At 60.3% G+C, this 55,867-nt stretch carries 51 protein-coding genes and 9 pseudogenes (1 of these 60 cut by a window edge); 33 read left to right on the plus strand and 27 right to left on the minus strand.

Translation table 11 applies throughout. The features are described from left to right. Positions 1-200, plus strand: the 3' portion of a protein-coding gene (locus BHMPCIPO_RS27675) for a MarR family transcriptional regulator (protein ID WP_173519920.1). 169 nt of this gene lie to the left of the window's left edge; the window shows 200 of its 369 coding nt (coding positions 170-369); its start codon lies off the left edge, out of view; the stop codon is at positions 198-200. A 216-nt stretch (positions 201-416) separates the two neighbouring features. Here BHMPCIPO_RS27675 and BHMPCIPO_RS27680 read toward each other — a convergent pair whose 3' ends face one another. The 3 genes from BHMPCIPO_RS27680 to BHMPCIPO_RS27690 all read right to left on the minus strand — a co-directional run bounded on the left by BHMPCIPO_RS27680 (position 417) and on the right by BHMPCIPO_RS27690 (position 3,835). Next, positions 417-1,949 (minus strand): hypothetical protein, encoded by a 1,533-nt coding sequence (locus tag BHMPCIPO_RS27680; protein WP_173519921.1) that lies wholly within the window; start codon positions 1,947-1,949, stop codon positions 417-419. A gap of 52 nt (positions 1,950-2,001) precedes the next feature. After that, complete coding sequence (gene traR / locus BHMPCIPO_RS27685) at positions 2,002-2,706, minus strand: autoinducer-binding transcriptional regulator TraR (RefSeq protein WP_312033068.1); 705 nt, start codon at positions 2,704-2,706, stop codon at positions 2,002-2,004. 169 nt (positions 2,707-2,875) lie between these two features. Next, positions 2,876-3,835: a LysR family transcriptional regulator gene (locus tag BHMPCIPO_RS27690; RefSeq protein WP_173519922.1), complete on the minus strand. Its 960-nt coding sequence runs from the start codon at positions 3,833-3,835 to the stop codon at positions 2,876-2,878. Positions 3,836-3,986: 151 nt separating this feature from the next. On the opposite strand from BHMPCIPO_RS27690, the pseudogene BHMPCIPO_RS27695 reads away from it, so the two are divergent. From BHMPCIPO_RS27695 to BHMPCIPO_RS27705, 3 genes and pseudogenes are all read left to right on the plus strand, one after another. Next, positions 3,987-4,250: pseudogene (locus BHMPCIPO_RS27695) on the plus strand (nucleotidyltransferase domain-containing protein); the annotation flags it as partial. A 78-nt stretch (positions 4,251-4,328) separates the two neighbouring features. Beyond that, positions 4,329-5,381 (plus strand): IS110 family RNA-guided transposase, encoded by a 1,053-nt coding sequence (locus BHMPCIPO_RS27700; protein WP_173516469.1) that lies wholly within the window; start codon positions 4,329-4,331, stop codon positions 5,379-5,381. A 266-nt stretch (positions 5,382-5,647) separates the two neighbouring features. Further along, a complete protein-coding gene (locus tag BHMPCIPO_RS27705; protein WP_246304697.1) occupies positions 5,648-6,307 on the plus strand; it encodes a HEPN domain-containing protein in 660 nt (219 codons plus the stop codon). Positions 6,308-6,513: 206 nt separating this feature from the next. On the opposite strand, the gene BHMPCIPO_RS27710 is transcribed toward BHMPCIPO_RS27705, so the two are convergent. The 4 genes from BHMPCIPO_RS27710 to BHMPCIPO_RS27725 form a co-directional block, all read right to left on the minus strand. Beyond that, positions 6,514-6,810, minus strand: a complete 297-nt coding sequence (locus tag BHMPCIPO_RS27710; protein WP_173518219.1) for a hypothetical protein — start codon at positions 6,808-6,810, stop codon at positions 6,514-6,516. Between the two features lie 101 nt (positions 6,811-6,911). Further along, positions 6,912-8,066: an amidohydrolase gene (locus BHMPCIPO_RS27715; RefSeq protein ID WP_173519923.1), complete on the minus strand. Its 1,155-nt coding sequence runs from the start codon at positions 8,064-8,066 to the stop codon at positions 6,912-6,914. Between the two features lie 379 nt (positions 8,067-8,445). Beyond that, positions 8,446-10,203, minus strand: coding sequence for an adenylate/guanylate cyclase domain-containing protein (locus BHMPCIPO_RS27720; RefSeq protein WP_173520214.1), 1,758 nt, complete (start codon positions 10,201-10,203; stop codon positions 8,446-8,448). 444 nt (positions 10,204-10,647) lie between these two features. Then, positions 10,648-11,493 (minus strand): SHOCT domain-containing protein, encoded by an 846-nt coding sequence (locus BHMPCIPO_RS27725; RefSeq protein WP_173519924.1) that lies wholly within the window; start codon positions 11,491-11,493, stop codon positions 10,648-10,650. 233 nt (positions 11,494-11,726) lie between these two features. Between BHMPCIPO_RS27725 and BHMPCIPO_RS33200 the strand changes: the two are divergent. The 16 genes and pseudogenes from BHMPCIPO_RS33200 to BHMPCIPO_RS33205 all read left to right on the plus strand — a co-directional run. After that, a pseudogene (locus tag BHMPCIPO_RS33200) lies at positions 11,727-12,079 on the plus strand (transposase); the annotation flags it as partial. A 41-nt stretch (positions 12,080-12,120) separates the two neighbouring features. After that, a complete protein-coding gene (locus BHMPCIPO_RS27735) occupies positions 12,121-13,146 on the plus strand; it encodes a BMP family protein (protein ID WP_173519925.1) in 1,026 nt (341 codons plus the stop codon). 128 nt (positions 13,147-13,274) lie between these two features. After that, a complete protein-coding gene (locus BHMPCIPO_RS27740; RefSeq protein WP_173519926.1) occupies positions 13,275-14,804 on the plus strand; it encodes an ABC transporter ATP-binding protein in 1,530 nt (509 codons plus the stop codon). Continuing rightward, entirely contained in the window at positions 14,794-15,843 is a 1,050-nt protein-coding gene (locus BHMPCIPO_RS27745) for an ABC transporter permease (RefSeq protein WP_173519927.1), read from the plus strand. The genes BHMPCIPO_RS27740 and BHMPCIPO_RS27745 overlap by 11 nt, the downstream gene beginning before the upstream one ends. Before the next feature lies 1 nt (position 15,844). Then, on the plus strand, positions 15,845-16,786 hold the full coding sequence (locus tag BHMPCIPO_RS27750) for an ABC transporter permease (protein WP_173519928.1): 942 nt from the start codon (positions 15,845-15,847) through the stop codon (positions 16,784-16,786). Beyond that, on the plus strand, positions 16,783-18,072 hold the full coding sequence (locus BHMPCIPO_RS27755; protein WP_173519929.1) for an amidohydrolase family protein: 1,290 nt from the start codon (positions 16,783-16,785) through the stop codon (positions 18,070-18,072). The genes BHMPCIPO_RS27750 and BHMPCIPO_RS27755 overlap by 4 nt, the downstream gene beginning before the upstream one ends. A gap of 250 nt (positions 18,073-18,322) precedes the next feature. Then, a complete protein-coding gene (locus BHMPCIPO_RS27760; protein ID WP_173519930.1) occupies positions 18,323-18,571 on the plus strand; it encodes a Y4oE-related protein in 249 nt (82 codons plus the stop codon). Between the two features lie 217 nt (positions 18,572-18,788). Next, complete coding sequence (locus BHMPCIPO_RS27765) at positions 18,789-19,829, plus strand: ABC transporter substrate-binding protein (protein WP_173519931.1); 1,041 nt, start codon at positions 18,789-18,791, stop codon at positions 19,827-19,829. Positions 19,830-19,954: 125 nt separating this feature from the next. Then, entirely contained in the window at positions 19,955-20,719 is a 765-nt protein-coding gene (locus BHMPCIPO_RS27770; RefSeq protein WP_246304699.1) for an ABC transporter permease, read from the plus strand. Between the two features lie 15 nt (positions 20,720-20,734). Beyond that, positions 20,735-21,538, plus strand: coding sequence for an ABC transporter permease (locus BHMPCIPO_RS27775; RefSeq protein WP_173519933.1), 804 nt, complete (start codon positions 20,735-20,737; stop codon positions 21,536-21,538). Continuing rightward, positions 21,535-22,623 carry an ABC transporter ATP-binding protein gene (locus tag BHMPCIPO_RS27780; protein WP_173519934.1) on the plus strand — a complete coding sequence of 363 codons (1,089 nt, stop codon included), beginning with the start codon at positions 21,535-21,537 and terminating at the stop codon, positions 22,621-22,623. Before BHMPCIPO_RS27775 ends, BHMPCIPO_RS27780 begins: the two co-directional genes overlap by 4 nt. Before the next feature lie 123 nt (positions 22,624-22,746). Next, positions 22,747-23,607: a TauD/TfdA dioxygenase family protein gene (locus tag BHMPCIPO_RS27785; protein ID WP_210266662.1), complete on the plus strand. Its 861-nt coding sequence runs from the start codon at positions 22,747-22,749 to the stop codon at positions 23,605-23,607. Positions 23,608-23,641: 34 nt separating this feature from the next. After that, positions 23,642-24,289: an RraA family protein gene (locus tag BHMPCIPO_RS27790; RefSeq protein ID WP_173519935.1), complete on the plus strand. Its 648-nt coding sequence runs from the start codon at positions 23,642-23,644 to the stop codon at positions 24,287-24,289. Next, on the plus strand, positions 24,289-25,218 hold the full coding sequence (locus BHMPCIPO_RS27795; protein ID WP_173519936.1) for a carbon-nitrogen hydrolase family protein: 930 nt from the start codon (positions 24,289-24,291) through the stop codon (positions 25,216-25,218). Before BHMPCIPO_RS27790 ends, BHMPCIPO_RS27795 begins: the two co-directional genes overlap by 1 nt. A 59-nt stretch (positions 25,219-25,277) precedes the next feature. Then, entirely contained in the window at positions 25,278-26,675 is a 1,398-nt protein-coding gene (locus BHMPCIPO_RS27800; RefSeq protein WP_173519937.1) for an MmgE/PrpD family protein, read from the plus strand. Between the two features lie 44 nt (positions 26,676-26,719). Further along, a pseudogene (locus BHMPCIPO_RS33205) lies at positions 26,720-26,932 on the plus strand (integrase); the annotation flags it as partial. A gap of 8 nt (positions 26,933-26,940) precedes the next feature. Here the strand turns inward: BHMPCIPO_RS33205 and BHMPCIPO_RS33210 are convergent. Together BHMPCIPO_RS33210 and BHMPCIPO_RS27805 are read right to left on the minus strand one after the other, a co-directional pair. Continuing rightward, positions 26,941-27,290, minus strand: a pseudogene (locus tag BHMPCIPO_RS33210) (type II toxin-antitoxin system RelE/ParE family toxin). After that, on the minus strand, positions 27,271-27,546 hold the full coding sequence (locus BHMPCIPO_RS27805; RefSeq protein ID WP_173519938.1) for a type II toxin-antitoxin system ParD family antitoxin: 276 nt from the start codon (positions 27,544-27,546) through the stop codon (positions 27,271-27,273). Before BHMPCIPO_RS27805 ends, BHMPCIPO_RS33210 begins: the two are co-directional and overlap by 20 nt. 533 nt (positions 27,547-28,079) lie before the next feature. Here BHMPCIPO_RS27805 and BHMPCIPO_RS27810 point away from each other — a divergent pair. Then, positions 28,080-29,156: an ornithine cyclodeaminase gene (locus BHMPCIPO_RS27810; RefSeq protein ID WP_173519939.1), complete on the plus strand. Its 1,077-nt coding sequence runs from the start codon at positions 28,080-28,082 to the stop codon at positions 29,154-29,156. 32 nt (positions 29,157-29,188) lie between these two features. Next, positions 29,189-30,538, plus strand: coding sequence for an MmgE/PrpD family protein (locus BHMPCIPO_RS27815; RefSeq protein ID WP_173519940.1), 1,350 nt, complete (start codon positions 29,189-29,191; stop codon positions 30,536-30,538). Positions 30,539-30,650: 112 nt separating this feature from the next. Here the strand turns inward: BHMPCIPO_RS27815 and BHMPCIPO_RS27820 are convergent, their stop codons facing one another. The 3 genes from BHMPCIPO_RS27820 to traI all read right to left on the minus strand — a co-directional run bounded on the left by BHMPCIPO_RS27820 (position 30,651) and on the right by traI (position 33,556). Next, positions 30,651-32,006, minus strand: a complete 1,356-nt coding sequence (locus tag BHMPCIPO_RS27820; RefSeq protein ID WP_173519941.1) for an amidohydrolase family protein — start codon at positions 32,004-32,006, stop codon at positions 30,651-30,653. A 35-nt stretch (positions 32,007-32,041) separates the two neighbouring features. Beyond that, a complete protein-coding gene (locus BHMPCIPO_RS27825) occupies positions 32,042-32,803 on the minus strand; it encodes a winged helix-turn-helix transcriptional regulator (RefSeq protein WP_173519942.1) in 762 nt (253 codons plus the stop codon). Positions 32,804-32,893: 90 nt separating this feature from the next. Beyond that, the gene (traI, locus tag BHMPCIPO_RS27830; RefSeq protein ID WP_173520216.1) at positions 32,894-33,556 is read right to left on the minus strand and encodes an acyl-homoserine-lactone synthase; all 663 of its coding nucleotides are present in this window, start codon (positions 33,554-33,556) and stop codon (positions 32,894-32,896) included. 243 nt (positions 33,557-33,799) lie between these two features. Between traI and rctB the strand changes: the two genes are divergently transcribed. From rctB to BHMPCIPO_RS27840, 3 genes are all read left to right on the plus strand, one after another. Next, entirely contained in the window at positions 33,800-34,177 is a 378-nt protein-coding gene (rctB, locus tag BHMPCIPO_RS33995) for an SMa0974 family conjugal transfer regulator (protein WP_432704714.1), read from the plus strand. Between the two features lie 179 nt (positions 34,178-34,356). Then, a complete protein-coding gene (locus BHMPCIPO_RS27835) occupies positions 34,357-34,605 on the plus strand; it encodes a type II toxin-antitoxin system Phd/YefM family antitoxin (RefSeq protein ID WP_173519943.1) in 249 nt (82 codons plus the stop codon). Further along, positions 34,595-34,888, plus strand: coding sequence for a type II toxin-antitoxin system RelE family toxin (locus BHMPCIPO_RS27840; RefSeq protein ID WP_173519944.1), 294 nt, complete (start codon positions 34,595-34,597; stop codon positions 34,886-34,888). The genes BHMPCIPO_RS27835 and BHMPCIPO_RS27840 overlap by 11 nt, the downstream gene beginning before the upstream one ends. 271 nt (positions 34,889-35,159) lie before the next feature. On the opposite strand, the gene traA is transcribed toward BHMPCIPO_RS27840, so the two are convergent. Next, positions 35,160-39,779 (minus strand): Ti-type conjugative transfer relaxase TraA, encoded by a 4,620-nt coding sequence (gene traA, locus BHMPCIPO_RS27845; protein ID WP_173519945.1) that lies wholly within the window; start codon positions 39,777-39,779, stop codon positions 35,160-35,162. A gap of 224 nt (positions 39,780-40,003) precedes the next feature. Between traA and BHMPCIPO_RS27850 the strand changes: the two genes are divergently transcribed. Genes BHMPCIPO_RS27850 through traG form a run of 3 tightly spaced genes read left to right on the plus strand, consistent with a single transcriptional unit; the run spans position 40,004 to position 42,430 of the window. Then, complete coding sequence (locus tag BHMPCIPO_RS27850) at positions 40,004-40,291, plus strand: TraC family protein (RefSeq protein ID WP_173519946.1); 288 nt, start codon at positions 40,004-40,006, stop codon at positions 40,289-40,291. Next, positions 40,281-40,520, plus strand: coding sequence for a conjugal transfer protein TraD (locus BHMPCIPO_RS27855; protein WP_173519947.1), 240 nt, complete (start codon positions 40,281-40,283; stop codon positions 40,518-40,520). The genes BHMPCIPO_RS27850 and BHMPCIPO_RS27855 overlap by 11 nt, the downstream gene beginning before the upstream one ends. Beyond that, a complete protein-coding gene (gene traG, locus BHMPCIPO_RS27860; RefSeq protein ID WP_173519948.1) occupies positions 40,511-42,430 on the plus strand; it encodes a Ti-type conjugative transfer system protein TraG in 1,920 nt (639 codons plus the stop codon). The genes BHMPCIPO_RS27855 and traG overlap by 10 nt, the downstream gene beginning before the upstream one ends. A gap of 42 nt (positions 42,431-42,472) precedes the next feature. Here the strand turns inward: traG and BHMPCIPO_RS33720 are convergent. Both BHMPCIPO_RS33720 and BHMPCIPO_RS27865 read right to left on the minus strand, forming a co-directional pair. Beyond that, positions 42,473-42,899: pseudogene (locus BHMPCIPO_RS33720) on the minus strand (hypothetical protein). Continuing rightward, positions 42,896-43,165 carry a type II toxin-antitoxin system prevent-host-death family antitoxin gene (locus BHMPCIPO_RS27865; RefSeq protein WP_173519949.1) on the minus strand — a complete coding sequence of 90 codons (270 nt, stop codon included), beginning with the start codon at positions 43,163-43,165 and terminating at the stop codon, positions 42,896-42,898. Before BHMPCIPO_RS27865 ends, BHMPCIPO_RS33720 begins: the two are co-directional and overlap by 4 nt. A gap of 314 nt (positions 43,166-43,479) precedes the next feature. On the opposite strand from BHMPCIPO_RS27865, the pseudogene BHMPCIPO_RS33215 reads away from it, so the two are divergent. Together BHMPCIPO_RS33215 and BHMPCIPO_RS27870 are read left to right on the plus strand one after the other, a co-directional pair. Continuing rightward, positions 43,480-43,688: pseudogene (locus tag BHMPCIPO_RS33215) on the plus strand (hypothetical protein); the annotation flags it as partial. Positions 43,689-43,926: 238 nt separating this feature from the next. Continuing rightward, positions 43,927-44,228 (plus strand): annotated as a pseudogene (locus BHMPCIPO_RS27870) (WGR domain-containing protein). A 94-nt stretch (positions 44,229-44,322) separates the two neighbouring features. Here BHMPCIPO_RS27870 and BHMPCIPO_RS27875 read toward each other — a convergent pair. From BHMPCIPO_RS27875 to BHMPCIPO_RS27925, 10 genes and pseudogenes are all read right to left on the minus strand, one after another. Next, positions 44,323-44,490 carry a hypothetical protein gene (locus BHMPCIPO_RS27875; protein ID WP_173518220.1) on the minus strand — a complete coding sequence of 56 codons (168 nt, stop codon included), beginning with the start codon at positions 44,488-44,490 and terminating at the stop codon, positions 44,323-44,325. 352 nt (positions 44,491-44,842) lie between these two features. Next, the gene (locus tag BHMPCIPO_RS27880; protein WP_173519950.1) at positions 44,843-45,166 is read right to left on the minus strand and encodes a DUF736 domain-containing protein; all 324 of its coding nucleotides are present in this window, start codon (positions 45,164-45,166) and stop codon (positions 44,843-44,845) included. A gap of 623 nt (positions 45,167-45,789) precedes the next feature. After that, positions 45,790-46,187: pseudogene (locus tag BHMPCIPO_RS27885) on the minus strand (type II toxin-antitoxin system VapC family toxin). After that, positions 46,184-46,450 (minus strand): type II toxin-antitoxin system Phd/YefM family antitoxin, encoded by a 267-nt coding sequence (locus BHMPCIPO_RS27895; protein ID WP_173519953.1) that lies wholly within the window; start codon positions 46,448-46,450, stop codon positions 46,184-46,186. The pseudogene BHMPCIPO_RS27885 and the gene BHMPCIPO_RS27895 overlap by 4 nt, the downstream one beginning before the upstream one ends. Positions 46,451-46,775: 325 nt before the next feature. Continuing rightward, positions 46,776-47,197: pseudogene (locus BHMPCIPO_RS27900) on the minus strand (hypothetical protein). Further along, positions 47,187-47,447: a type II toxin-antitoxin system prevent-host-death family antitoxin gene (locus tag BHMPCIPO_RS27905; RefSeq protein WP_173519954.1), complete on the minus strand. Its 261-nt coding sequence runs from the start codon at positions 47,445-47,447 to the stop codon at positions 47,187-47,189. The pseudogene BHMPCIPO_RS27900 and the gene BHMPCIPO_RS27905 overlap by 11 nt, the downstream one beginning before the upstream one ends. A 520-nt stretch (positions 47,448-47,967) precedes the next feature. Beyond that, a complete protein-coding gene (locus BHMPCIPO_RS27910) occupies positions 47,968-48,477 on the minus strand; it encodes a GNAT family N-acetyltransferase (protein ID WP_173519955.1) in 510 nt (169 codons plus the stop codon). Beyond that, a complete protein-coding gene (locus tag BHMPCIPO_RS27915) occupies positions 48,478-48,762 on the minus strand; it encodes a type II toxin-antitoxin system TacA family antitoxin (protein WP_173519956.1) in 285 nt (94 codons plus the stop codon). A 199-nt stretch (positions 48,763-48,961) separates the two neighbouring features. Continuing rightward, positions 48,962-49,903: a DUF2493 domain-containing protein gene (locus tag BHMPCIPO_RS27920; protein WP_173519957.1), complete on the minus strand. Its 942-nt coding sequence runs from the start codon at positions 49,901-49,903 to the stop codon at positions 48,962-48,964. Positions 49,904-50,237: 334 nt separating this feature from the next. Next, on the minus strand, positions 50,238-51,284 hold the full coding sequence (locus BHMPCIPO_RS27925) for a DUF7146 domain-containing protein (protein WP_173519958.1): 1,047 nt from the start codon (positions 51,282-51,284) through the stop codon (positions 50,238-50,240). A gap of 432 nt (positions 51,285-51,716) precedes the next feature. On the opposite strand from BHMPCIPO_RS27925, the gene BHMPCIPO_RS27930 reads away from it, so the two are divergent. The 3 genes from BHMPCIPO_RS27930 (at position 51,717) to BHMPCIPO_RS27940 (ending at position 54,182) form a co-directional block, all read left to right on the plus strand. After that, positions 51,717-52,397, plus strand: coding sequence for a ZinT family metal-binding protein (locus BHMPCIPO_RS27930; RefSeq protein ID WP_173519959.1), 681 nt, complete (start codon positions 51,717-51,719; stop codon positions 52,395-52,397). Positions 52,398-52,703: 306 nt separating this feature from the next. Then, on the plus strand, positions 52,704-53,894 hold the full coding sequence (locus tag BHMPCIPO_RS27935) for a DUF1173 domain-containing protein (protein ID WP_173519960.1): 1,191 nt from the start codon (positions 52,704-52,706) through the stop codon (positions 53,892-53,894). 87 nt (positions 53,895-53,981) lie between these two features. Then, positions 53,982-54,182 (plus strand): hypothetical protein, encoded by a 201-nt coding sequence (locus tag BHMPCIPO_RS27940; RefSeq protein ID WP_173519961.1) that lies wholly within the window; start codon positions 53,982-53,984, stop codon positions 54,180-54,182. Here BHMPCIPO_RS27940 and BHMPCIPO_RS27945 read toward each other — a convergent pair. Both BHMPCIPO_RS27945 and BHMPCIPO_RS27950 read right to left on the minus strand, forming a co-directional pair. Beyond that, entirely contained in the window at positions 54,172-54,474 is a 303-nt protein-coding gene (locus tag BHMPCIPO_RS27945; protein ID WP_173519962.1) for a hypothetical protein, read from the minus strand. The genes BHMPCIPO_RS27940 and BHMPCIPO_RS27945 overlap by 11 nt on opposite strands. An 88-nt stretch (positions 54,475-54,562) precedes the next feature. Continuing rightward, a complete protein-coding gene (locus BHMPCIPO_RS27950) occupies positions 54,563-55,753 on the minus strand; it encodes a DUF932 domain-containing protein (RefSeq protein WP_173519963.1) in 1,191 nt (396 codons plus the stop codon). Between the last annotated feature and the right edge of the window lie 114 nt (positions 55,754-55,867).

The raw sequence follows: 55,867 nt of genomic DNA on the forward strand, positions 1-55,867 counted from the left end.
TTTCGAATATAACCAAAATTACCGGACTGACCCGCAATGCAGTGGCGGAATCGATCGATCCTCTTATTGAGCGGGGCATATTGACCGAAACGATTGTGAAGAACTCGATGGGACGAGGAACTGCGAGGCAGTTTGAGTTCTGCCCGGACGTTTTCGAGCGCCTAAGGTTAAGCCCTGAGCAGCAAAAACCTGGAACTTAGTGATTTTTTTACGACACTAACGACGGCGGCGTTGAACCAGCCTGCGCGCTGACCATTTGGCGCAGCAACTTCGAGCAGCTTCGTGACCTTCCAAGAGGGCGTTGGTTTGGGGGCCCAAAACTTCAATTCGGCCATCCAGATCTGCTTTTCGACGGCCGTCGGGCGAACGCCGGCATCGCGTTCACTTACAAGGCAGATTCCCAAGAGGTACGCTATTCACTTGGCCGTTCGCCGCAGCCCTTCCAGTAGCGGTCGCAGCTTGTGCTTGCGCCGGTGCTGCTCGATGAGCGCATCGAGGTGCGCAAGCCACTGGCCGGACCGTCCGCAAACCTTATGCGCGCGTGCGGCAATACCGAGCCACAGTGCGGCCGCCTCGTAGCGGTTTGATCTTCCTTCAGACAGAATCGGATCGGCCATGCGGCACGCAAGGACAATCACCCAATCGGGGTGATCCGCCAATGCCCGTTCAGCAAGCCGACCCAGCGTCGGGTCACGCGAACTAAGGAAGCGCGTTTCCTGCAGGTTTATGCAAGCAACGGCGTCGGCGACCAAGTCCTCGTCGAGCAAGATTTCGATCCGCTCATTGGCGTAAGGAGCCGCCATCAGTGCCGCCAGCAGCATCTCCCGCAACTTGGGCCAGTCGGCCGGTCCGGCGAGTTTCTCGGCCACGCGGAAGTCTTCACGAGCAAGGCTTTCTTCGAAGGCTATGTGCGCTGCCCTGAGCATCATGTCCCGATTGCCCGCCTCATGCGCCTTCTCGCGCAGCCAGCGGGCCAGCAATGCCCTGCCCGTCCTGTGACGCCAATTTTCTTCACCTTCGCCGCGCCCGTCTCGCGACAGCCCCCAGGCCGCAAGGTCGATCGCGGTTTCCAGCTGGCCAACTGCAGCGACGGCCTCGGCAAGCCGCAAGACATCACCATGTGTGGTTAGGCGCACATGGGCGAGCGCGACCGCCTCATCGACACGCCCCGTCTGCGCCAGCTTCACAACATGGTCGCAATGAAACCCCGCCGCACGGGAAAGGTTGAGGAAATGCTCACCACGCCCCATGGCTTCGAGCGCGGCAAGTCGGACCCGTGTCAGATCGTCATCGAGCGGATCGCTACTTCCCCCAGGCGGCCAGCTCTGCCCAAGCCCTGCGAGCGTCGCCTGAAGGCCTGGCTCGTCCCAGCCCTGCATGCAAGCTGCAATGGCAGTAGCAAAGGCATCGTCGGCGCCAAATTTTGCGAGTTCGCCCTGCCAGTCGGCCAGCTCGCCGGCGAGGTCATCGCGCGCCTCCTGTGAGACACCATCCATGAGGGCGGCTTGAGCGATCAATTGATCAAGCCGGGGAAAGAACTCGTGCAGCGTTTCATCCCAATCGGCGTTTTCCGGCCAATATGCGGCCAGCCCCGAGGCCACGGGCATCAAGATCGTCAATGCATTGGCGCCGCGTCCTGCGGCAAGAAAGGGTTCAGCCTCGTCAATCAGTTGTTCGATTGCCGCTTGATCGATACCCGCAGCCCGCTCGCCCCAACTGTGCCGATGCCGTCCGGAACCGGTCGAAGAGAAAAGCGCTTCGGCGCGACGACGATACGGCACCGGATCGAGCGGCGTGCTTGCCTCGTCAGCCACCGAAGCCGCAAATCTGGCATCGAGCCAAAGGGCAAAACCCTCGTCTATCTCGGTGCGTTCGAGCACAAGTGCCTCAAGCCGTTCACGCGAGATCGTCCGTAGAAGCTCCGCGCGCTTATTCTCCGCCTGTTTCATCTGTACTCCTCAAAACTTCGACTTCAGATGCTTGGCGGCGAAACGTTTGCCTTCAAATCAGCTTTAGCTTCGTCGCCAAAGCCGTCGCCTGCGGAAGCGAGTAGGCATTAAGCTTCCTGCGCGCATTATTCATGTGAAAGTTGACGTTCCAGTAGCTCATGTTCTCGATGTCGGCGATTTCTCTCATGGATTTGCCCTCGGAGGCCCACTTGAGCATAAGCGCCTGCCTAGCGGTCAAGCCGATGCTCGGTCTTGCTGTAGGTTCAATGTTCGTTTGCTCGATCCGCACATGAAGCTGGGCGACCGCCATGGCGGCCGCTACCGGATCGATATCCCCTTTCAGCGAGAGGGAAGGCTTGTGTGAGGCCATGGTCAGCATTGCTATACGTCTGAACGCAGTCGCGACTGGAATGCTGATCCCCGACCGAATGCCGAAACCGGCGGCGTCCAGATAAAACTGCCGAACGCGCCTCGATCTGACAGTCCTTGAATTTTCGGACGACCAGGTGAACACCTTCATTGTGGCCCTGGCAATCTGGATTACGGGATCGATCTCGTTGAAGCTCTTGGCGAAGTACCAATCCTGCCATTCGGGATGATAATTCGAAACGGCGAATGTTCCGATTGGTTGAAGATTAAGGTAGGCGTAATACTCGAAGCCGAGTTCTTCCGCGAGCTCGGTGAGCGCTTCGTTGAACATCTCCTTGGTACGCGCCACGGTGGAAACATCGGTTAGCTTCTGAAACCAGCTCTTCACCTTCTCCTCCTTTTTTTCCTCTCGTCTTACTGAAACAATGCTCGGCCCGGCAACATTCTGGACCTTTTGGGAAGCAGTCGGCGAGTTGTGCTCCTGTCTCAACTCGCCTTCAGTATGAAGGTCCAACGACCGTCGTTGCCAACCTCTGGCGGCCTACGTTGCCACTTACCTAATCGCCATGTGCCGGCAGAGGGCGCTTGGTGTTGTTTCTTCCGGAATGGTCGCCCACAGCTTTAAGCGATCTTGATGCCGCTGCCAGCGTGCGGGCAATTTCTACGATCTCTTCACGGTTCGCGGTAGGGTCCTCTTTGTTCCAGGCAAGCCCCATGCCGATCGTGAAATCCACCCCCTCCACTTCCCGAAGGCGAAACGACTGGTGGGGCAAATCCCTGGTCCATTCCGGCACGAAACCTACGCCCATCCCGGCCGCGACCAGCGAAACCAAGGAGAGCGTGTCGTCACAACTACAGGCAACCTGATCGAGCAGGCCAAATTTTCTGAACTGCTCGAAGAAGTACTTTTCCGTGTAAGAGAGATTCGAGCGGGAAAAAGAGATGATCCGCTCCTGTTTCAGATCGTTCATTGTGACGGTTTCCGCCGTCTCAAGCCGGCTGCCAAGTGGCACCGCCAGAAGATATCGTTCGTTGGCGATGCTCTGCCAACGGAGCGATCCGATGTTTTCGACCGGCCGGATAAAGCCAAGGTTGATACGGCCCTTCTCCAGGTCGCGGATGATTGCATCCGTGGAACCGCTGCTCACGTGTATCTGAATATCGGGAAATCGCTTGCCGAGCTTGTTCAGAAAAAGCGGCAAGACACCGAAGGTCGCGGGATATATGGTTCCGATGGTGATCCGATCGACATTCTTGCCCGCAACGGCCCGGACGACAGCGGAACTGTTTTCGATCTCCCGCAGAACACTGATGCACCGCTCGTAAAAAACTTCGCCGGCTTTGGTTAGTTGAACACGACGCGTAGAGCGGATGAGAAGCTGCACGCCGAGCTCTTTTTCCAACGTTTGTATCTGCACGCTAAGGGCGGGCTGCGCCATGGAGAGCGTGGCCGCGGCGCGACCGAAATGCAACTCCTCGGCCAGGGTTGCAAAACATCTCATTTGACGGAGTTCCATTCGCCTGTCCTCTGCATCCGCGCAAGCCATTCCACAAGGATACAGATCATCCATTAATCGTCAAATTAGATCAATCTGTTATATTTTAATAATGTGAAACCCATGAATTCCTGCAGTAGACGGCGAATCGTCTTTATCCTATCGGTTGCACATGAAAACGAGCCTCGAACACCTTCCGGAAAAGAAGCAGCGCGAGCTTGCCCGCGTTGTGGAGATCATCCACGAGGAATTTGCCGATGCGCTCGAAGGTGGCTCGGCCGACTTCAAGAAGCGCGGGCGGATCCTGAAGATCATCCTGTTCGGCTCCTACGCCCGCGGCACCTTTGTTGACGAACCGCATACGATGAAGGGCTATCGCTCGGATTACGATATCCTCGTCATCGTCAATTCGAAGAAGCTCGCAGAACCGCAATACTGTTGAAGTGGACGGCTCCCAACGGCATCGAATGTGCCAGAATGAGTTCGTTGAAAGCTCAATCGAGGGAGACCGTCCGTGGAACAGATTACTCGAATTGGTATGGATACGTCAAAGAACGTTTTCCAATTGCATGGTGTGAATGCGAGCGAGCTGCCGGTGCTTCGCAAGAAACTGTCACGCAGGGAAATGGTGAAGTTCTTCGAGAAGATGCCGCCGACCACTGTTGCGCTTGAGGCGTGCGGCGGTTCGCATCACTGGGCGAGGTTGCTAAGCTCGTTCGGGCACGAAGTGAAGCTGATCGCGCCGCAACTGGCAAAACCCTATGTCAAGCGCGGCAAGAACGATGCGTCAGATGCAGAGGCATTGTGTGAGGCGATGAGCCGGCCGACCATGCGCTTCGTGCCGGTGAAGACCGCCGATCAGCAGGCAGCCTTGATGCTGGTCGGAGTGAGGGAAAGATTGATCCGCAATCGCACCCAGCTTGCTAATGCTATCCGCGGCTTTGCGATGGAGTTCGGTGTCATCGCCGCCAAGGGCATCTGCCGGATCGAACCATTGCTGGAGCGGATCGCCACCGATCAGTCTCTACCGGAACTGGCACGCGAGCTATTCGCCATGCAGGGTGAGGAATATCGCGAGCTGCTTGCCGAGATCAAAACCGTCGATGGACAGCTGATGGCCCTGCATCGCGCTGATGAATGCAGCAAACGGCTGGCGGAAATCCCTGGTGTCGGACCGATCGGCGCCTCGCTTCTGATGATGAAAACCCCCGACCCGGCGATGTTTAAATCCGGACGTGATTTTGCCGCCTGGATCGGCCTGACGCCAAGAGATCATTCGACGGCGGGCAAAGTCAGGCTCGGTGTGATCACCCGCGCCGGTGATGAGATGTTACGAAGTGTGCTGGTGGCGGGTGCAACCGCTGTTCTTCAGCCGGTTCGCACTGGTCGGAGTAAGAATGCTTCTCCCTGGCTCCTTGAGCTCCTCCAACGCAAGAAGCCAAAACTCGTTGCGGTGGCGCTGGCCAACAAGATCGCCCGGATCGCCTGGAAGCTGATGGTCAGCGGGGAAGCGTACCGAAGACAACCCCAAGATATCCCGCAGGAGGCCGCAGCGCTGGCGGCATGACAGATCGGCCATCACGATGAGCAGAGAATGACCGCTGCTGTATTGAGTTGATGCGTGAACTTGCAAGAAGGAAGCAGATGGTGTGATCGATCGATCCAAGACGCGTGATGCTCCGTTTGTCCCAATGGCCGTTAAAGGTCGAAATACTGCTTGGAACTCGCGTCGCGGAAACCATCTTGGCCAGTGGTCATGTGCGGCCACACCCAAAGGCCGCACATATGGAAGCAAGCGATCCGATCAAAATTATCTGCAGAAAACACTTGCAAATGGGAGCCGTCCACATATGGGACAAGGCGAGCGACCGTCTAATGTGGGATAAGGGGGTCTCGACGCCGGTTGGGCTGATCGTCCATGGCGCCCGGGAGGTGAACAACTTCCTTGCGGACGGGCAGTATTTCTTCGTCGATATTCTGCGCGAGGGCATCGTGCTTTACGAGCTCGACGACCGGCCATTGGCGGAGCCGAAACGACTCTCGCCTGCCGACGCGCTCAGGGTTGCGAACGAGCATTTTAATAGGCGGTTTCCCGATTCCAAGGACTTCAGGGACATCGCCAAGTTGCTTGTCGAACGCGGAAATGTTCGGTTGGCGGCATTTCAATTGCATCAGTCTATCGAAACAGCGTACGCAACGTTCCTGCTGACCTTTACCAACTACAGCCCACCGTCACACAATATCAAATTTCTCCGTGGCCTCGCTGAGGATCGTGACCATAGGCTCGTCGAAGCCTGGCCGCGTGATCAGCATCGCTTCAGCGCCTGGTACAACATTCTCAACGAGGCCTATGTAAAGGCGCGCTACTCGAAGCACTTCGAAATCACCGAGGAAGCGCTTGCCTGGCTCCTCGAACGAGCAGAGCATCTACTACGCCTTGTCGAGGCGATCTGCCAAGAGCGGTTGACGGAATTGGAACGGGGCTCAGCCTAGCTTCCGCATGCCTACATGTCGGCACAGCATGTAGGCATGCGTTGAAACGAGATCCGGGGGCGATCAACCTCGGGGTCGCCCTTGACCATACCGGAGACGTCGTTGACATCGCCGATGACGTCGGACGCCCCACATTTGTGCAGCGTCCATAGTGCCGCGCCTCAGGACTTCGTCAGCGACGAGGAACTGATAGACGTCAGGATGCATCAATCAGCGATTCGCCTGGTGCAATGGTTCTCTCGCTTGATGCAGGCGATCTCCGCCGTCGAGCATTCGGCAACACCGTTGACGACCGCACAATGCGAGCACTGGTCGGTGAATTCCAGGCAATCCGGATTGGCCTTGATGAAGGCCTGCAAACTGGCGTTCTCGGTCTGCCGCGTTCCGGGAACAGCATCCGCGCCGGGCGCATCCGCCGCGTGAGCGGCGGTCATCCCTGTTATGGCTAGTGCCAGGCAAAGTGCGACGCGAAAAGTGGAATGCCTCATTCCCTGCTCCTTCAACGGCAACTCCGGGAAGGTGTGAAAACCGCTTCCATCCGCAATTGCGGCATTTCGGAAAGTGCCGCCACGACGCCCGCCGTGCAAGCGATCGCCAGCCGCCCTCACCCCAGTTCGTTGCGGATCGCCCGCATGAACACCTTGGCGCCGATGCCGATCAGATCGTCTGGAAAGTCATAGTCCGGATTGTGCAACCGCGCATGGTTTTCGCCGGCGCCGAGGAAGAACATCGCCGCTGGCGCCACGCGGCCGAAAAGCCCGAAATCCTCCGATCCCTTCATCGGCAGCACGCCCTCGCCATGATCGTGGCTAACGCCCTCTTCGTCCATCGCCCGTTCCAGCGCAGTGACGGCCGCTTCCGCATTGCTGCACTGGTGGAACACGTCCTCGTAGCCGATCATCGCCTTCAGCCCGGCAACCTCCGCCTCCCTGGCAACCAGTGCCTCGGCGCGGGCCACGAGATCGGCCATGCGTTCGTCGGTCAGTGTCCGGAGCGTCGCCCAGATCTCGGCATAGCCGGGGCTGATGCCGAAGGCCGCCTCGCCGAGCCGCGCATGCGTCACCGTGACAAGCGTATAGGTCTCGTCGAGCGGCCCGTTGTTGCCGAGCGCCGTCAGCCCGGAAAGCAGCGCGGCCATCGCGAAGGTCGGCGCAATGCCATCCTCCGGCGTCGAGGCATGCGCCGTCTTGCCGGACAGCGAAATCCGCATGCCGCGCGAGGCGCAATTGACCGGCCCCGTGCGAAGGGCCGCATGGCCAAGGCCGATGCCGGGGAAATTGTGCAGCGAGAAGACGAGGTCCGGCTTGATTGCCGAAAACTTCGGATCGGCGAGCACGGCCGCGGCACCCGCGCCGTTTTCCTCCGCCGGCTGGAACATCAGGATCGCGCGGCCTCTCGCCGGGCGCTCGCGTCCAAACCCCTTGGCCAGCGCCATCAGGATCGTCATGTGCCCGTCATGGCCGCAGAGATGCCCCTTGCCCTTGATCTCCGAGCGATGGCCGATCTCCGAGATCTCCTCGATCGGCAGCCCGTCGAGCTCGGCCCGCACCATCACCGTCGGCCCCGGCTCTCTGCCCTCATAGATCGCCGCCACGCCGTGCCCGCCAAGGCCGGTGACAACAGCGTCCGGCTTCGTCTCGTCAAGCGCCACGACGATCGTATCCGCCGTCTCCCGCTCCTCGCCCGACACCTCCGGCCGGCGGTGCAGGTCGCGCCGAAAGGCGGTGAGTGCCTCAAGTTCACGGTCGATCAGAAACATTGATGTCCCTTTATCCGGATAGGAGGTCCAGTTTCCGGCTCCGCAGCTCACGCGTCTGGACAACGCATGATCCTGGACTCCAAAAGTCTCCCAACCACGACCTTGGATTTCATTCGAGGAGCTCCATGATCTGCACAACCTACGGCTACATTTCGAAGTCGGCAATGGGCCCGAAGCGGAAGCCCGTAGTTAGCAACAAGTCATTCCGCCAACGGTTCCATATAGCAGAGTTCCATCCTCGCGACCTGCGAGGAACGTAAAAGGTCAACCCGAAGCGGCCTTTAGCGGATTCGCAGTTAGCTGAAACTGAATAGACTGTCGCTACGGCCAAGTTCTCTCGACGAGAGGGTAACTATTGGTAACAGAGTCTGTAGCCGGGTCACTCCGCCAAGCTTGCTTTTCGCAAGCCAGCGATGAACTTCTCGGCATCCGCGGGGTCCCGGAATGGCAGGCGGCCGATATGCTCTACGGGGGAGTATCTCGGATTGATTCCTTTGAGCTCCCGCCAAACCTCGCGGGCCTCATCCAGTTTGCCCAGATGGCCCAACGCTGAGGCGAGGAATGCGCGCGACAGGTCTGTGGTCGGACTGACGGCGATCCGATCCCTGAACAGGGCTGCCGCTTTTTCGTACTCGCCCATCACGAAATGGGCCGTGCCGAGAAAGTGCACGTACTGGTGCCCGAAGGCCGGATCGAGGCGCATCGCCCGTTCCGTATACGGGATCGCCTTCGCCGGCTCTCCCGTATAGACGTGTACGAGGCCCCGGAGATTGAGCGCTGGCGCGTAATTGGGGTTGAACGACAAGGCCCGATCGGCCTCATGAGCCCATCGCTCGTAATTTTTCTGAAAGCAGGCAACTAAAGCAGCGACGTAGTGGCTGAAAGGATCCTGGTCGTCCCTGGCGATCGCCGCGCTGGCGAAGCGCTCGGCCTGGTCGAGAGACGTCTCGGGCGTGTCGCTCCAGCGGTTTTGAAAATCCAGGACATACGCCATGCTCTGACCCGCATAAGGGGCGGCGTAGTTCGGATCGAGTTCGATCGCCCGGCGGAAGCACGCGGTCGCCTGATCGAACATCTCACGATCTTTTTTGACGCCGCGGATCAGCTCACGCCCTCTCAAGAATAGATCATGGGCATCCATGTCCTTTGTGCCGCTATCAATGTTGCGCGATTTTTCCGCTTCGCTGAGCGTGACCTTCAAAGCAGCCACGATCTGCTCCGTGATATCGTCCTGGACCTCGAAGATATCGGTGAGTTCGCGGTCATAGCGCTCTGCCCAGATGTGGCCGCCGCTCGAACCGTCAATTAGCTGGGCGGTGACCCGAACCCGGTTGCCAGCCTTGCGAATGCTGCCTTCGAGAGCGAACTTGACGCCGAGCTCGCGGCAAACCTGAGGGACGCTGAACGCCCGGTTCTTGTAGACGAATGCCGAATTGCGCGCGATGACGAAGAGACCGGAGACCTTGCTGAGGTCAGTGATGATGTCCTCCGTGATGCCGTCACTGAAATACTCCTGATCGGCGTCGCGGCTCATGTTGTTGAAGGGGAGAACTATGATCGACGGTCTCTCCGGCAATGGCTGCTCCGCCTGAACTGCCTTGGGCGTCGGCGTGATGCCGTCCCGCAGCCAGCGCCAGACGCGCACCGGCCGGTCGATGTTTTTGAGCTGCTGCTTTCCCAGGTCTTCGAAGCGCAACTCGAGTCGATCACGCACTTGGTCATACACCGCCTCCGAAACGTAGACGCCGCCTGCTTCAGCCAGCGCCTCCAGGCGGGCGGCGACATTGACGCCGTCGCCGTAGATGTCCTCGCCATCAATGGCCACATCGCCCAAATTGATACCGACGCGGAATTCGATGCGTTGCTCTTCCGACACGGCGGCGTTGCGCTCAGCCATCGCCTGCTGCATCTCGGCAGCGGCGCGCACCGCCTCCACGACGCTGGCGAATTCGACCAGCAATCCGTCCCCCATGAGCTTGACGACGCGACCATGGTGATCCGCGATCCTCGGACCAATCAGGTCAGTCCGCAGCGCCTTGAGCGCCGCGAGTGTGCCGTCCTCATCAGTCCGGATCAGACGCGAGTAGCCAACTACGTCAGCGGCCATAATGGCGGCGAGGCGGCGTTCCACATCGATTTCCTCCCACCTGAGAGAGTAGTGGATCGCTAGCCGAGAATCCACGAAAGTGTTGGGCCGGAACGTTCCGCAGACCCGAAGCGGCGTTCTCGGCGAAGCGCTGCTGACTGGCCAAGGTGAAGGCCAAAGTTCGAGCCTGTGCAGCCGTCTGATATGCAATGGGGCAAAGACTGCTTCGAGCCCGTCCCTGTCGTTGCGAACCGGCGAGGAAGGTCGGCACTGGGTCGGATAAGGACGCTATGCAGAAGCGTCGAATCCGGATTGTCCCACTCCCCGCTTGTCAGGCGATCGGGAAACGCAGGATGAGATGGGTTTTGATGAGTGAGCGCGAATTCAATCGGATTGTGGTTTTGTCGGAGGTTCATTGACGGTCGCCATTGCCCGGCGCGGCTCGATGGAAAGCCTTCCATTCACCTCCATGTGGCAAGCCCTGTTCATCGGACGCTATAGTCGGCTGAGCAACTCCGACTTCTTGGCCTCGAATTCCTGATCCGTGAGAATGCCTTTCGCATGAAGTCCCGCGAGGCGTTCGATCTTGTCGAAGATGTCCTCATCCGAACGAACCGCCTCCGGCGCTGGATGTGCCGCTTGTTGTGGCTCGGCGGGTTCGGACGCGGTCGATGCGAATATCGACGGCGCAGCCGTGGCGGCGGATGTTCTTGTACCCGGCGTGTCCGCCGGTTCCTTGCCGCCCTGCCGCACCACATCCAGTTCCGAAATTTTCACCAGACCATACTGAGACGTAAAGCTCAGCGACTGGTCACCGCTTTGCTGCTGCGAGAACCCGCCAATGTGATGGTCTTTCGTGTCATAGACCATAACCCGGCCGCCGACATCGATCGCCAGCCGGCGGGTTGTCGGGAAAAAGGCATAGCGTAGGTCATTCTGCACCCCGGTCGAGGCAGGATGTCCGAGCTCCTCGGGCCACCAGTTCCCAGCCGACAGCGCGCCAGGCACAAACAGGCTGACGCCGCCGCCTTGACCTTGATATTGGGACTGGCGCGACGTCTGCGGGCCCAGCAAATCCATGCCGTGCACCAAGGCCGCAAGCTCGGAACAAATTCCTGCCACGTTCGCCTTCAGCGCATTGTTGAACATGTCGCCGACCATGATCATGCCGCCCTGCGACCATTGCCCCATCCCACCCAGATCGGGATGGTTGAACTGGGCCTGTGTCCCCTGTCCGGCGATAATCGCCATCAGAAGGTGCTCTACCGCGCCGAAGCTTACCCCGTACCGCTCTGCAATCCCTCCCAGGGTTCGTCGGCCCGCTTCACTGAGATGCTTCATCGCAATCGCTTCCTTACTCCTCTCCGCAGAGGACGCATGTTTGTCCGTTTCGTCTTTAGATGGAGGCTCCAGCGCCGTGGAGTCCGTCCATCAGTCGATCGAGCAGATTGGGACGCCGATAATACCCGCGCCAGCGGCCAAGCGGTAGCATGCATCGGGCGATATTCGAAATGACCGCTTAGGGTCGAAGGACTAACGAACCTCTCGCCCTGGTGGGCATACGAGCCCTCAATTACTGGCGGTCTACCTTGCCCGCCAACACCTCGCTTGAGCATCTCGTTGCCACGGCAAAACTGCACTGGCGCATCGAGCGCGATTATCAGGAGCTCAAGCAGGAACTCGGCCTCGGCCATTACGAGGGCCGAGGCTGGCGAGGCTTCCATCATCATGCCAGCCTCTGCATCGCCGCCTACGGGTTCCTCATCTCCCAAAGGGAGGCGTTTCCCCCTCAGCGCCGACCGAAACCAAAAACCGCCCGCAACCCGCCGTTCCCGAAGGTTATCGACGCCGAGGCTCCCCCGATCCGAAGGCGTACCACACCCAATTGCTGCAATCTCCAACTTCCCCTACATTGACCAAGTGGTAAAAAAGACGCGCAAAACGCGCAATCAATCAGAGGGGAACTTAATGCATAGCGATTCCTTCAATTTTGCCATTTCCAGAAGAACCCTGATCAAAGCTGTCGGCGCATCCGCCGTGGTGACCGCAGCGGGTCTGCCGAACCGTCTGCTCGCTGCGGACCCGATAAAGGTCGCGGCCATCTACACCGTTCCGGTCGAGCAGCAGTGGGTCAGCCGTATCCACAAGGCGGCGAATGCAGCCAAAGATCGTGGCGACATCGAATATGTCTATTCGGAAAACACCGCGAACAACGATTACGAGCGCGTCATGCGTGAGTATTGCGAGGCGGGTCACAAGTTGATCCTGGGCGAGGTCTTCGGCGTCGAGGATGCTGCCCGCGCGGTTGCCAAAGACTATCCGGATGTCGCCTTCCTGATGGGCTCGAGCTTCAAGCCCGATGCCGCCGTTCCGAACTTCTCGGTTTTCGACAACTATATCCAGGACGCATCCTATCTGTCCGGCCTTGTCGCCGGCGCAATGACGAAGTCCAAGAACATCGGCATGGTGGGAGGTTATCCGATCCCGGAGGTCAACCGGCTGATGAACGCATTCATGGCCGGCGTGAAGGAAGTGGCCCCGGATACCAAATTCCAGGTCGCCTTCATCGGCTCATGGTTCGATCCGCCAAAGGCCAAAGAGACCGCATTCGCCCAGATCGATGGGGGTGCGGACTTGCTCTATGCCGAACGTTTCGGTGTGTCCGACGCCGCCAAGGAGAAGAAGGTCTTGGCCATCGGCAATGTTATCGATACCCAGGCGGACTACCCGGACACCGTTGTCGCCTCCGCACTGTGGCATTTCGAACCGACGCTCGACAAGGCGATCAGCGAAGTGAAGGCAGGCGCGTTCAAGGCTGACGACTACGGAATCTATTCCTTCATGAAGAACGGCGGCTGTTCGCTGGCGCCTCTCGGCACCTTCGACAGCAAGGTTCCGGACGCCATCAAGGCCAAGGTCGCGGAGAAGGAAAAAATGATCAAGGACGGTTCGTTCACGGTCGAGATCAACGACGCCGAGCCGAAGTCGACCTAACCATTTCCTCGCGTTCATCGGAGAGATGGTCGGTAGTGCCGGACGAGGGATAACCCCTCGCCGACAGCGACCATTCTCTCCTTGGACGAGAAAGGAAGCCCCCCACAACTCGTCTTCCGGTCGCCGACGTGTCTAGCAAACCCGCTCTTCGTCTTTCCCGCATCAGCAAGCGTTTCGGCCCGCTCAGGGCCAACGACGCCATTTCCTTCGACCTCGAGCAGAGCGAAGTCATCGCACTTCTCGGGGAGAACGGTGCCGGCAAGACGACTCTGATGAACATTCTCTTCGGCCACTATGTCGCCGACGAGGGAACTGTCGAGGCCTTTGGCAAGCCGCTTCCACCGGGAGATCCGCGTGCAGCCATTGACGCCGGCATTGGCATGGTCCACCAGCACTTCACCCTTGCTGACAACATGACCGTGCTGGAAAACATCGCGCTTGGTACGCAGAGCCTTTGGCGCCCGCGCCTTGACCGGACCGCAGCGCGACGGCGCATCGAGCAATTGTCCGCTGATTTCGGCCTCTCCGTCGATCCCGCGGCTACCATCTCCAGCCTTTCGGTCGGCGAGCGCCAGCGCGTCGAGATCCTAAAAGCCCTTTATCGCGAGGCCCGCATCCTGATCCTGGACGAACCGACGGCCGTTTTAACCCCCGTCGAGACTGAGGCATTGTTCCGGACGCTGAAGCTGCTCGTCGCGAAAGGCCTGTCGATCATCTTTATCTCTCATAAATTACACGAAGTGATGGCTGTTAGCGATCGTGTGCTGGTTCTGCGTTCCGGCCAGCTCGTCGGCGAGCGCGAAACAAGGTCGACCGATCGCAAAGAATTGGCGGCACTCATGGTTGGCCGGGAGGTCAAGCCAACGACGGTCAGCCCGCTGAGACTGGGAGGGCCGCTGCTGGCACTCGAACAGGTCTCCGCAACGCCGTACAACGGGGCGGGCCTCGACGAGGTGTCGCTCACACTCACAGCCGGTGAAATCACCGGCCTTGCCGGCGTTGCCGGCAATGGTCAGACTGTCCTCGCTGCCCTCATCGCCGGCATACTGCGTCCAACCAGCGGCAGCATTTCCATTGCGGGACAGGAAGTCGTCGACTGGTCGCCGCGCGCCGCGCTCGCCCATGGTGTGGCCCGCATTCCGGAAGACCGCCATGCTATCGGCAGCATCGGCGACATGAGCGTGACGGAGAATGTCATCGCCGAACGCTACCGAAGCCCTCGGTTCAGCCGCATGGGCTTCCTGAATTGGAAAGCCGCCGGGCGCTTCGCCGAGAAACTCATTGCCGACTACGACGTCAAATGCCCTTCGCCCGAGGCACGCATACGCCTACTCTCAGGCGGCAACATGCAGAAGCTCATTCTCGGCCGGGCCCTTGATGCCGACCCGGCGGTCATCCTAGCAAGTCAGCCAACACGCGGCCTCGATGTCGGCGCCGTCGCCTATGTTCACCACATGCTGCTCTCAGCGCGAGATCGGGGCGCCGCGATATTGCTCATTTCGGAAGACCTCGAGGAAGTCCTGGCATTGTCCGACCGCATCTTCGTTATGTTCAAGGGGCGCCTTTCCACGCCCTCTGCAAGGGGCGAACGCAGCATTCGGGAACTGGGGGAACTGATGGCAGGCCACAACGGGGAGCGCGACGATCATGCGGCTTGAACCGAAACCCTCACCGTCCTTGGCGATCACCTTACTGTTTCCGCTGGCGGCCATAGGCACCACGCTGGTGCTGACGTCGATACTGGTTCTCGCCGCCGGCGCTTCCCCACTGTCCGTCTTCTATCTTGTGGCGAAGGGGGCGGCCGGCTCACAGTTCGCCTTCCTGGAGACCTTGACCCGGGCGACGCCACTGATCTTCACGGGTTTGGCGATCGCTGTCGCCTTTCGGGCAAAGCTCTGGAACATCGGCGCAGAAGCCCAACTCTACATCGGTGGCGTCGTCACCGTGGCGCTGGGAACCGGCGCACTGCCCCTGCCTTCGGTCGTTCTCGTCCCGGTAATCATGGTCGCCGTTATGGCCGCAGGCGCGTTGCTTTTGCTCGGCCCAGCCATGCTGAAGACACGTTTCGGCGTCGACGAGGTGGTCACCACGTTGCTGCTCAACTTCATCGTCCTGCTGTTCGTATCTATGCTACTCGAAGGTATGCTCAAGGATCCGATGGGGCTCGGCTGGCCGCAATCGCAGAAGGTTATTGCCGAAGCGCAACTGCCGCGCCTCATCCAGGGCAAGCGGCTGCACTATGGCTTCGTCATCGCGCTTGCTTCGGCCGTCCTCATCTGGGTCGTCATGAAAAAGACGGTTCTCGGCTACGAGATGCGCGCCGTCGGCCTCAATCCCGAGGGCGCTCGTTTTGTTGGCATTCTGGTCGACCGCACTCTGATGAAGACGGCGTTGCTTTCGGGGGGATTGGCCGCTCTTGCGGGTTTTTCCGAAGTCTCTGGGCTCAAAGGCAACCTGACGCTCGACCTGTCGCCGGGCTACGGCTACACCGGCATCGTCGTCGCTATGCTGGCCATGCTGAATCCGCTCGGCGTCATCGCCGCTGCCATCTTCGTCGCCGGCATCTTCGTCGGCGCCGATGCCATGAGCCGAGCGGCCAAGGTATCGAGTTACATAGCCGACGTCATGGTCGCCACCTCGCTACTGACGATGGTTGTCGCGATCCTTCTGACGCGATTCCGGATCAGGTGGAGGTGACATGGACGCGCTCGAAATCCTCTTCACCGCCTCTTTCTGGGTTGCCGTAATCCGCATAGCATCCCCGCTGATCTTCGCGACCATGGGCGAGTTGATCTGCGAGCGCGCGGGCGTTCTTAACCTCGGCATCGAGGGGATCATGACGGCAGGCGCTTTCGCCGGCTGGTTTACCGTATATTCTGGCGGCGATCTTTGGGCCGGCTTGCTGGTCGCTGCCCTTTTCGGCGCCATGTTCGGCCTGCTGCATGCTACGCTCACGGTACCACTTGGCCTGTCGCAACACGTCGTCGGCATCGGTGTTACGCTGCTTGCCACGAGTCTTACCTATTTCGTCTATCGCCTTGCGCTGCCCGAGGTGACGTCGCCGCCCAAAATCGAGCCGTTCCAGCCCTTGCCGGTCCCGGGCCTGTCCAGCATCCCGGTCGTTGGCGAGGCGCTGTTTACCCAGACGCCACTGACCTATCTCGCATTCATCTCGGTTGCAGCGGTTGCCTGGATCCTCTATCGCACGCCCATCGGTCTAGCCGTTCGTGCTGCCGGCGAAAATCCGTCAGCGGTCGAAGCGCAGGGCATTTCGGTCACTGGCATCCGCATGGGCGCCGTTGTCGTCGGTAGCGCGTTGATGGCGCTCGGCGGCGCCTTTCTCACCACCTCGGCTTTCAACTCGTTCTTCTTCCAGATGATCAATGGACGCGGCTGGATTTGCATCGCACTGGTCGTCTTTGGCTCGTGGCGGCCAGGAAAGGCGCTGATCGGCGCCGTCCTCTTCGCCGCCTTCGATGCCTATCAGGTTCGCCTGCAGCAGATATCGGGTGGCATCGTGCCCTATCAGGTTTTCCTGATGATGCCCTATGCGCTGTCGATCCTGGCGCTGATCCTGGTCGCACGTCGTGCCGCATATCCCAAAGCTTTGATGATCCCGTACCAGAAAGGCGAAAGATGAGTTTTGACCTGATCGTAAAAGGTGGCACGCTGCCCGATGGAAACGTCGCCGACATCGGCATCAAGGGCGATAGGATCGCCGCGATCGAGCCACGCATCGATGCCGAGGCTGGTCGTGTCGTCGATGCCTCGGGCGACCTCGTCAGTCAGCCCTTTGTCGATCCGCATTTCCATATGGATGCAACGTTGTCCTACGGCCTGCCACGTATCAATGCCTCAGGTACGCTGCTCGAAGGCATCGCGCTGTGGGGCGAACTCAAGCCGCTCCTGACCCACGAGGCCGTCAAGCAGCGGGCGCTAGCTTATTGCGACTGGGCGGTATCGATGGGCCTCCTCGCCATCCGCACCCATGTCGATACATGCGACGACCGCCTTCTTGCGGTGGAAGCGCTGCTAGAGGTCAAGAAGGAGATCGCGCCCTATATCGACCTCCAGCTTGTCGCCTTCCCGCAGGACGGGTTCTATCGCTCGCCGAATGCGCGCGAGAACACCATCCGCGCCCTCGACATGGGCGTCGACATCGTTGGTGGTATTCCGCATTTCGAGCGGACCATGTCCGACGGCACGCGTTCCGTTACCGAACTATGCGAGATCGCGGTCAAGCGCGGCCTGATGGTCGACCTGCATTGTGACGAGACGGACGACCCGTTGTCGCGCCATATCGAGCAGCTTGCCTATGAGACCCAGAGGCTCGGCCTGCAAGGCCGGGTGGCCGCTTCGCACCTTACCTCGATGCATTCGATGGACAACTATTACGTCTCGAAGCTGCTGCCGCTGATTGCGGAAGCCGATATCTCAGTGATCCCCAATCCACTCATAAACATCATGCTTCAGGGGCGCCACGACACCTACCCTAAGCGCCGTGGCCTGACGCGAGTGCCCGAGATGCTGAAGGCCGGCATCCGCACCGGCTGGGGTCAGGATTGCGTGCTCGATCCCTGGTATTCCCTCGGTACAGCCGATATGCTCGACGTCGCCTTCATGGGATTGCACGTCGCCCAGATGTCCTCGCCCACAGACATGCGCACCTGCTTCGACATGGTCACCAAGATCAATGCCGAGATCATGGGCCTCGATCATCTCGGTCTAGCCGTGGGCAAATCCGCAAGCCTCGTCGTACTTGATGCAGGCAACCCCATCGAGGCGGTGCGCCTGCGCGCCGAGCGGATTTGTGTCGTCGCGAAGGGCAAGGTCGTGGCCGAACGCGAAAAGCGCGATACGGCCCTGTCCATCAAGGGCCGCCCCGCGACCATCAACCGCCGCCACATCCTGCCACGGCAATCGTGAGTTACGAATAAAATTCGTCAGGCGAGCAGCCAAAGTAGCTACGCCAGGATCTCTTCCGGATTGGCCCAAAGGCCTCCAAGGGATCGATCAACGATGTCGGCGGAGAATTTTGACTTCTCCCAGAGCGGGAAATAAGCTAAGATTCAACCTGCTCGATATGAGTGGCACCGTGTGTTTCCGGACGACGCGATCTTCGCTGTGAGACCGTCCGGCCACATTTCCCCCGCCGGACTCTCAAAGGAGAGTCGCCATGTCGAAGCCATTGAAGAATGTACTGGAACCGTCAAACGAGGCGGATGCACAACATGACGTCGCGGTGGCGGCGGCTGTGGAACTTGCAATGGAGTTTTACGGCTGCGACGCGGTGACCGCCGCGGCCAAGCGCGCGTTCGAGGCCAGGGACCTCAATCGCGAAAGCCATTACCGGTTCTGGCTTCATATTTTCAAATCCCTGAAATCCAATCCAAACCTGATCAACGAAATCTGCCAGCCGGGGTGACGGAGCGGCTGCCTGTGGCAGCGCGCATAAACCCAACGCTCGGATTCATAGAGCTTGAGGCACTCAAGACCGAATCCGATGCAAGCCGTCCGCCAGCTCAGCGAATGCAACACGATTGATATGATTTCCGTATCAATACCGGGAAATCAATATTGGAGATCGCAAGACTGGCGGGCGCAATGTCACCGAACCGACAACACCAACAAAGGGGATCGTCATGAGGTACACTGCGCTGTGCGCGCCCGCGATCGTATCAATGGTTTTGGCTGCGAACGGCCACGCCGAAACTCTCATCGTCAACAGCTATGGCGGGCCGTACGAAACCATCATTCGGGAGCGGATCATTGAGCCTTTCGAGGCCAGGTTCGGGATCAAGGTAATCTACGACGCCGTCGGTTCGGCCTCCCAGGATTACGCCAAGATCAAGGCCACCAACGGCCGCCCTGGCTTCGATGTCGTCGTAATGACCGCTTCTCAATCGCTCGAAGGGTGCAAGGAGGGCCTGCTTGAGGAATTCTCACCAGAGGAGGTCCCCAATCTTGAGCATCTGTCATCGGTGATTGCCGGCGTTGCTGGTCCCTGCGGCGCGGTTCACGAAGTGCAGTATCTCTCGCTTCTTTACCGGACGGACAAGCTGGCAGAGCGTCCAAATTCCTGGAACGCGCTTTTGGATGATGGCCTCAAGGGCAAGATCATCCTGCCGACATTCCAAAACGTGATGGCCGCCTACCTGATGGAGATCTTCTCGGTCGCCCATGGTGGAGATCTGCTCGAGAACATCGATCCCGGCTTTGCCGCCATGGCCAAGCTCGCCGGGCAGTCGATCGGCTTTGAGCAATCATCCTCGGTCATGGAAACGTACCTCAAAGGGGGCGACGTCTGGGCGATGCCTTTCTGGAACGGACGCGCGCAGCTGCTCGTCGATAGCGGTTTGCCGGTCGACTATGTTCTGCCGAAGGAAGGCTCGATCCCCTTGGTCGCAACCCTGAACGTGCCGAAGCACGCGGCGAACCGAGACGCCGCTCTCAAGTTCGTCAACTTCTTTCTCGAGAAATCCAGCCAGGAGGCATGGGTCACCGGCTACAAGGTCGGCAGCGGTAGGATCGACATCGAGGTGCCCGCCGATATCCGTGCCAAGCAGATCACCACCGAGGCGGATCTGAAGGCCCTTCTATTGCCCGATCTCGCTGCGGTCGCGACACGGCTCTCCGCCTGGGGCGAACGATGGGAACGTGATGTCGTCGCGGCGGCCAAGTGAGGTAGATCATGGCCGTCATAATTTGCTCCACTCCGACAAAGCCGCTGCGCGCTGTGGTCCCTGTCAAGGGACTTCTGCCGCTCATAGCCCCATCGCTCGTCCTGGTGCTCTTCTTCGCGATACCGATGGGCATGATGATCGGGATCAGCTTTCAAAGTCAGACGGAGGGCAGCCCGACACTTGCGAGCTATAGCCGCTTCTTCAGCAACGACCTGGTCCTTGCTGGCCTGGCCCGCACCGTCGTGATGTCCGGCCTCGTTGCGCTCTGCGTGACCGTCCTAGCCTATCCCCTCGCCTACTATCTGGCACGCGCCACGTCGCGCTGGCGAACGGTCATCTTCGCGCTTGCCATTGCGCCGGAATTGGCGGGGGTCGTGCTTCGCACCTATGGCTGGCTCATCATTCTCGAAGATCGCGGCTTCATCAATTCCGCGCTGATATGGACCGGATTGATCACGGAACCCTTGCCCTTGTCGAAGAACCTTTTCGGCGTCGTGGTTGGGCTTACTCACGTCATCCTGCCGTTTGGCGTGCTGTCGCTTCTGACGAGCCTCCAGGGTATCAACCCCAATCTGGAAAAATCTGCGCAAATTCTTGGCGCGTCACGTCTTGCTGTTATCCGGCACATCATCCTGCCGCTCTCCGTGCCGGGGATCGTAAGCTCTTTCTTGATTGGCTTCACCATGGCCGCAAGCGCATATGCGACCCCGGCCCTCCTTGGCGGCGCCGGCTTCAAAGTCATGGCCACAATGGTCTACGAGCAGGTGCTGTTCTATCTCGACTGGCCCTTCGCGGCGGTGATGGCGAACGTTCTGCTCATCCTGATGCTGGCCGCCGGCTTCATCGGATCCAGGCTGGAGTCGCGCCTCCACCAAAAACTTCACCTTTAATGTCGGGAGGCTCCAATGAACCGACTGCTCACATATCTGTTCAGGACGGCGCTTGCCGCCATTCTTGCCTTCATCACCCTTCCGCTGGTGGTCGTCGTCGCGGCCTCGTTCAGTCCAACTTCGGCCGTGACGTTCCTGCCAAGCGAATGGACCTTGCAATGGTACGCGGCGCTCTGGGACAGCCGTTGGCTCGATCCGTTTCTACTCAGCGTCGAACTTGCCGTCATCGTGTCGCTCGCAAGCGGACTGCTCGGCGTCCTTGGGGCCTACAGCGTCGCCTACGCAAAATGTCCGGGGCACACCGCCATCATGGCGCTCCTCTTGTCACCCATGTCGGTCCCGCAAATCGTCAAGGGCGTGGCAGTCGTCCTGTTTCTGTCCTCGATTGGACTTTACGATCTGCTCGGAACGCCCGGCCTTGTCATGGCTCACATCATCCTGACGTTGCCCTACGTCGTGCGCATGGCGGCCACCGCGATGTTCGGTTTCGACAAGCGACTTGACCGCGCGGCACGCATACTGGGCGCCAGTGTCACGCAGAGGATCCGATATGTGCTGTTGCCGCTGATTCGCTCCGGCCTCTTCTCGGGGATGACTTTCGCCTTCATCATTTCCTTCAACAACATCCCGCTGTCCGTCTTCCTGGTCAGACCCGGCCAGACGACACTTCCGATTACCGTCATTAACCATCTCGAATACAGCCTGGATCCGGTGCTTGCAGCAGTGAACGTCGCGTCACTCCTCTTCATCCTTGGCGCAATCATCCTTTTCGAAAAGATCGGCGGCTTCTCCGCCCAATTCCACGGGGGTAGCAAATGACCACCATCGATATTGAACTCCTTTCCGTCAGCAAGCAGTTTGGTGCAAACCGCATCGTCGACGATATCAGCCTTGCCATCCCCAAGGGAAAATTCGTCAGCATTCTTGGCCCGTCCGGATGTGGCAAGACAACGACCCTGAACATGATCGCCGGATTTGAAGCGCCCTCGAGCGGACAAATCCGAATTCGCGGTCGCGATCAGGAAGGCGTCCCGCCGGAAGCCCGGAAAATCGGGCTGGTCTTCCAGAACTACGCACTCTTCCCGCATATGACGGTCGCCCAGAATGTCGGCTTTGGCCTAAAGATGCAGGGCCGTCCCCGCGAGGAAATCGCCGACGGTGTCTCACGAGCCTTGAAAAGTGTCCATCTCGAGGGCTTTGAGGATCGGTATCCGAAGGAACTTTCGGGGGGCCAACAGCAACGGGTCGCGGTCGCTCGGGCGATTGCGCCCTCGCCGTCGGTGCTGCTTCTCGATGAGCCGCTCTCTAACCTTGACCTCAAGCTCCGGGAAGCGATGCGCGTCGAGCTGAAAGAGATCCAGGAAGATCTCGGCATGACCTTCATCTATGTCACACATGACCAGGAAGAGGCGATGGCCATGTCCGACCGGATCATCGTCATGCAGGGCGGAGTGGTCGCGCAGGAAGGAGCACCCGCGGACATCTACGGCAGCCCTAGGACCTCCTTCGTGGCGGATTTCATCGGCAAGTCCAATATCCTCCCGGCATCCGCAGAGCCCGGGGCCGATCGGAACCTGAAGGTATCCCTCGGCGCGGGAAAGGCGGTGCTCACAGCCGCGCGGGGAGACGACGTCGCTCCTGACAATGTGCGCTTCTGCTGCATCAGACCGGAGGCCGTCAGGCTCGCAGAGGCGGCAGGGGCTCTCGACGAGCCGGCAAACCGCCTGACAGGTACCGTCCAGAAGGTCGTCAATCTGGGCGCCTATATCGAGGCCTGGATGCTCGTCGATGGCGGGATCACCTTGAAGTCCATGATCCGCTCGACCCGCCTCGAGAAGCTCTCGGCCGGCTGCCGCGTAGACCTCGCCATCGCCCATTCCGCTGTCCAACTGCTGGAGCAATAGTGATATTTATTATCATCCATTATCAATGCGAAAGAATTGATATTGGAATGTCGATTTATCACTCCGCTAAGCTCGATGTGATCCCGAACCCGGGATCTTCCCACACGGAGGCGAAAGATACACATGAAAACAAGAGTTTCGGCAATCCAGAATGACAGCAACGTCTGCGCAGACATCGTCGGGTTCGATTTCTCCGGCTACGACGACGCGGACATTGCGGCGGTTCGATCCTACTGGCTGCAATATGGCGTCATCCGCTTTCGGGCGACCGATATCACAGACCAGCAGCAGGTCGACTTCTCCCGCCACTTCGGTGATTTCGTCATCCATCCCAAGCAATTGCAGGAAGGCGGACACCCGATCCATCGCGAAATCCTGGTGATCAGCAATGTGATGAAGGACGGCAAGCCGAGTGGCGCGCTCGGCAACAGCGAAGCGACGTGGCACACCGACACATGGTTCTACGAGCGCCCACCTGCCGGCGCCATCCTCAGGGCGATCGAAGTTCCCCCTTCCGGCGGCGACACGTATTTTCTGTCGACCTACCAGGCTTTCGAGACGCTCCCCGAGGAGCTGCGCAGGGCTATTGAGGGGCGGCAGATCTTCTTCCAGAGCGTCTACGACAAGACGGGCAAGTTGCGCCTCGGGAAAGGCGAACCGACGAGCGCGGATTTTCGCGAGTGGAGCGGCGTCGTTCATCCGCTGGTCAGAACTCATAGCGAGACGGGCCGCAAAGCGCTTTATCTTGGTGGGACGTCGGAAGGGGCGTGGATCGTCGGCATGCCGCTCGATGAAAGCAACGACCTGATCTCAAGGCTTTGGGAGCACACCACCAACACACCTGAAGTCTTCGTCCAGAAATGGAGCGTGGGCGACATCGTGATGTGGGACAACCGTTGCACGATGCACCGGCGCGATTCATTCGACCCGAATACCATCCGGATTATGCATCGGACGACGACATCCGGCGAGCGCCCGGTCTGATTTGTGAACCATAGGGCAGATCGGAGTCTCGTCGATGACCCAGCCATACAAGATTAAGAAACAACCTGAAGCGATACCAGACACACTGCGAACTCTGCTGGAGGGGGTCGAAACCGCAACCATCGGCCACTTCGAATATCTTGGATTTGTTGGGGCAGGAATTGCGCCGGTCTTTCCGGCCAAGGCCATTGGAACGGCAGTCACGGTCGCCGCGCCCGGCCGCGATGGAGCCGTCATCTACACGGCAATCGATCTGCTCCGCCCGGGAGATGTTCTCGTCATCTCCCGGGTCGACCGGGACGACGTTGCCTGCGTCGGCGGCGGTGTCGTTGCTGCTGCCCGAGCGCGTGGCGCCGTCGCCATTATCGTCGATGGTCCTTGCACCGACATCGAGGAGATCCGCACCAGCCGCTTCCCGATCTGGTGTCGCGGAGTCTCGTCCAAGACGACCAGCCGCCGGCACCAGATCGGTGGCGCGATCAATGTCCCGATCGCCTGCGGAGGGGCGGCCGTGCTGCCCGGGCATGCGGTCCTGGCAGATACGGAGGGTGTCTTCGTTGCCGATCCCTCCGATATGCGCCGCATCGCCGACGTCGCCCTCGAGCGCCAACAGCGTTCCCTCAAGCTCCGGCCCTACCTTGAGGCCGGCCATTCCATCTTCGAATTGGATCGGATCGTATAATGAAGATTTCCCTCGTCCAGATGAACTCCCAGCCCGACCGCGACAGCAATTTGCGCGCGGCCGAGAGCCTGATGCTGCAGGCAATCGCACGCGATACACCCGATCTCATCGTTCTTCCGGAACATTTCGACTGGTCCGGCGGGGCGGCGGCGGAGAAACTGGCGGCGGCCGATCATATGCCGGGCGGCGACGCCTATCGCATGTTGCAGGCGGTCGCCGCCCGGCAAAAGGTCTGGATCCACGGCGGTAGCTTGCTCGAAAGGGTCGATGGAAGTTCGAAGATCTATAACACAACGATCGTCTTCGACCCAGGGGGTAACGAGGTCGGCCGCTACCGCAAAGTTCACCTGTTCGACATCGAGGCGCCAGATGGCAAGATCTATCGAGAATCCGCCACCGTTGCGCCTGGAGAGAGCCTGTTCGTCTATGAAGCTGGCGGTTTCAGGATCGGCTGTGCCATCTGCTACGACCTTCGCTTCCCCCGACTCTTTGATGCGCTCGCAGACGCCGGCGTCGATGTGGTCATTCTACCCGCGGCCTTCACGTTACAGACGGGAAAGGACCACTGGGAAGTGCTCTGCCGTGCGCGCGCGATCGAGCAACAGGTCTATTTCGTCGCCTGTGGTCAGTGGGGAGGCTACACTGCAGCGGACGGAGATCGCCGTTTCACCTACGGCAACTCTCTCGTCTGCGACCCCTGGGGACAGGTCATAGCCCGCGCCGTCGATCAGGTCGGCGTGGTTTCCGCACACCTCGATCTCGACCGCGTGGCGGCAGTTCGCAAGCTCATTCCCGCCGCGTCGCACAAGGTTTCGTTTGTCGATCAGGCACGCGTCTACCGAGGTAGCAGCTGCGCTGAGCGCTGCAACTCCTCCTGCAGCTCGCCTGTGCAGACCTTCGGGGCACCAATTTCTTCTAGTAGCACGTAGACAACGCCCCCCTGAAAATGGACCTCCAATCTCCATCGTCGGGTAATCGGACACCAGATATGACCGCTTTTATCACGCAAACGCTCGGCAGCTATATCGCCGAGGAGGCACTCGCCCGTGCTCCTCGCGACGTCATCGACAAGGCCAAGCTCTGCCTCCTGGACTCGCTTGGCTGCCTGTTCGGAGGACATCAGCTGCCGATAGCTGGCATGCTGGAGGTACTGCGGGCGGACGGCGAGGTGGTCGCCCCCTCCTCCGGCACACCTGTCAGCGGCTGTGCCGCACCGGCGGCTGCCGCCTTCGTCAAGGCAACTTTGATCAATGCGCTCGACTTCGACGACATCTACGAGAAGGGCCACCCTGGAGCCACGGTGATTGCAGCAGCCTTATCGGTCGCTGAGCATACGAAGTGTTCGGGCACAGAATTACTCGAGGCCGTGATCACCGGCTATGAGGTGAGTTGCCGCGTTGGCATCTCGCTGGCTCACATCCAGCCCAGAAAGGCGATTCACGGCCATGGGACTTGGCAGATATTCGGTGCAGCAGCCGCGGCCGCGAAACTCATGCGTCTCGACGCCGGGCGAGCGGCGCATGCAATCGCGATCGCCGCTGCGAATGCGCCAGTCGCGTCCGTCATGAAGACCGTCTACGGAGACACGCCATCGATGGCGAAGAACAACTTCGGCATGGCTGCGCAAATGGGCGTCTTGGCCGCGCGCCTTGCCGCTGCCGACTACGAGGGGCCTTTGGATGTCTTCGAGGGGGAGACAGGTTTCTGGCGGATGGCGGGCGCCGACGAGTGCCGTTTCGATCGATTGACCAGCGGCTTGGGTGGCGCGTACGAAATTTTCCGGGTTGGCTTCAAGCCCTTCAGTTGCTGTCGGCTCATCCAAAGCAGTGTCCAAGCCAGCCGCGACGTCGTCCGGATGGCCAGCATTGATCCCGCCGAATGCTTGCATGCCAAGCTGGTCGTGACCGCACCTCCGATCGTATGCGAACCGCCATTTAGCGAAGCGCGTCCGCGGCACATGTGGGCAGCGCAGTTCAGCGCACCGCACGCTGTCGCTATGGCCGTGTTCGGCGTTGAGCCGGGTCCCGACTGGTTCGTGGATGACTGGCTCAATGACGAGATCACCGGGCGGTTCCAAGACAGTATCGAACTGAGGCCACATACTATCCACGCCTCACCTCAAAGCGTTCACGCCGCAAGCGCTTACTTGCAGTTACGCGACGGGCAGAGCTTCGAAAGGCACGTAGACGTTGCGGAGGGAGAGGCAAGTAACCCCATGCAGAAATCAGCTCTCGAGGCCAAGTTCCTACGGCTTGCAAGCCCTGTCGTGGGAGACAGCGGTGCTTGCCAAACCATTGATAACGTGTACTCGCTGGATAAAGCGGGATCGCTCCGGCCGCTCCTCCGCTTATTGGTCAGCGGATACCGGCAAATTCCGGCATGCTAAGCCTGCAACCGCAAATCAACACTGTGGGGACGGAGTTCCCTACCGCCCTTCCCGCTGGCCTGCATGGCGACCTCAGCGAAGACGTGCGGGCAGCCAAATTCTCCAGTCATTCGCTGCGCGCCGGCTTGTCCCCCTCGGCCGAAGTCGGCGAGCACCACGTGCAAAAGCAGCTTGGCCATGCGCGTGCGGAAATGAACCGCAGGTATCACCGCCGACGCGACCGATTTAGGGTCAATCTGACAAAGGCCTCGGGGCTGCAGGAATCTTACCCCGCCAGCATGCGCGCGAGCATATTTCTGATGTGGTCCTGCGCGCCATAGAAAATTGCCGCGACAACGGTTGCGCGGCTATGCTCCACCGGAGGAAACCAAATAGCCGCCTTGTCTCGCCGAAGAAACTGGATCCCGGGATGAATATCGGGGCGCAGAGTTCCGATGTAGAGCGTATGGACGAGATGATTGATTCGAAACGCAATTTGCGGATCCGTTCAGCAGTACGCTCCACCGCCTCGTCAGGCCCATCCCCGAGTTCGACATAGGCATTGAACAGATGATCGAAGTCCAACTTGAAATCGCGTTCGGCATCCTCAGAATATTCAAGAGTCCACACGAACAACCCGTCGCTTCCGCTCAATCATTGCCGCGACGCGGCTATCCATTTCCGTCGTAGAAATCATTGGTCCGTTCAATCGCCGCTGGACCAATTCGCGAAGCGCTACCGTTTCGACGGCCTCAGTTTCGGTCCTTTGGCGAGGCAGTTCCAGGCCCTGTTGAAGAACGGAACTCATGCTGGAATACAGGCCGCTCTCCACCAGCGCACGGGCAAACGAATTCTGCTGCTCGGTCGGCGAGATCGCCGTTTTCACGCTCATGGGCTTAACTCCCTTGTCTAAGGGGTACTCAGTAGCACATTTGTCAATCTAATGAGATGCCCGTCAGGGCGGCAGTGCCAAGGACGTCGGCCCGGATCTTTTTCAATGATCAGCAGGTGGCGCACTTAGTCGAGCGATCGGCGATTGCCGCTGTCGCGGGTGGCGACCCCGCTGAGCTTGAGCACAGGCTTAAATTCCCCGGTCACTCGCTTATGCACGGGTCTAGCGTCTTCGGCGCAGATCGACGAGCGATATGTGCAAAGCAATTGGGGCACGCTCCGGACGAAGTGATTTGCAAATACTGCCGCAGCCGCTCCCATGCCTATCCCGCCAAGTGTCGCGGCTGCGTGCGCCCCTCCCCACTGGTCGCGGCGCGAAATCGCCAGGTCACAATCTACGGTTCGGCTCTTAGCGCCAGAAGTCGTTCATCAAAAGACGACAAAAATGTATCCGAACCTTTCCTTTAATCCCTCCGCTCCACATGGGAAATTGCTCCCCGTCGTATGACGTCGACAACTCCACGGAGTATGGTGATGGAGAGCACACCCAGATACATTTCACTTGCGGAAATGAAGCGCCTCGGCGTCCGTCTCGAGGCATCCGCGCTCCACGATGCCGCCAGGGCAGCTTGGTCCGACATCCGCTTGGGCCAGGCCCATGGCCTGAAATCTGTTTTGTCCTTTCCCGAAGCCGCCTTGTGGAACCAACCCCAGTTTGAAGCTTACCGGGATACGTTGCAAGGCGAGCGATTGGGCTGGAAGCTCTCTGCGCTCTCGAGCGTCGGGACCAGATACGCCGCCGTCAAGGTGGTCGGTGCCAATGCGATAAACCGTCGACTGGGACAGCCGCGTTCGACGTCGACGATCCTGCTGCTCGACAACTTCACGCTGCGCCCGCTTTGCGTGATGGACGGAACCGATATCTCTGCCGCAAGAACGGCAACCTATGCCTCAATGGCGCTTGAACTTTTCTTTCCCAAAACAGAAGAACTCACCGTTTTCCTTTTTGGAGCAGGCCCCATTGCCGAGCAGATCATCAGAGTGCTCGGTCATTTCGGACACGGCATCATCTCGAAAATATTCGTGCGCAGCCGCTCAGGCACTTCCGCGCACCAACTCGTTAAAAGACACAGACATTCACCTGGAATTCGGCTCGAAGCTGTCGCGGACAATCAGAGGCTGCGTGATTGCCGGTTCGTCATCACCGCTTCGAATGCCAGCGCACCGGTGTTTGAGAGCACAGAAATCTGCCCAAATGCCGTTGTCCTGCATCTCGGTGGAGACGAGACGCCGTCCGGCCATATCCAAAACGTTCTTCGGCGCGGATTGGCGCTCTGTGACGACGTTTCCATGGTGTCGCGGCGAAACTCCCAAAGCCTGGCGCTTTACTTCTCACGCATGGGATCGACATTGGAGCAGCTTGGCCCAGTGCTCGGTGTCTTGAACTTAAAAGATTTCTGCGACGCCGGCGGCGGATCGGAATTCCCGATCCTCATTACGTGCGTTGGCCTGCCTATGCTGGACCTTTACGTCGCCGCTCATGTCTACGAAACCTGGTTCTCGCCAGATGGGGGCATGGCGTCATCCGTCCAGTCATCTAGCAAGAACTGATGCCCGGCGTCCCAAGTTTTACGGAGGGGCGGATGTATGTCACCGAAATCCTCGCAGAGTATCTGGCGAACTATCCTTCCGATGCTCTGCCGCCCGACCTGAGGGTAAGTGCCACCTGCTGTATTGTGGATGCAGTCACCGCCTACGTCGTCGGCTGCGATGTACCGAGTGCGCGCGCAGCCCGCGCGGTCGCCCGGCACGACTTTGGAACCGGCCGGGCTTCGGTCTGGTTTACTGGTGAATGTCTCGGGGTCACTGCTGCGGCAGTCTGTAACGCTGCGTCAGCCTCCGCACTCGATTTCGACGACGGCCATCGCGCCGCGCGCGGTCATCCCGGTGCGGCTGTGATACCCGTAGCACTCTCCGTGGCATCTGCGCTTGGTTCATCCACCGATGAACTCCTGGCCGCAATCGCTCTCGGATACGAGATCGGAATTCGCATTGCCGTGGCGCAGAACCCGCAAGCGATCAAAAGCCGACAATCGGGACGTTGGACCGGCTATGCTGCTGCGGCCACGGCCGGCCGCCTCTACAGAACCGATCCCCCGGCACTCGCACACGCGCTCGCTGTGGCCGGAGTGCTCGCACCAAACCAGGAGGCAAACGGCAGCTCCGGCTATGCCAACCTCACCGGGAACGACGTCAAGGAGGGTATTCCCTGGAGTGTCGTGACGGGCCTGACCGCTTTGCGCCTCGCGGAGCGGGGATTTACCGGGCCGCAGGATTTGCTCGATCATGCGTCGCACTTCGACCGGCCAAGCATCATCGCGGACTTGGGTGATCCAGCTGAGATCTCGCGGGTCTATTTCAAACCCTATTCCTGCTGCCGCTACATCCATCCCGCTCTTGATGCCTTTGCGGCGCTTTCGGAAGTCGCGGACATCAGGACCGAACAAATCGCATCAATTGAAGTTCAGACCTTTCAATGGGCTCTCCGACTTTCAAACACCTTATCTCCCGGTACATTGACGGAGATCCAGTACAGTCTGCCTTATTGCATGGCGATTGCTGTTGTCGATGGACCTGCGGCGCTGGCGCCGGTCGGTAGTGCGCAGTTGGGCAGGCCGGACCTCCTCGAATTCGCCCGCAAGGTTCGTCTCTCGATCAATCCTGAGATCGACGCCCGTTTTCCAACTGAGACCCTTGCGCAGGTGTGCCTGCAAATGACCGACGGCAGATTGATCGCCTCCGAGGTGACTTCGCCCCGCGGCGACAAGGCGCGCCCCTTAGCCTGGGACGATCTCATCGATAAGTTCTCGGTAGCGACGCGGGGCAAGTTTTCTCCCAAGGCACAAAATACCGTTCTGCAGGCTTTTGAGGCACTGAAAAAAGGTGATGCGGTTCCCCTCCTCCAGCGCCTGAGGATGCGACTGATCGACTGAAACCTCGACTTTGTTGGCTGTGGCAGTCGTATTCGTCGACGATATCTCATAATTGCGGCCGCGACTGAACATTGGCGGGGTCGGCGCGAGAGCCAAGCTCCGGCTGAAGCCGTCACATAAGCCGGCCATTCCTGACGACTATACAGCCTGCGATCACAACATGCCTGACGCGGCTCAGATTAACGTGGTCGACAACGATCAGGTCTGCACGCTTGCCTTTTTCAATCAGCCCTCGGTCACCGGCCATTTGCGCGAAGACGCGCGCGACATTCCCGGTCGCAAGGGCAACGGCCTCCGACGCAGACAATTGCTTCTTCCTGACCATTCGGTGGATGGCTTCAAGAATTCCATCCCAATGCCCGCCGGCAAAATCGGTCGAAATGGTGTCGACACAGCCCGCATCGATCAGTGCGTCAAGGTTGGAGGGATCGTTGCGCCAGCGCGTCCCGATACAGTCCAATGTCGAAACATCGATGATAGCCCCTTTTCTTCTCAGATTCTGGGCAATCGAGACTGCCTCGTCCGGGAGAAAGCTCGGGTGATTGCTATGACCGGCGACGAGACGTGCCTTCGGGTATTTCTCGACCGCGGCCATCAGACGCTTTGCAGATGGTGCCGCGTTGTGGAAGATCGCGGGATATCCGACCCGCTCGGCTTCGCGGGCGATTTCATCGAATCCGGCCAGCGAGAGGGCAACCGAAGGCATCACCGATCGCGTAATGATGTCGCGAACGTGATCCGCTTCGGTGACCCCGGAAAGACCGCAATGCTCCAGCTCGTCGGTCAGTTTCGAATTCGATAGGCCGTCTACCGGATCAAGATAGCGGCCAAGGACGGCGTTCTTCAAATGCCTCGCGGCAGCGGGTGTCACCTCGACCCCGAACTCCTGCAGGAACGCTTGCGGGATGAACCTGTATTCTTGCGCGCCACCACCCAGTGTCTGCCCGCCACCTGCCTCGCCAAGCGCGACTGCGCCGGAGGCCAACAGGTCATCTATCGTCGCGCTCAGGTGCCGTGTTGAAAGTCCCTTGCCGTCGACCACAAGCGCCGCCTCGATGTTTTTCGGAGTGTGAGCCGTGGAAATGCGGATATCCATGGCATGAGGTTCTGCCTCGTCGACATCTATTTCGTCCGTCATGGCCAGGCCGCAGACGTTGAGAAGGGTCGTTGTTCCCTGAAGGAGATGGCGGTTTCGGAAATAGGCAACATCTTCGCCTTCAAATGGCTTCGAGCCACTCGGCATGGAAGGCCCCCGAATACATCCATGCGCATGGGCATTGATGAGACCTGGCATAACGATGCCGCCAGCTGCATCGATGGTTTCTCGCGCCGCGATTTCAGCGCCCGCGGCAGCCTCAGCGACTTCGATACCGGCGATCCTTCCCTTCCGGACATACACGGCAGCCCGCTTGTGAAACGTCTTGCCGTCGCCGGTGATGAGACCTCCATTTCGGATTACCAGATCCATGACAGCTATTCCTTTTCGACAACCGGAATGCTGTCCTAGCCGCCGGTCGCTTCGCTCGGCCGATGCTGCTTATGCTGCGATTGCTCCTGACTGGAACCATCGAGCATGTAGCCGGACGATCGAACCGTTCGGATGAGATCAGCGCCATCGGCCGCGCTAAGCGCCTTGCGCAGTCGACCGATATGGACATTGACCGTCTTGGCGTCGACGAAACGACGCTCGGGCCAACCAGCTTCGATGAGTTGTGCGCGACTGCACGCCTGCTCGCGGTTCTCCATCAGGAACTGAAGCAAACGGAATTCGATCGGTCCCAAGTGGACGTTGAGGCCGAAACACTTGACGCTGTGCCTGTTGGTATTCAGTTCAATTCCTGCATAGGCGAGGATATGGCCGTCGCCCGCCGTTGGACCCGACGCGTGCGGAAGGAGGATACGGTCGCGAAGGAAGCTGAGCAGCTTGGTGGGAGCGATCGGTCTTACGAAATTCTCGTCAATACCGGCCTTCAGCAGATCGATAAACCGACTTTCCGCACCAGGTCCAATCAATCCGACCGTCGTGATCCCGAATGTCCGCGGCTCCTGCTTTAGCTTTACACAGGCTGCGGGAGCCCAATCTTCTCCCGATCGACAATCAAGGAGGATGGCTCCGACATCGTACTCGCCTGCAAAATGGACGATCTCCTCGACCCCGGAACAAAGAATGACCTGGTACCCCTCGGATTCCAGGATATGGACGAGTAGCAGATAGTAATCCGCATCGGTCGAACCGATCAGGATCTGCGGTCGCGCGGAATTCAAAGACCTCTCCTCTTTAGCGCAGCGTCAGTTGTGATCTGATCCCTCGTGAGGACCTCCATCGTTCTCTGCGGGCGGTGTAGCCGATTGCGTTCAATCGGCTGAAGACGCGGTTCCACGCCGTGCCGCCTCAAGCAGCGGAGTTGTAGTGCAGGCGTGTCCCTGGCGACAGGCAGCAGCGCGAATCCGATTAAGGCTCGCGGCGTCGGCAGGAAGAACTCCAGCTACGGCCATCGTGCTGCCAATGGGACACGGCCGGCCAAGGCGTTGCATCGGCCAGCCGGCGCGTTTCAAAATGCGTTCGAAACGCAGGTCCGTTGCCGTGACGATCTCATAATAGCCGTTCGCCATCGACCACTCGATTATGCCGACGAACATCTTAAGCGTCGTCCTGTGGAGAACTCCCCGCGTCCTGCCCTCGTCGAGCGCCGTGTCGACGCAAAAGCGCGAGCTTTCGACCATGCCTCCATGAGCGTCGAGCCGTCGCGATGAGAGGAGCTGCGGAAATGTATTGGCGAGCATCGTCGGTCCGGTAGCCGGGAGAAGCCTCGCGCAGCCCGCCACTGCACCTGTTGTAGAAACAGCCAGGATATAGGTCGGATTGTATTGATCGTAAGCATCGGCCTCACGATCGTCCCTTATGTCTACATCCCAGTCCAGCCTGTCGCCAAAGACTCGCGCACGCAGCCGATGCATCGAGTCGATCAAGTCAGCAAATTCTCCGCGCGCTGCGGCCGGCACAGCTAGTATCTCCATCTCCATTCTCCGAAGAAATCCTGCTTCAGACCACTGGACACGAGTTTCGGCGCTCAGGCGACTAATAGAATTAGTAGTCGAGCGTTCGACCAAAGCGTGCATGAATATCGCACGCATGAGTTGTTCGATGCCGAGCGAACTCGCAAACACCGGAATAGATGCTGTGCCACGAATGCGCAGCGGCGCAGCCGGCAAGGGGAAAAGAGAAGCACCAATGGCGCGGATTGGCAGCAAGGAGTTTCGATGTACAAGCATACCGCCGAGGCGTTCGTGCCGGTTCAACACGCAGTGAAGGTCACCCAAAAGGTCTGCGCCCGTTATGGCGACTATTGCCGCTCGATCGCCGCCACGGGCGTCGATCGATTGCTCGACTTCGGTGATGCACGCGCGATCCTGAGGCCGACAGATGAGGGCCTGCATTTCCGGATCGACGCGCAGGACGCCATAACCTTTTACGGGATCTGGACGTTTTTGCACGGAAGCCTGTCCACGGTGACAACATTTTCAGATGTAGGGGGCCCGGTCAGTCTTTCGGCGCGATGCGAGGATCCTTCGCAAGCGGGCAGAACCGGGAGGTCGAGAGGTAGTCCACCTGCGGGACCCGAAGAACCGCGGTCTTAAAAAGCGTCTCGTCACAGATGGCCGGTCCTGACCAGAGCTCGGAACAGCACTGCTTCAATGATGTGCGGGTTGCGCATTACATCGTCGCAGTAGATCCACCAGTGGAACAGGACTACCTTGCCTAAACACCTTGAAAGGTGCTATTAATAGCACCTAAATCAGCATCAAGGAACGGTCATATGGTACACGTGGTTTTGGCCGAGGTAACGGCCAGCGTATCGGAACTTAAGAAGAACCCCATGGGCACCGTAGCGGCTGGCGAAGGCGCGCCAGTCGCGATCCTCAACAGAAATGAACCGGCATTCTATTGCGTCCCCGCCCGAGCTTACGAGGCGATGCTGGAGCGGCTTGAGGACATTGAATTGAACGCGCTCGCCGACGTGCGAGCAAATGATCCGGTTATCAAGGTAAAGCTGGATGACCTATGAGCTGGGCTTCGTAGACGCCGCCTTGAAAGAGTGGCGCAAGCTCGACAGCAATACGCGCGAACAATTCAAGAAAAAGCTTGCTGAGCGTTGCGAAAACCCGAGAGTACAATCAGCAAAGCTCTCAGGAAGCAACGATCGCTACAAGATCAAACTGAGAAGCGTCGGTTATCGGCTGGTATATGAAGTTAGAGAGGCCGAAATCCTCGTGGTGGTCATAGCCATTGGTAAGCGAGATCGCGGTGAGATCTACAGGATTGCTGATCGGCGCCAGGCTCCAAAATAAACTCCATGACTTTATGCGCCAGGCGGATAAAAGGCTAAAGCTGGTAACGATTTCGCAGCGGAAATAATCGTGCTGCGGTCGCAGCGCTGTGGCAGCAAGAACACAGAAATATTCCCTTTTGTCGCAGAGCCCGTGGGCTGCCGTGACGCTTTCAATTATCACCGTCTCACGCGCCGAACTGCTGCGACTCTTTGAGCGATGTTGATGCCGCGCCAAGCAGCAAGGATCGACGGCCGATACACTTTAGTGGATGAAGCTCTTTGAATTGCCTCTACCGCTCGACACCACGCACCCAATTGATCGCCTGTCGTTGGCGCTCGGAAACGATCTTCTGACCGCTATCTGCCCGCACGATCTGCTGAAGAACCTTCAGCTTCTCCTGCATTGCCTCGAAAGCATGCCGTTGCGCTGTCGACACAAAGTTGAAAATGTCCTCGTTCCCACGCAGGACCGCATTGCGGCCGAAGCGCTCGTCGAGCGCCCTGCTGACGGCGATGAATTCTTGGGCGATGCGCTGATCGAGCACACCCGCGGCGGCTTCGAGCTTGCCCTCCTTCTTCTTCATCTCCGCCACCAACTGCCGCAGCGCATCCTCAGCCGTCTGCGATAGACCGGGAATGGCGACCGCCATACGCTGGCGCTCTCCGACGATCGCCTGGGTTTCGGCCTCAAACGCGGTGGCATACGACGCTCCGAGGGAACGGACACAACCTGCTGCTTCTGGCACAGCCTGAAGCGCGGCCTTCCGCTCCCGGCCGACAGCAAGTAACTTGTCCATGATGCGGTCGGAGCCGCGCAGCGCGCCGTAGGCGGCCGGATCGTTGCTGACGGCAGCAGCAATCCGCTCACCGGCGACGCCCTTCGCGACAAGCTCCTCGATCTTGGCGACCGCGCCAGCCGGATCGCGCCAGACGCGCGTTGCCGCATCCACGAGGGCGGCGCGACGATGAATGTAATGGGGAACGGCAAGCGCCCTTTCCCGCGCTTCATCGGCGATCGGTGTCTTGAACTCTGTGACGGCGGCAAGCATGGGCAACACGGACACTGCCTCCTTTCCGAACTCGATGCATGCGCCGGCAACGACTTTCGAGCGATCCTGCTTTTCTGCGAGATGCTGCTCGTCGCTGAAACGCCTGATCGTTTCGAACAGGCGCACTAGCTTTTCACGGTGGTCAGTGGCGAGATTTTCCGGCATGCGCTCGGCAACATTTCGCTCGGCGATAGGATCGGCCTTTGCGGTGAAGGCACTCCAGCCGAAGCGCGCGGTCAGCGCCTCGTTGACGGCCTTGATTTCCTGGACCAGCAAGCGGTCCTCTACGGCATAAGAGAAGGCCGTCTTGTAGGCGTCGGTCCCGCCGCGCTCCCGGACCGCCTCGACTTCGACGAGACGCGCCGTCGCCTGTTTCGAAAGCGCGGGAATGGACAATGACATATAAGCGCGCCGCTGCTGCTCGCGAATGGCGAAGCGCTCCGCCTGCCTGCGGAACTCGGTTGCATGCGCGCGCGCCAACGGCAGCAGTTCCGATAAGGTGGCCATGGCAGCATTGCGCTCTTCGCGGGCGGCACGGCCATCGACCATCAGGTCGGATCCCCGCAGTCGGCCAAGGCGGTCTGGTGCAAGGCCAAGATCCTCGGCAAGCTTACGGGGCTCGATGGCCGCGTCCGACGCCAGTGCATTCAGCGCGGACAGCGCGCCATCGGGGTCGCGATAGATATTCTCGAGCACTGGCCGTAGGATCGCCTCCCGCTCCTTCCACGGTTGCGAGGAGAGTTGCGCGAGACGCGCATCCTCTTCAACGCTGCGGGGGAATTCGGTGGCGGGTGGGATCAAATAGCTTCCACCCAACGGGTTGCCGGCAGCGAAGGATACTCTGCGTTCCTCGCTGTACGAGACGCTCCGTTCCCGTTCGATCGCGAAATCCAGCGCAATGCTCGCCCGCTCCCAGAGCTTCGCCAGCTGCGACTGCATCTTCGCAAGCCACGCCGACCGTCGCGCCGCCCCCTCCTCCAATTCCGCAATGACCCGGGCCAGCGTGTCGACGCCGCGCCGCCGGGCAAAATCACGGGCATGCTCCCGATAGCCTTCCTCGCTTTCGAAATCGAGCGTCGTCGTCTTGGCGCCAGATCGCCCAAGGCGCTCAACAAGCTGTTTGAACACATGCGGCCGATGGCTTTCCCGCTCGATCCTAGCCTTGCGCGCATCGGCAGGTTCGACTTGGGTTCCAATCCAGACGTTACGCTCGACTTGACGTACCTCGAGGCACTTCTTGCCGGTCTTTTCATTGGTGACGGGTACCTTTACCGTGACCGTTTCGACGCCATCCTTGCGGAGCGTCACAGTATCGCCTGTCGAGATTCCACCCTCCTCAAGTGCTTTCGGCAGGCTCACGCCCCAAAGTCGATGAACGGTCCCGTCGTCCGTCCTCACATCGGCGTAGGGGCTTTCCTTGGCATCATCATCATGCGGCCGGAACTTGGCCAACCCGGTGTCCACCAATTCACCAGTGACGCCGGCTGCATGGTCGACACGGGGCCTGCGCCCCCATTGCGGCTTCGGTTCAAAATTCTCGCGCGCAGCGTAGAGATCCGCGCGGTCACGATGCCTGGTCATCGCCACATAGGTCAGATGCCGGTCCATCATTCCGGTGGCGAGCACGAAGGTTCGGTCGACGGTCGAGCCTTGAGATTTGTGGATGGTCGCGGCATAGCCGTGATCGACATTGCTGTAGCTGTCCTCACTGATCACGACATCGCGGCCATTGTCGAGATGCACCGTCAGCAGCGCGTCTGCGCGTTTGTCGCCGGATGAAACGACCGTGCCAAGCATGCCGTTCTTCACATATTGGGGACCAAGGCGCTTCGCCCGCCGTTCAAGGAAGCGGGCGTTTTCGAGGAAGATGATCCGGTCGCCCGCGGCAAACTCGCGAAGCCCACGTGCCGTCCGGAATTGGCGCGCACCTGTCAGCGCGCCCTCGTCGATCATGACCTTGCGCAGGGCCTCGTTCAGCTTCCGAACGTCATCGTTGGTGTGGGCAAGCACAAGCAGTTCGTCGCCGCGAAGACGTCCCGGATACTCGCCCACGGCAGATTTCTGAAGTAGGTCACGGCGGGCATCGGCCCAATCGGCAACGATGCGGTCAATGATCTGGGCCCGGGTTTCGGTCTCGACAATGCGGCCCCTCTGCGCATAGGCGTCGAGGCCCTCTTCGACCTTGCCGCGCGCGAAGAGACGGGATGCAGCGCGTGCCCAGGCGTCCCGCTGCCGCCGCACGCCCGCAAGTTCCGCAAAGCCGATCCGTTCGGTAATTGCCCGGAACGCCGCACCCGCCTGGATCGGCTGCAGCTGCATCGCGTCGCCGACCAGTACGGCTTTTGCACCTGCGTCCTCCACGGCTTTGAGGACACGCGCCATCTGCTGCGAGGAGATCATGCCGGCCTCGTCGATCACCAGCACATCGCCGCGACCCAACTGTTCACGCCCCCCGGCCCAGGCAAGCTCCCAGGAGGCCAGCGTTCGCGACCGGATCCCGGAACAGTCCTCCAACTCTTCCGCGGCCTTGCCGGCAAGGGCCGCGCCGATCACCCGTCGGCCATCGCTTTCCCATGCGACGCGAGCCGCCGAAAGCAGCGTCGACTTACCGGCGCCGGCAAGCCCGACGACCGACGCGATAGCATTATCGCGCGTGACATGACGTACCGCATTGACCTGTTCCGCATCGAGCCTGAAGGACTTTTCCGGATCGGCCGTTTCGACGCTTCGGACGGCAACAGCCACCTTGGCACCGGAAACACCGAAGCCCTTTCGCATCGACATAACCTCGGCCGACTGCGCCATGTCATATTCTGTGCGCAGGATCCGCCGCGTGGTGAATACCGCCGGCTCTGTCACCTTGCCCGTTTGGGTGTCGACCTGCTGCGCCTTCAGCAGCACCAGATCATCCGAGGCCATGAGCCGCGCGCGGATATTGGCGAAGTGCACTGGATCATCGACATAGCGGTGCAGCGCCTTGGCGATATCGCGCTCGTCAAAGGTGGAACGTTCGTTGCCGAGCTGCTTGAGGAGAAGCTCCGGATCGGCAAGCAGCCGGTCGGCCATCTCCTGCCGCCGCGCCAGGTCGGCCGGCGCGAAATACATCTCGGCACCCTTGCGCACGAGCGCCGCCTTCTCCGGACCAAGGTGTTTCTGCGCGATCCCATCGAGGCCTTGCTCGGCATAGGAGCGGCCGTCGAGGCGGATCTCATGGCCGGCCAGCGCCAGGTGGCGGTTGACCGTTTCCGCCCACGCGACCTTCCACGCCTTCATGGTTTCCTTGTCGCCGGCCCAGAGCTTGTAGACAATCTTGCCGTTCGGCCTGTTCGGTGTGACGACACGCAACGGTTCCCCATCATCGCCGAGAACTGGCACCTTCTTCGGCCCAAACCCCTCCTCCGTAAGAGGCCTGAGCGTCGTCATCAAGTGGATATGCGGATTGCCGTCCTTGTCGTGATAGACCCAGTCAGCGACCATGCCCTTCGACGTGAAATTGTCCCGGACGAATTCGCGAACCAGGGCGATATTCTCCGCCCGCGTCAGCTCTTCCGGCAGCGCGATGATCAACTCGCGGGCAAGCTGTGCGTCCACCCGCGCCTCGAAGGCGTCGAGGGCATTCCAGAGCGCCTCGCTTGCCTTGGCAACGGGTTGTCCGTCGATCGCCATCTTCAGCCAGGCGGGGATCTGGTCTGGCAGGGCCAGCTCCTCATGCACCAGTTCACGCGATCCGCCGCGATAGCTGAAGGATGTCCCAGCCTGTTCGTCCATCATCCGGGCGCGATGGCGGTAGGCAGCCGCTGAGACGATGCTGCGTCCCGCGCCCCTGCTGATCACCTGTGCTCTGACGAACATGATCGCCACTGATATCTCCAAGGCCTCTCAAGCACGTCGCGCCAGCGACGTATATTGCGCCCTCAAACCGATCGGACCGAAGGGCCGATGCCGCTTCTCCAGAACACGGCCATTTGCCGGAATTCCGGCTGCGACGTTCTCGGGATAATGCAAATTGGCCTATTTTACTATCATAAAACAGATAGTATAATCAGTGCCGCTGAGATTTGCTCCAACAAGGGAAGGACGCTGCAATGGCAGCAAAATCATCGATCACCGACATCGACGCCCAGATCGAGAAGTTGCGCGAGCGCAGACGCTCGATGATCGCAAAGTCCGCCGAGCGCTTTGCCCGCGCCGCCACGAAATCCGGGCTGGCGGAAATGGAAATCACCGATAAGGAGCTCGACGCCGTCTTCGAAGAAATCGCCGCGCGATTTCGCAACGAGGAAAAGAAGGGGGTGGCTCACGCACCTGCTTCGCCGCGTCGACAGCCAAATGGCGGGTCTGGAACGCCGGCGGAGGTTTCTCATGACGGCTGATCGCAAGCGCGAGGCACGCGAGAAGTTTTTGCTCGGCGGCATCGTCGTTCGCGCCGGTCTCTCAAAAGCCGATCGGGCGTTTCTGCTCGGCGGTCTCCTCGAACTGGCTAGAGTTGCTCCGGGCTCATCAGAACATCGGCGCTTGCGCGACATGGGCGAAGAGGCATTCAAGGCGCCTTCGCCGGCTGCAACTGAGACGCGAACCCGGGAGACGGCGGAATGGCATTGAAGGCAAAACCACATCCGAGCCTGTTGCTCATTCTGGTACCGATCGCCGTCACCACCTTTGCCGCCTATGTCGTTGGCTGGCGCTGGCCGGCGTTCGCCGGCGGCCTGTCCGGGAAAGCGGAATATTGGTTCCTGCGCGCGTCGCCTGTGCCGGCGCTGCTGTTCGGACCACTGGCAGGACTATTGAGCGTCTGGGCGCTGCCATTGCACCGGCGAAGGCCAGTCGCGATGGCGAGCCTCGCCTGTTTTCTGACGGTCGCCGGGTTCTACACGCTGCGTGAATACCGCCGGCTGTCGCCCTCAGTGGAAAGCGGTGCGCTATCATGGGACCGGGCACTGTCCTATCTCGACATGGTCGCCGTCATCAGCGCGGTCGTTGGCTTCATGGCCGTGGCGGCGGCCGCGCGCATTTCCACCGTGGTCCCCGAACCAGTGAAGCGCGCCAAACGCGGGACCTTCGGGGATGCGGACTGGCTGCCGATGGCGGCGGCAGGAAAGCTGTTTCCGCCGGATGGCGAAATCGTCGTCGGCGAGCGTTACCGGGTCGACAAGGACGTCGTCCATGAGCTGCCCTTCGATCCGAACGATCCGGCTACATGGGGGCAAGGCGGCAAGGCGCCGTTGTTGACCTACAGCCAAGATTTCGACTCCACCCACATGCTATTCTTCGCCGGCTCGGGTGGATACAAGACCACAAGCAACGTGGTGCCCACGGCGTTGCGTTATACCGGGCCGCTGATCTGCCTCGATCCTTCCACCGAGGTCGCGCCGATGGTGGTCGAGCACCGCACCCGTGTCCTCGGCCGCGAGGTGATGGTGCTCGATCCGACGAACCCGATCATGGGCTTCAACGTGCTCGACGGCATCCAGACATCCAAGCAGAAGGAAGAGGACATTGTGGGCATCGCCCATATGCTTCTATCCGAGAGCGTGCGGTTCGAAAGCTCGACGGGATCCTACTTCCAGAACCAGGCGCACAATCTCCTGACCGGCCTGCTGGCGCATGTCATGCTCTCTTCCCAATACGAGGGACAGCGAACCTTGCGCAGCCTCCGACAGATCGTATCCGAGCCGGAGCCCTCTGTTCTGGCGATGCTGCGTGACATTCAGGAGCATTCCGCGTCCGCCTTCATCCGCGAGACGCTCGGCGTCTTCACCAACATGACCGAGCAGACTTTTTCGGGCGTCTATTCGACCGCGTCGAAAGACACACAATGGCTCTCGCTCGACAGCTACGCCGCGCTCGTCTGCGGCAATGCGTTCAAATCGAATGACATCGTCTCGGGCAAGAAGGACGTCTTCCTCAACATCCCGGCATCGATCCTGCGCTCCTATCCAGGCATCGGCCGCGTCATCATCGGCTCGCTGATCAATGCCATGATGCACGCCGATGGCGCGTTCAAGCGCCGCGCGTTGTTCATGTTGGATGAGGTCGATCTCCTCGGCTACATGCGCGTACTGGAGGAAGCACGCGACCGCGGCCGCAAGTATGGTATCAGCATGATGCTAATGTACCAGTCAGTGGGCCAGTTGGAGCGGCATTTCGGGAAGGATGGCGCGACGTCGTGGATCGACGGCTGCGCCTTCGCCTCCTATGCCGCCATCAAGGCGCTCGACACGGCGCGCAACGTCTCGGCGCAGTGCGGCGAAATGACGGTCGAGGTGAAGGCAAGCTCCCGCAGCATTGGCTGGGACACGAAGAACAGCGCATCGCGCAAATCGGAGAGCGTCAACTTCCAGCGCCGGCCACTGATCATGCCGCACGAAATCACCCAGTCGATGAGAAAGGACGAACAGATCATCATCGTTCAGGGGCATAGCCCGATCCGCTGCGGGCGCGCGGTCTACTTCCGGCGGAAGGAGATGGATGCAAAGACCAAGGCGAACCGCTTCGTCAAACCGATGCAGTGACGACCGAAGCTTTACGGCAATGAGGCTTTCGCAAGCGTAAGGTCAGCGCAATCGGCTGACCTCCATGGCTGACTTGCTGCGACTGATGAATTCGCGCAGCAGCGGAAGGAAGAAGGCCTTGCTGAAGCGGCCGGTTGGCGGCTCGGGCTCAAGATAGAATGAATTTCCGATAATGTCGGTATGATAATGTCGGTATTAAGTTCATCGAAGATGATCCAAAGCCTGCGATCGGCATCGAGGCCGGCGCGGCGTTTTTCGATCGCCGGCACTTCCACGGCAAACCGCGACGCCTCCCGCTGCTTGGGGTGATGGGAAAGAAGAGAACCAAATCGCCCTGCGGCCGCGGCATTCTCACGCTGACGGCGACCGGCCGCTCCTGGCGTCCTTCTGTCTCTCCACGCCCAGCTTCTCGCGCCCATAGGTAAGGCTAGCGTATGACGCTTGCGGTCTGGATCAGTTCGTAGTTCATGACCGACTTGCCTCATCCTCGTCGGCATAGGCTTCGACGGCGTTTTCGAACTCGGCAAACAACTCATCGGGCGTCGTTTCGAAGGTCCCGACAGTGCGCCGGTCCGACTGCTTCATCAGCCGCAGATAATCTTCGATATTGAGGAGGACCAAACGGGGTTTATTCCGCTGGGTGATGGTCACTGGATGACGCAGGGCCTCGGCGATGATGTCGCCAGACTTAAGCGATAGGTCGCTGGTTGAATAGGAACCTCTTGATTTAGGCACGTGGCCCTCCTTACTGCTGTATTTGTTGCTAAATACAACATTTCCAACAATGCAGAATTTGTGGGGTGAGACTTTGTCGTTATCCTGCCGGCTCACGCTGGAAACGGCCCCATTCCCTCCGGGTCCGCGGGCCCCTTCTCTCTGGCGTCCTTTCTTACGCCAGCAAATCCGGCGTCAAGGACGGCGCGGCCTCTCCCAATTTACAGCAAGCGACAAAATCGCCCCCCGCCGCTGGCGAGTTGCGTGCCGCTGTCCTTGACCCCTCTTTGCAACAGAGTGATCGATCTCCGTCATCAACGAAAGGAAATCGCATCATGACAACCGATCGGAAACGCATCTACACCAAGCTTGCCGTTTCCGGCTCGTCGCCCTCGCAAACCAGTTCGGCTGCGAGAGCGATTTTCGCGGGAGCTTCACGATCGCCTGGTTGAAGGGCTCGATGCGGCATTCGATCGGGTCCCCGCCATCATGGGAACGAAGTGTGCTCTTTGGAGAGGATGAATTCACCGAACATCGCCTCGAGGAATTGAATCTCTGACAGCCCTGCGGCGGGTCGAACTGGCCGCACCATCGTGCGAGCGGGGACGTGACCGGGGCGGAGACTGTTTGCGGGCTCTCTGAGCGAAGCGAACAGCACTCGCTCGGCTCGCCCGAACAACGATCTCCAGCCTCGCCGATCGATCACGAAAGTGAGTCGGAGGGGGCGAACCGGTTCATAACTGTCGTTGCACGCGAAAGCCGGAACGGGCGTTTCTTCCGCCATGCTCAGTCAACCCCGTCAGTTCTACATCGAACGCACAAACGCGATGAAAAACATGGCGCGCTTCTACGCGCTCGCGATCGAGCCGACGCTGCTCGGCACGGCCTTGTGCCTGACGCGACACGATGGGGACGCATCGGGACGGTTGGGCAGGCCATGGTGCATCACTTAGATAGGGAAGAGGATGCAGTGCGCATGTTCCTCCAACTTCTACGGCTGAAACGGGCGCGCGGCTATAGACCGAACACACGTGTTCGACGTGAACACATGGCCCGCGGGTTGCTCGCAGCGACCGTGCCCTGATCCTTGCCGGTGATCATTGGTACGAAGCGGAGCTTCGGGTCGGCGCGCCGGTCGATCCGGCGTGTCGGCCCAGGCGAGAAGGCAAACGCCGCCCTCAGAAGGGCGGCGCGGCGTCAATGGTGCCCTCCTGTTCGGCGATCGCTGCCGCCAGTTCGGCCTCAGCGATTTCCAGTTCCGCTTCGATCTGGCGGCGTTCGGCCGGATCGGCATTCTTGAGTTCCCGGCGCAGCTGTTCGATGTGGATTTCAAGGGTAATCGTCATCGTCGCCATCTCCTTGGATAGTGTGAAAGATGACGCCCGGGGGTCGTGAGGATCGGGCCGGGTCAAGGATCGCGTCAGCGACCGGCGGAGCCGGCGAGCGGAGGAACCGATTTTCTGATGGTGCCCCTTCGGGGCAGCGGCTGAAAATTGGAGGGGCCGCGATGTCCTTGAGGCGGCGCGATCCTCACGGCAGACTTGCGTATCTGAGCAGACATGTTTTCGTCTCGTGTGGCACGACAGGAGGAGCAAAAGCGGGCTCGACGCCCGCTTTTGCTCCTGATGCTGCGCGAAGCGATCAGACCGCGAAACGGCGAAGGCGGCCCCGATCGCTCGGGGCCGCTCGCTTGACTCGTCAGTTCGGATTGTTCCAGAGGATCACCTTCTTGCTCGGATCGCCGCCAGGTGCCTGTGCGAGGTTGCCGAATATCACGCCGATCTCGGGGGCCTCCAGCTTCACTGAGAGGTATTCCTCGCCGGTCTGGCGGGCAATGCGGTTCCAGGCTGCGCCAATCTCGAAGCCGGTCTTGCGGTGGATGACGCGGTAGTCGGGGGCTTCTTCGCTCGACTTGCTTGCGTTCGGGACGATGGCGATCGGGGCATTGACCCGGATGGTCGCGAAGACGCCTTCGAGGATGCCGTCGTTCTTCTGCGTCAGGGTTGCGATCGTGGTGGCCATGGTTCTGTCTCCTTCGGTTGCTCGGGACCATTCCCGATGGCGCACGAAGAGACGGCCGACCTGCTGCGGTCAGCTCGGCTGAAAATTTTGCAAAATTCTATTTTCCGCCAGGACAAAAGAACCGAAATCGAATTTTGCAAAAATTTCGGGCGAGTCTTACCCCGTTTAGGGGTTGGCCGCGAAGGCAGGCGGTCGTCTATACGAGCGACATAAAACGGGAATGGTTCGGGGCAACTGAAGGACGCGACAAACCATCATAGCCGCCCGGCCCAGCGCTGCGGGGGTATCGGTCACGCATCCCTTGGACGTTTTGCCTCCAAACCAGTCAATTGCGTACACTCGCCCGCTCCCAACTACAGCAGGCGGGTGAGCACGTCCCCTGTCCGATATCATCCCTTTGATGATCCGAGAGGTCAGCCGCGGCGACGGTATGCCGCCTCCAGACACTGCGGCAATACCGGGTGAAGCTGTTCGCGTGGGCATCAGATGAGTGATCTTTTCCCCACTCGTCCGCCCGCGCCCGGCCATCTGAGCCGTCGATGTTCGCCAGGCACATCGCCACTGGCAAGCGCGCATCCGAGCATCGGAGCCGGCTTGGTCAGCGGAACCAAGCCGGTCGGAGATCACGAGACAACAGGATCCGCGCAAGTCACGAACGGAATGCCATAGAGTGCGACATTCTGATCCTGGGAAACGAAATGCGCTCCCTCCGCCATAGCCTGCGCCATGAGAAGATGATCGAAGGGATCACGGTGATGAAGCGGAAGAGCCCTAAGAGCGATAAGATGCGCATCTGTGATATCCAGCCGATCGAAGCCCTGACTCGGCAAGATCGCAAGAATCTCTTCTATATCGGCATCAAGTTTGCCGATCCGCAGCTTCACGGTGATTTCCCAAGGGAGACCGCACTGACGAGGACGTCGTTCTCAGGATCGCCGATAAGGCCTCGCGCATGATCCCCGAGCTTCTCGTCGTCGTTCAGCCACCACAACAAGGCATGCGTATCGAGCAGCAGCCTCACGTCCCATCTTCCATGGACTTTAGAATATCCGCCGGCAGGCTGTCGAAGTCATCGGCAACTTTGATCTTTCCGCGCAATGCACCTGGCTTCCGTATGACGACGTCTGACGACGGCGGGCCGATTTCCGCAACGACCTTATGATGGGACGTCAGGACGAACCTCTGCCCGTCTTCGACCTGCTTGAGGAAGGACGTCAGGTTGCCGCGAAATTCCCGCACGCCGACGCGGCGGGGCGTTGATGTCTGCTGCGGGGATTGAGGCATGGCGAGGCTCCGTTTTCAGCGGGAAATGTGTACACAATTTTTAAGAAATGCAAGCGTCTCGCGCCGTGTGGAGAGACGGCGACTCCGGCCGGCATGACGAGGGCATCTCTTGTCGTGAGGCGGAAGGGCGCGGCCTCACTCGCCTGCACGTCGAGACGATCGCGGTTACCACCAACAGCACCGCGATATCTCGATGCACTGGCCGGTGCGGAGATCGACCAAGGCGATCTTGCCACGTCCCGTCTCGGCACAATCGCTGTCGCCTTGACAGACGCTCGCATGCTCCGATCCGTCGGCCCTACGCAATTGTGGGGCCGGCGTTCGCTTACTCCGTCCGATTGACGCGTCGTCCCGATTTGCGCGACGCCTCGCCAAAGGCTGCGGCAATCCTCATCATGAAGACCTTGCTGAACCGTCCAAGCGCTGGTTCGTCCGGCTCGATGTACCAGGATCGTTCGGCGACATCGTAATTGTATTCGTCGACAACGATCCAGCAGCGCTTGAAGTCGCTGAGGCCCGCCCGCCGGCACTCGATATCGGAAACTTCCAAGGCGATCCGATCGGGCTGCGGCGGTTGGGTCGTGATCGCGAGAAGCGCCAGATGGATGAGTCCGTCATTCGCGCCACGACAGCGACCACGACGCAGGTCGGCCGGGTCTTCCGGCCTTCGGTTTCGCCGCGCTCGTGCTGCCACGCCCAGAGATAGGGATAGACAATCACCTGACCGGGCAGGAACTCACGACTCATCATCATACCCCTCGCCGCGCGCGAGCCGCTCGATCTCCGCGGCGAAGAGTTCCTTATGTTCCTCCGGCATATCCGAAGCGCGATGGGCGCTGCGCGGATCGCCGCCGGTGCGCATCCGCTCGTAATACTCATAGCTCATCAGCACGAAGCGAGGTTTCCGGTGCTTGGTGAGAACGACGGGTTCGCGGCTCGCGGCGTCGGTGACATCGCCCACCTGCTTGTTGAGATCGCCTGTCGTGAACTGACGCATGGTCATACTCCTTTGTCGTTCTCCATAATATCCATCTTTTCCAGATTTGCAAGAAAATGGCACTTAGCGCCATCTCCTGCAGCCTGCGAGACAGGGGGTGCTAGTGACATAGTGCCCGGTCCGGCGAAGTCGCCGGCTGCACCGTTCGAACCTTGAAACTGCTTGCGACACATGACCTATGTTGAACGACAGATGACGCAGGAGAAAGACCTTGGCCATCGCTACCGCAGTCACCTCGACAGACATCCGCCTGCTCCGATCCGTCCGTCCTAAGCAATTGGGCTGGCATCACTTGACGTCGGTGGGTTCGCGCTGGCAGGAGCTCAAGGCTCGGCGTCATAACCCCTCGCCGTTCGCCAGCCGGTCGATCGCAGCGGCGAAACGTTCCTTGTGTTCTTCTGGCATCTCGGAGACACGATGGCCGCGTCGAGGATCTCCACCGGCTCGCATTCGCTCGTAATGCTCGTAGGAGGTCTGGTCGCTATAAGCTGGCTCGCTCGTGCCAGCGCCACCCGAGAATCTAGTGCGTCGCGTCCGCCAGCCAAAGGCGGAGGTCCTGAATGGAGCGCATGAGGATCGATGGATTGTCCCGGGAACCGATGAAGCCCCAACCCTGCCAATAGCGTTCGGCTTCAGCATCGATCGCCCGGACGACAGCGGCACGGCCGCCGACGATCTCGGCTCCAGCGATACAGCGGCGCAGCGCATCCTTGACCAGTCCGCTGCCGATACCTTGTCCGGCGTAATGCTGATCGACCGCAAGCTGTCCAATGAGGAGGCAAGGAATGGGGTCCGGAGGACGCCCGGTGCGGATCGCACGCGGCGCGCTGTTTGGCTGGATCACGCTTGGTGCGATCCCGTAATAGCCGATAACGGCGCCGTCGTCGTGAACGACGAGAACACGGGTGAAGCCGCGCGCCTGATTGGTCCGCGCAAAGCCGGTCAGCCACGCATTGAGGGCCGGCTTGCCGCAGTCAAATGCCTCGAGCCGGTGCGTGTCATCGAGGAGTTCGATCCCTGAAAGCGCCACCTAGCGTTCCCAAGGCGCTGACCGGCGCAGCCGCTCAGCCGCCTTCGGCGGAGGAGCGGCCGGCGGGGCGGAGATCGCCTGCATGAAGGCATCATAGGCGTCGGGCGAGAGGCGGATGACAGTTTCGTTGACAATCGCCGCCTGCGCCTCGTGCAACGCGGCGCGGCGCATAAACTCAGTGCGTGAAAGGCCGAGTAATTCCGCGCCACGATCGATGATCATCAGGTCATCGTCGCGGAATCGCATTGAGACGGGTGTTTCCTTCCGGGGAGTTGTCGTAGCCATGGCTCGCTCCTGTGCTGCGAGTGTATATACAATTTCGTAACGCGGATTGCAATACCTCTATTCAGGCACCGTGCCAGCCGCTCGCGGCCGGCCGCGCTTCGCGCGGCGGGTTTCCAGCGCGCGCGACGAACCCGACGGTCGGGTTCGTCGTCCCCAGTGATAGAGGAAAGACGGCGCAAGAACAGAGGGAAAACGGCGCTTACGCGCCATCTCCTGCAGCCTGCCAGACCGGGATGCCGAGTCGGCGAGCCTTATCGGCTAGATTGCCGGTGATGCCAGAGCCGGGAAAGATGACGACGCCTGATGGAATGACCGAGAGCATGTCGTCGTTACGCCGAAAAGGTGCCGCCTTGGCGTGCTTCGTCCAGTTCGGTTTGAAGGCGATCTGCGTCACCTTGCGCGCCTCGGCCCAAGAGGCGGCGATGCGCTCTGCACCCTTCGGGGAGCCGCCATGCAGCAGCACCATATCAGGATGTTTTGCCAGGGCCTGATCGAGTTTCGCCCAGATCCGTTCGTGATCGTTGTAGTCGATGCCGCCACCGAAGGCGATCTTCGTGCCGGCCGGGATCAGCACCTCGGTCTCGGCGCGACGGCGGGCGGAAATAAAGTCGCGGCTGTCGATCATCGCCGCGGTCATGTTGGCATGGCTGACCTTGGAGCCTGTCCGCGGCCGCCACGCGGATCCGGTCTGGGCTTCGAAGAGATCGGCTGCATAGTCGCGCATGAACTCGAAGGCGTTGCGGCGCTCGAGGAGCGTGACACCCTCGGCGATCAGACGCTCAAGCTCGACGCTTTTCACCTCCGAGCCGTCCTGCTCGCTCTGCCCGGCGCGCTGCGCATCCTCGTTGCGTTGAAGCTCGCGCTGTATGCGCTCGCCGGCGCGGTGGAAGAGGTTGACCGTCGACCAGAGCAGGTCTTCGAGATCGGGCTCCAGCCGCGTGTCGCCAAGCATCTCGAACATGGCGTCGAAGACCGCGGTCAGCGCCGACTGGACAACCGGCTCTTCGGGCAGCGGCCTCGGGTCCGGCTCGTCCTGGAAGGGGCGATGGCCGTAGATCTGCATCTCGTAGATGAAACGGTCGGTCGGGGAAGACGCATGGTGGGGTTCGAAGGCGTCGTCGAGGGGGAGGGTAAGGTTCATGATGGTCTCCGTCGGTTGCGGCCGCGCCTCTCGCGGCCTGACGGCGATCCCTCTCCATGCGGTGGCGGGGCGGAACCGCGGCGCTTGAGCGCCGCGGCCCAGCGAAGCGCCGGGCGGCGGAAGAAGGGTTTCTTGACTCGCGAGGAATGACGGGCCGCTTTGCGGCCCGGCAGGGGAAGAAACCCGACTGACCCGCTGAAGGCCCGACCGCCGCATGGTAAGGGTCGCCTCTCGGCAGGCCCGTGGGCGCGCGCCACACGATCGGCGACCGGTTTGGACCGGTCTTCCCTGCCACGCGGCGCCACACCCGCTCCCGCCTTCCCGTCCAGCCGCATCACGAGGGCAGAAAGGCCAGAGCGTCTTCCGGTGCGAGCTGGGCTCTCACATGCCAAATGAGCCGCTCGGGCCCGAGCCGGCGCAGGTCCTCGTTGAAGTCGCCGAGTTCCGGGGCGAGCACAAGCGGCAGGACCCCGAGCGCCTGCGCACGGCGGCTCAGTCCCTCGATAGCGTGTCGACCTGCGGCATCGGCGTCGGCACCGATGTAAAGGCGCAGGCATCCATCGGGCAAGCGGAAGGCGGCGAGGTGATTTGCGGTCAGCGCCGAGACCATCGGCATGCCCGGCATCACATGCGAGAGGGACAGAATGCTCTCGAGCCCCTCGCCGGCGACCATCACCGGAACGGGGCCATGGACCGGGAAACGGAAGCGCACTGCGTTGCCGAGCAGATTGCCAAGAGCGCGGCGGGGATCCTCGACCTTCGCCTTGCCGACGCCGTCCGGATCGAGCCCAGAGGACCCGAGATAAGTGCGATGGACGCCGGTGATCGCGCCGGAGGGATTGGTCACGGCGGCGATCAGGGCCGGATAGCTCGACGTGCTGCCGGTGACGAGGTCCCGGTAGTAGCAGGACGGATGGAACCGCAGGGCCGGATGCACGGAGGCCCGCGGGATGGCGCGCTGACGCAGATACCGGTCGGCAAGCGTGCCGGCGAGCGGCTGCGTCATGCGGAACAGGCGCTTTGCCCGTTCGCCTGCCGGTCTATCGACCGGCGGCTCGGTGTGGGCGTCGCCCCTGCGGGACGACGCCGGATCGGGGAGGCTTAGGAAACGGCGCGCCTCCTCTGCGACATCACGGAAGTCCACCAAGCCGCAGGTTTCTCGAACGAGGTCGAGCAGATCGCCATATTGACAGGTTGCTGCATCTGTCCACCGCCCAGCGCGCGGGCCGGAGAGATGGACATAGAGCGACTTGCCCTTGCTGTTGGCGACATCGCCGACGATCCAGTAGTTGCCGGCCCGATGGCCGGCGGAGAGGTAGTAACGGCAGACGGCCTCGGCGTCGCGCGCGAGACGATCGGCCAATTGAGAAGCGGACAGCATGGCGATCACCCCCGTGCAGTGTCATGGACGATGGGATGCCGTTCGACGAGGCGAGAGAGGATCCGCGCTCTTTCCTCGGATGCTGAAATGAAGAACCTGAGCTTCGACCGGTCGGCACAGAGACGATCGTGAAGTGGGGAACTCCTTGCCGTCCGGCGCCACATGATCGTTCGGGCCTTCAACTCCGATGACGATCCCAGGGGCCCGGACGGGACGAGGCTCTCTCACTCGCTCGCTTTGGTCGGCCCTCCCCCAATGCGGCCCTCCTCTCACCTCCCGGGGCGGCGCGTCCGACCGTAATGGCTCGCGGTATCGCGCGGCCGAACGGCTCTTGCGTCGCCACCGAAAGCAGGATAACCGACCTCTGTAATGTTATTACATATCCATCACCAAACATGACCCGAAACCGGATAACCGAAAAGGCTCCAAAGAATGCAGAAGATGATCAAAAGACTCGGCTACGCACTCAGTGTTTCGTCAGCACTTCTTTTCGCGGGACAGGCTCTTTCCGAGGGGACGTCGGGCGCCCAAACATCATCGGGGCATGATCACGCCCATAGCCATTCCCATGGTGCCAAAGGGTTTGTGTACGAAGGGTATTTCGAGGACGATCAGGTAAAGCCGCGCGCGCTTTCGGATTGGGACGGCGATTGGCAGTCCGTCTATCCCTATCTGGTCGATGGGACGCTGGACCCGGTCATGGCGGACAAAGCAAAACACGGCGGCAAGAGCGCCGACGAATATCGCGCCTATTACGACGCTGGATATATGACCGACGTCGATCGGATCGTCATCGAGGGCAGCAACGTCACGCTCTTCCGCGGAAAAGAGTCTATCAGCGGAAACTATGAAACGGACGGCCATGAAATCCTCACCTACAAGAAGGGCAATCGCGGTGTCCGCTACGTCTTCAAGAAGACCGGTGGTGATGGTACCGCGCCGCAGTTCATCCAGTTCAGTGACCACATCATCGCGCCGGAGAAAGCGGGCCATTACCACCTCTATTGGGGCAATGACCGTGCCGCCCTGCTGAAGGAAGTCACCAACTGGCCGACCTACTATCCGTCACGTCTGAACGGCAAACAGATCGTCGACGAAATGCTAGCGCATTGAGCTAACGTCGGCTGACGGGCCGGAGTGCCCAGATGCCTGAGTTTTCCGGCGCGGGCGAGGAACCGATCCCGATCAGCCTCGCCACGCCGAACGCGAAACACGGATGTCGTCATCGACGACGCCGTTCACCCCGGCCCATTGGGTTTTAGCCGAGCTGCGTTCCTCCGGCGCGCGCCGACGGCGGTCTCCGCGACCAACCCCGAAGGGCACAAATCTGCAACGCTATAGGTTTTTTACTATCTGTTTTTTGATAGTAAAATGGACGCTACCCGTGTACCTTCAGCTGAAAGCAAGGGGAGAACCAAAGTGCGAAACTTCACGATCGGCGATCAGACGCTGGACGAATCCTCGCAGGAGTTTCGGGCGCTGCTTCCGCATGCCTATGAGCAGAGGCTTCGGCCGATGTGCATGTGCAAGGAGCCCCCGGTTGCGATGTATATCGCGCGCCTGGAGGATCAGTATCTTATCAAGCGCATGCCGCTTTCGGGGCGCGACCACGATCCTGCGTGCGCCTCCTATGAGCCGCCCTACGAACTTTCCGGTCTCGGTCCCCTGATCGGCAATGCGATCCAGATCGATGCCAGCGGCAAGGCCGACCTGAAGCTGGATTTTTCCCTGACAAAACGCGGGCCACGATCGGCGCCAGGCGCACCGGCTGAAGCAGCGGAGCCAAGCGTCCGCAGCGAGCCCAAGAAGCTGTCGCTCAGGGCGATGCTGCATTATCTCTGGGAGGCGGGCGAACTGACGGACTGGCGCTCGACATGGGCGGGCCGGCGCGGCTGGGGCCGGGTGCGCACCAGCCTCATCAATGCCGCCTCGCAGATGACCGCAAGGGGCGGTCCGTTGAGCGACATGCTCTTCGTTCCTGAGGTTTTTCACGCCGAGGACAAGGACGGGATTGCTGCCCGGCGCGCCGCCGCGCTCAAGGGTGTGCAAGCGACAGGTTCGGGACCGCGCAAGCTGATGATGATCGTCGCCGAGGTGAAGGAGTTTTCCGCAGCCCGCGAGGGACACAAGATTGTCGTACGGCATCTGCCCTTCCCGCTGATGATCGAGGATGGCGCCTGGCGGCGTCTCGCAGCCCGCTATGAGACCGAACTGGAGTTGTGGCGATCGAACGAGGCGTTCCATCTGATGGTCATTGCCACCTTCGGCATTTCGACCGCCGGCATCGCGTCGGTCGAAGAGGTCTCCCTGATGGTGGTCAACGAGCATTGGCTGCCATTCGAGGATATCCACGAGTTACGGCTTTTGGAAAAACTCAGCCACCTCAAGCGAAAGAGCGTCAAGGGCCTGCGTTTCGATCTACCCCGCGATGCGCCGATCGTGTCGGTGACATTGCCGGAACAGAAACCCGCGCCCGTTGCGATGTTCATCGTGCCGGCAAGCGCCGGGGATGAATACGAGCAGGCACTCACCGATATGATCGACGCGAGGCCGGAGATCGCACCTTGGGTCTGGAGGGTGGCCGAGGGCGAGATGCCGCGACTTCCTTGATACGGGAACACGGAGTTGCGGGGCGTTGACAGGGCGAGACGAATAAGAACACCTGCGCCATTATCTGCCTTTTTCAATCGGACCATCATGAAGCCTGAAAAGAAACCGTTCGTCGTCGAGATCAAAAATCGGCGTCGCCTGTCCCGAAAAGAACATTCGATTTGGGGAAAAATCGACCTGAAAGCTGCTGGCGATCAGGTCGGCGCCGAGGAGAGATCCGGCGAGCATGATGCGCCGATGCAAAATTCCGATGTTGCGGCCGAGCAAAACGCCGAGATCAACGTCTGATCGCGTCATAGACCAGCTTCGGAACCGCCCATCCGTTGACGTAGAAATATCGCTTCGCCTTGAGACGCGCGATATAGGCGTCCTGGGCCTTGTAGGAGGCGAGCCGATTGAAGTGCGTCCGGGAATAATCGATCATTCCATCCCCTTCGGTCAGCTCCAGCGGACCTGCCGTCGCCAGTTCCTCTATATGGGAGCGAAGCGATTTGACGACGCCGTCAAATCGGTACTGCCTGTCCAGGGCGGCGTTCAGGCGGCCGCTCTGCATGGGAGAGAGTGCTTCGGTCTTGAACATGGGATTGCCTTTGCGTGAACGCGAAAACCCGGCGCGATGGCCGGGTTTTCATCGGAACGAAGGAGAGATTCCGCCGCGAAGACCGTAGTCAGGCCGCGCGTTCAAGCAGCTTTCGGGCCTTGCCTTCCAGTTCGAGCCGCGTGTCCTGATGGGCCTTTCCGCGGGCAAGCGCTGTGATGCCCTGGACAAAATCGAAGATGCTCTCCGGTGGCCTCCCTTCTTCGGAAAGCACCGTCTCGATGATCTTGCTGGTTTCGGCCTTGGAGAAGCCGCGCTTGCGCAGGAAATCCGAGCGATCCTCGTCATTTCGCGCAACCACCCGTTCACGGGCGGCGCGAATGCCGGCGATGAACGGCGCGGGCGAGGAATTGGCGAAGTTCGTCAACGCCGGGGCGGCTTCATGGGCAAAACGTTGCGCCGCGAACTTCGAGTGCCGGATGGTAATTTCCTCGAAATTTTCGGTGCCCCACAAATTGCGATTGGCACAAACCGCCCTGAGATAGAACGACGCGATGCCGAGCGTCTTGGACCCGACCTCGGAGTTCCAGGCATAGAACCCGCGGAAGTAGAGATCCGGCTCCCCATTCGGCAGGCGACCAGCCTCGATCGGGTGGGTGTCGTCGACGAGGAACAGGAACACATCGCGGTCGCTGGCATAGAGCGTGGTCGTATCTTTCGTGATATCGACGAACGGATTGTGGGTCATGGTCGACCAGTCGAGCACGCCCGGGACCTTCCAGATCGTGTCGCCGGTTCCGTTGCCGGCGATGCTCATCACGGCGGCAACCAGATCCTTATCCCAGATGCGCCCATATTCGGGGCCGGTCACCGCCCGGAGCTCGAGACGGCCGTCATCCATCTCCAGTGTTTTGACCAGTTCGGCGTTGTTGTTCAGGAGCCCGTGCTGAAGATTGATCGCCGCCAGAGGTGCCGGCAGTTGCCGCATATAGCTCGCAGGCGCACCGACCAGGCTGCAAAGCTGACCGTAGCTCCAATGCGTCGGCGCAATCGGCTCACGCCCGCCGGGAACAATCAAGGCGAGACGCTCGGCATTGTCACGGGTGGCTTCCACGCGGATCTCCGCGCTTTCGACGGTTCGAACACGGGCGCGATCGGTTCTGGCGCTGACCGCGCGATGAAGATCGGAAAGCGACAGGTAGCGCTCATCGGCGGGGCGGGAGAACCATTCGGACGAGACGCGGCCAATGCGTTCGCCGCGGGAAATATCGACCTTGAAGCCGGACGAGACCGGCCGCGGGCTGGAAATGATGGTGTTCATGCTAAAATCTCCTGAAACGAAGAAGCCCGGCTGATCGCTTGCGCGATAACCGGGCTGGTGGGGTGGAAGATGGCTCGCCGCCGAAGCGTCTGTCCGATGCGGCAAGCAGGCGGG

The sequence above is a fragment of the Ensifer sesbaniae genome, assembly GCF_013283665.1.
Classification (GTDB): domain Bacteria; phylum Pseudomonadota; class Alphaproteobacteria; order Rhizobiales; family Rhizobiaceae; genus Ensifer; species Ensifer sesbaniae.

What these genes read in the sequence shown, in the direction of transcription:
- BHMPCIPO_RS27680 (WP_173519921.1), bottom strand. Translation starts at nt 1,949, where the DNA reads ATGAAACAGGCGGAGAATAAGCGCGCGGAGCTTCTACGGACGATCTCG.
- BHMPCIPO_RS27690 (WP_173519922.1), bottom strand. Translation starts at nt 3,835, where the DNA reads ATGGAACTCCGTCAAATGAGATGTTTTGCAACCCTGGCCGAGGAGTTG.
- BHMPCIPO_RS27705 (WP_246304697.1), top strand. Translation starts at nt 5,648, where the DNA reads ATGGGAGCCGTCCACATATGGGACAAGGCGAGCGACCGTCTAATGTGG.
- BHMPCIPO_RS27715 (WP_173519923.1), bottom strand. Translation starts at nt 8,066, where the DNA reads ATGTTTCTGATCGACCGTGAACTTGAGGCACTCACCGCCTTTCGGCGC.
- BHMPCIPO_RS27725 (WP_173519924.1), bottom strand. Translation starts at nt 11,493, where the DNA reads ATGAAGCATCTCAGTGAAGCGGGCCGACGAACCCTGGGAGGGATTGCA.
- BHMPCIPO_RS27735 (WP_173519925.1), top strand. Translation starts at nt 12,121, where the DNA reads ATGCATAGCGATTCCTTCAATTTTGCCATTTCCAGAAGAACCCTGATC.
- BHMPCIPO_RS27745 (WP_173519927.1), top strand. Translation starts at nt 14,794, where the DNA reads ATGCGGCTTGAACCGAAACCCTCACCGTCCTTGGCGATCACCTTACTG.
- BHMPCIPO_RS27750 (WP_173519928.1), top strand. Translation starts at nt 15,845, where the DNA reads ATGGACGCGCTCGAAATCCTCTTCACCGCCTCTTTCTGGGTTGCCGTA.
- BHMPCIPO_RS27755 (WP_173519929.1), top strand. Translation starts at nt 16,783, where the DNA reads ATGAGTTTTGACCTGATCGTAAAAGGTGGCACGCTGCCCGATGGAAAC.
- BHMPCIPO_RS27760 (WP_173519930.1), top strand. Translation starts at nt 18,323, where the DNA reads ATGTCGAAGCCATTGAAGAATGTACTGGAACCGTCAAACGAGGCGGAT.
- BHMPCIPO_RS27765 (WP_173519931.1), top strand. Translation starts at nt 18,789, where the DNA reads ATGAGGTACACTGCGCTGTGCGCGCCCGCGATCGTATCAATGGTTTTG.
- BHMPCIPO_RS27770 (WP_246304699.1), top strand. Translation starts at nt 19,955, where the DNA reads ATGGGCATGATGATCGGGATCAGCTTTCAAAGTCAGACGGAGGGCAGC.
- BHMPCIPO_RS27775 (WP_173519933.1), top strand. Translation starts at nt 20,735, where the DNA reads ATGAACCGACTGCTCACATATCTGTTCAGGACGGCGCTTGCCGCCATT.
- BHMPCIPO_RS27780 (WP_173519934.1), top strand. Translation starts at nt 21,535, where the DNA reads ATGACCACCATCGATATTGAACTCCTTTCCGTCAGCAAGCAGTTTGGT.
- BHMPCIPO_RS27785 (WP_210266662.1), top strand. Translation starts at nt 22,747, where the DNA reads ATGAAAACAAGAGTTTCGGCAATCCAGAATGACAGCAACGTCTGCGCA.
- BHMPCIPO_RS27790 (WP_173519935.1), top strand. Translation starts at nt 23,642, where the DNA reads ATGACCCAGCCATACAAGATTAAGAAACAACCTGAAGCGATACCAGAC.
- BHMPCIPO_RS27795 (WP_173519936.1), top strand. Translation starts at nt 24,289, where the DNA reads ATGAAGATTTCCCTCGTCCAGATGAACTCCCAGCCCGACCGCGACAGC.
- BHMPCIPO_RS27800 (WP_173519937.1), top strand. Translation starts at nt 25,278, where the DNA reads ATGACCGCTTTTATCACGCAAACGCTCGGCAGCTATATCGCCGAGGAG.
- BHMPCIPO_RS27805 (WP_173519938.1), bottom strand. Translation starts at nt 27,546, where the DNA reads ATGAGCGTGAAAACGGCGATCTCGCCGACCGAGCAGCAGAATTCGTTT.
- BHMPCIPO_RS27810 (WP_173519939.1), top strand. Translation starts at nt 28,080, where the DNA reads ATGGAGAGCACACCCAGATACATTTCACTTGCGGAAATGAAGCGCCTC.
- BHMPCIPO_RS27815 (WP_173519940.1), top strand. Translation starts at nt 29,189, where the DNA reads ATGTATGTCACCGAAATCCTCGCAGAGTATCTGGCGAACTATCCTTCC.
- BHMPCIPO_RS27820 (WP_173519941.1), bottom strand. Translation starts at nt 32,006, where the DNA reads ATGGATCTGGTAATCCGAAATGGAGGTCTCATCACCGGCGACGGCAAG.
- traI (WP_173520216.1), bottom strand. Translation starts at nt 33,556, where the DNA reads ATGGAGATACTAGCTGTGCCGGCCGCAGCGCGCGGAGAATTTGCTGAC.
- rctB (WP_432704714.1), top strand. Translation starts at nt 33,800, where the DNA reads ATGTACAAGCATACCGCCGAGGCGTTCGTGCCGGTTCAACACGCAGTG.
- BHMPCIPO_RS27835 (WP_173519943.1), top strand. Translation starts at nt 34,357, where the DNA reads ATGGTACACGTGGTTTTGGCCGAGGTAACGGCCAGCGTATCGGAACTT.
- BHMPCIPO_RS27840 (WP_173519944.1), top strand. Translation starts at nt 34,595, where the DNA reads ATGACCTATGAGCTGGGCTTCGTAGACGCCGCCTTGAAAGAGTGGCGC.
- BHMPCIPO_RS27850 (WP_173519946.1), top strand. Translation starts at nt 40,004, where the DNA reads ATGGCAGCAAAATCATCGATCACCGACATCGACGCCCAGATCGAGAAG.
- BHMPCIPO_RS27855 (WP_173519947.1), top strand. Translation starts at nt 40,281, where the DNA reads ATGACGGCTGATCGCAAGCGCGAGGCACGCGAGAAGTTTTTGCTCGGC.
- traG (WP_173519948.1), top strand. Translation starts at nt 40,511, where the DNA reads ATGGCATTGAAGGCAAAACCACATCCGAGCCTGTTGCTCATTCTGGTA.
- BHMPCIPO_RS27875 (WP_173518220.1), bottom strand. Translation starts at nt 44,490, where the DNA reads ATGACGATTACCCTTGAAATCCACATCGAACAGCTGCGCCGGGAACTC.
- BHMPCIPO_RS27880 (WP_173519950.1), bottom strand. Translation starts at nt 45,166, where the DNA reads ATGGCCACCACGATCGCAACCCTGACGCAGAAGAACGACGGCATCCTC.
- BHMPCIPO_RS27895 (WP_173519953.1), bottom strand. Translation starts at nt 46,450, where the DNA reads ATGCCTCAATCCCCGCAGCAGACATCAACGCCCCGCCGCGTCGGCGTG.
- BHMPCIPO_RS27905 (WP_173519954.1), bottom strand. Translation starts at nt 47,447, where the DNA reads ATGCGTCAGTTCACGACAGGCGATCTCAACAAGCAGGTGGGCGATGTC.
- BHMPCIPO_RS27915 (WP_173519956.1), bottom strand. Translation starts at nt 48,762, where the DNA reads ATGGCTACGACAACTCCCCGGAAGGAAACACCCGTCTCAATGCGATTC.
- BHMPCIPO_RS27920 (WP_173519957.1), bottom strand. Translation starts at nt 49,903, where the DNA reads ATGAACCTTACCCTCCCCCTCGACGACGCCTTCGAACCCCACCATGCG.
- BHMPCIPO_RS27925 (WP_173519958.1), bottom strand. Translation starts at nt 51,284, where the DNA reads ATGCTGTCCGCTTCTCAATTGGCCGATCGTCTCGCGCGCGACGCCGAG.
- BHMPCIPO_RS27930 (WP_173519959.1), top strand. Translation starts at nt 51,717, where the DNA reads ATGCAGAAGATGATCAAAAGACTCGGCTACGCACTCAGTGTTTCGTCA.
- BHMPCIPO_RS27940 (WP_173519961.1), top strand. Translation starts at nt 53,982, where the DNA reads ATGAAGCCTGAAAAGAAACCGTTCGTCGTCGAGATCAAAAATCGGCGT.
- BHMPCIPO_RS27945 (WP_173519962.1), bottom strand. Translation starts at nt 54,474, where the DNA reads ATGTTCAAGACCGAAGCACTCTCTCCCATGCAGAGCGGCCGCCTGAAC.
- BHMPCIPO_RS27950 (WP_173519963.1), bottom strand. Translation starts at nt 55,753, where the DNA reads ATGAACACCATCATTTCCAGCCCGCGGCCGGTCTCGTCCGGCTTCAAG.